Source organism: Corynebacterium sp. UMB8791, assembly GCF_054166365.1.
This window is the reverse complement of sequence record NZ_JBSZCG010000147.1, coordinates 56,709-114,092: the sequence shown is the minus strand read 5'-3', so window position 1 is coordinate 114,092 and position 57,384 is coordinate 56,709. Positions and strand designations below refer to the sequence as shown.

Sequence of the window (57,384 nt, the reverse complement as noted above, 5' to 3'; positions counted from 1 at the left end):
GTGAAAGTCGACCCGGTCCCCGGGCGCGACCACACTCTGATAGTACCCCCGTGGTTTTGCGCCACATGCTTCACGATGGCCAAACCCAAGCCAGTTCCCCCAGTCGAGCGAGACCTCGCCTTATCGACGCGGTAAAAACGCTCAAACACGCGCTTCTGATCCTCCAGCGCAATCCCGATCCCGCGGTCAGTAACGCGCACAAGCGCCACCTTCTGCTTCCCGGACATACGCACCTGCTGCGTAATACTCACCGGTTGGCCGTCCGGCGAGTAGTTAATGGCGTTCGACACCAGGTTGCTCACCGCGGACGTCAGCAGGGACTGGTCCCCCATCACCGTGATCCCGGTGGGTTCCCCACGGATCAGGTCGATGTTGCGGCCCTCGGCGGTGACGTGATTGCGGGTGATGGCGTCGTCAATCACCTCGTCGAGGCTGACCGGATCCATCTCCGGCAACGCCTCCGCACCCTGTAGCTTCGACAGCGAAATCAGGTCCGTGATCATGTCGCCCATCCGGTGGGCCTCCTTCAGCACCTTCGTGCCGAAGTAGTCCACCATCTCCGGGTCATCCGGGTCCTGCAGCAGCGCCTCCGCGAGCAGCGCCATCCCGCCCACCGGCGTCTTCAGCTCGTGCGAGACGTTCGCCACGAAGTCGCGGCGCGCATGCTCCATCCGCACGTTCTCCGACTCGTCCGTGCTGTACGCAATCACGTAGGAGTTCTCCGTCAGCGTCAGCGGTTTGACCACCACGCGTACGTTCCGAATGCGGGACCCCGTCGCACGAATCGGCAGGTCAAGGTCAAGGACGTGCGTCTCCTGATCTTCAAAAACCTGCTGGGCGGTCTCCCACACCTCCGGCTGCACCGTGCGGTCATACACCAGCGACATATCGTGCGCCCTCGCGTTCGAGAGCAGCACCTTGCCCTCCTGGTTCATCACCGCAATCCCCGTCGGCGAGCCCTGCACCGCCAGCTGCAGCACCTCACTAATCGTGGCCGCCCTGCGGGAATCCGAACCACCATCAACCCGGTTGCGTAAACGCCAACGCAGCGCCCGCCGCACCAACGGTGCAGCAAGCGCTGCGAGAACTACGCCCCCTAAAAACGCCAGTAGCGGGGACAATGTAGCTACTTACTTCTGGCCCTGGTTAGCAACCGCAGCAGCACCTGCCGCAGCCGCCTCCGGATCGAGGTACGTGCCGCCTGGGTTGAGCACCTTGCCCTTGCTGTCAATCTCGTAGACCAACGGCATGCCGGTCGGGATATTCAGGGCAGCGATGTCATCGTCGGAGATGTTGTCCAGGTACTTCACCAGCGCGCGCAGCGAGTTACCGTGCGCAGCCAGCATGACCGTCTTGCCGTCGAGGACCTCAGGCAGGATGACGTCGATGTAGTACGGCAGGAAGCGCTCCACAACGTCCTTCAGGCACTCCGTGCGAGGAACCTCTGGGAGGAACGCGTAACGCACGTCGTCGGTCTGGGAGTACTCGTTGTCAGCGTCGATTTCTGGTGGCGGAGTGTCGTAGGAACGGCGCCAGCTCATGAACTGCTCCTCGCCGTACTCCTCACGGATCTCTGCCTTGTTCAGGCCCTGCAGCTTGCCGTAGTGACGCTCGTTGAGGCGCCAGTTACGCACAACTGGGATCCAGTGACGGTCCGCAGCGTTCAGCGCGATGTTCGCGGTGCGAATCGCACGACGCAGCAGCGACGTAAACACGATGTCCGGCAGCACGCCCTTTTCTGCCATCAACTTACCGGCGTTGACGGCTTCCTGCTCACCCTGCTCGGTCAGATTGACATCGACCCAGCCGGTGAACTGGTTGGACTTGTTCCATTCACTTTGTCCGTGACGGACAAGAATCAACTTTCCATTCGTCATGGCACCAATCATGCCACGAATCGTATGATTTTTCTTTAAGGTTGGGTCTCATGATCTACGCCAACGCCGTCGCCGCCGCGCTCACTGCCGCCCTTCTCGCACCTGGAGCGCCATTTCGCGTCCTTCCAGAGCAGCCGCCGACCACAATGCGAGTGGGCAATCACACAATTTCCATCCCCGAACACGCCAGCGCCGCGTCCTGCTCCCAAGGCTTCAGCGGCACCCTCAACGGCCAGCTCGTCATGCTCACCGCCGGCCACTGCTTCGACCTCTCCGAGGGTGTCGACAACGAGCCCACCGACGTCATGCGCACCCACCGCGTCGAAGTGCCTATCGACGCCAGCTACCGCCCCATCGGCACCCCAACCAACCTCAAACCCTCCACCGACTACGCCGACGTCTACCTCCCCTCACAGTTCTTCTGGGACACCGTCAACACCCCGGATTGGGGCGTCGTCACCGCCGCCCCCGACACCCCAGCCACCCGCATGTCGTTTTCCCGCGACGCCAACGGCCACGCCCACGGCGCACCCCGCGAACTGCGCTACATCCAGGACACCCGCAACCTGCCCTACAACTACTTCGACACCTCCAACTTCGGCCAGCCCATCTGCAAAGACGGCGCCACCACCGGCCGCACCTGCGGCCACCAGCTCGCCCGCTCCCGCAACAGCATCTACTCCTGGGGCCTGCGCTACGAACACGGCGACTCCGGCGGCATCAACTACGACCCCCGCGACGGCGCCGTCCTCGGCGTCAGCTCCATGGGCATAGGGCCCCTCGGCAAAGCCCAACGTGCTGACCGCATCATCGAAGACGCCTTCAACGTCCCCGACGGCAAAGTCAACGAAGCCTTCACACTCCCCGATTCCACCGCACCCCACGGCAACTTCACCCCGCTCAACCAGGAGCAAGGGGCATTGATGGGCCAGATTATGCAGGACAACCCCGAACTGAAACCGCGTAAGACCGGCAAGCAGGGCTTCGACGAGGCCGTCACCGCCGCCCAACGTGACGCCGAAGTTGCCGCCCAGCGCGCCGGCCAGGTCCGCACCGTTGAGCAGGCGCAACGCCTCGCCGCCGACGTCTCAGGTGCGGTCGATCACCACGCGCAGCAGCTCGGCAAGTGGGGTGCCGCCGCGGCGGTGGAGGCGATCGGGCGGTAGTCCGGGGCGGTGCGGTGGCGATCGGTTAAGGCATCATCTTTATCTTTGTGAGGTGTTGTACGAAAACCTTTAAGTCTGTTGGTTTTTACGTCATCACAGCCAGGGGACTGGAACACCCCAATTCGATAAATGTGGACCTACCGCATAGGCAGCCCCACCAAGAACGGCCAAGACCGCTAGAGCTATCCGCAAGGCCAAAATAGGCGACCCTTTGGCAAACGTGGAGGCATACTTCGCTAGGGCCACGTCTGCCGACGTATATGCCTGAGATGGACAAATTGGGCCACCAATTGCAGGCTGGACTGGAGACTTCTTCAGCTCACGACACTTCGCTGCTTCTTCTTCTGATGTCACCCCCCAGCGCATCGCCTCGCTCATCTCTTCAGACTCCTCACGATGCTTGAATACATACCACATAGCATCAGCGAAATCGAACACGTTGTCTGTTTTGCTCGACGCCACTGTTGCTCCCACAGTTTGGTCAACCGAAACCGCTGCACCAACACCGTGGGTAACCCCAGGCACAACTGTAACCAACGCAGTCATGCCACACACTAGAAATCTTCGCTGCATCTTCTTTACTTTCCGCACGACGATCCCCCACAAGAACTGCCTGGGAGCTTCGAACGCTCATGGACACCAAGGGACTTACGATTAAATTTCGCCGTAACACCGCCCCGCCAAGCTCGGTGCTTCTGAGCTTGAGTCAAGCTTTGATTTTGTACCGTTTTTTGTATCCAACCCAAATTCGAGTCGATTTTTGCAGCCGATCCAGACCCAATGCACTGCTTCCGCCCAGAGCTATCATTCTGGATTTCAGTAGTCGAAGCAACCCCAACTATCTCATTCCCGGCAAAAACCGCTGCACCAGAGTCACCGTGACACAAATTGGCGTCGCCGGTTGGGTCTAAACGCACTTGATCGGAGTAAACGTCTCCCCTGGTGGTATGAACCAGGTAATCAACTACCCCCACACGAAAGTCTGCTGCCGACGAAAAATTATTGCGCTGCCCAACCTGCCCCGAATAGCCAATTACTCGAACGCCGTCACCCACTCGTGGCGGCCTCGCACTCAACTCAAATTTTCTAGCATTAATTCCAGTTCCCACACGTATGAGCGCAAGATCGTGCTCCGGGTCGGGAGCCATTTCAATTAACTCAATCCCGGCAAATTCACCATCAGACTGCTGGATAAATCCAATTGAATTCAATTCATCCTCAACACAGTGCCGAGCCGTCAGCCAGTAATAATCTCCAATATAGTTGGCTGTACATGTTCGCTCCGATTTTAATCCGTCAGAGAAATATAAGGCACCGATCCTATTGTCGTATGTAGGAGTTTTATTGGTAGTGAACCAGTCCAACCCCTCATCGTACGGTTCATTTCCATCAGACTCATCCACCCAATGTTGTTCCTCACCACCTTCATATAACTCATTGACCTGCTCTCCAGCCTCTTGAGCCTGCACAACACTCACCGGCGTCCCTACAGCGCCAAAAGCGAAGACAAGCAGAAGACCCTCAACCAAAACTCGATACCGCACAGTAGCTCCTTAACGAAAGATTAACGGTCCGATCCTTTTCGATTTGATCGTAGCACAGTCCCACCAGTATTTACGTCATAATTGGTGCTACATACTCTGAATACATTTCACCCGACCCGATGCCTATTTTGAATAACCACCAGCATCACACGCTTCCAGTACCTCGACCAGAACGTTATTAAAATCTCTTGGCCGCAGCCCAAACCGGGCTCCCCCAAACATGCAATTAGCTCCCGATGGCTTTCCGGTCGCAGAGGCCGCGGTCGAAATGGTCGAGGGTGTCCTGGTAGATGCCGGTGAGGTCGTGGGCGCTTTCGCGCCAGCTGAACTTGCTGGCTTGGGCGACGGCGGCTTGCCCCATGGCGATGCGGGTGTCGTCGTCGCGGAGGAGGGCGCCGATGACGTTGGCCCAGTCGGCGGGGTCGTGGCTGGGGACGAGGGTGCCGGTTTCGCCATCGGCGATGACGATCGGCAGGCCGCCGACGGCTGCCGCGACGACAGGAGTGCCGGTGGCTTGGGCTTCGACGGCGACGAGGCCGAAGGATTCGTTGTAGCTGGGCACGGCGACGATGTCGGCGGCTTGGTAGACGTTCACGAGTTCTTGGGGCGGCCGCGGCCCGAGGAAGCGCACGATGTGGCCCACGCCCTCCTCCTCGGCGAGGCGCTGATACGTATCGACGCTCACTCCGCCACCGGAGGCGCCGCCGCAGATAAGGACGCGCAGGGGGTAGTCGACGCCGTCGCGAACGAGTTGGCCGATGGCCCGGATGAGCACCTGCGGACCTTTGAATTCTTGGAGGCGGCCGACGAAGGCGACCACTTTGGCGTGGACGGGGATGCCGAGGTGGCGGCGTGACATTTCGGTGTTGCGGTTGGTGCCGGGGGTGTAGAGCTCGGTGTCGGCGCCGGGGGTGACCACGGCAATTTTGGCGGGGTCGACGTCGTAGTGGCGGGACAGTTCGGTGATTTCGTCTTCGGTGTTGACCACGAGGCGGTCGGCGTTGTCCACGAGTTGTTGTTCGCAGATGCGGCGGGCTTCGCTTTCGGAGCTTTCGGCGCCAGACGCGTAGGCGTTTTTGACGGCGGCCCAGGTGTGGCCGGTGTAGATGAGGGGGACGTCGCTAAGTTCGGCAAGCAGCCAGCCGACCTGGCCGGAGAGCCAGTAGTGGGCGTGGATGATGTCGTAGTGGGCGTCGTAAATTCGGCAGAACTGTACGATGCCGCCGGCGAACGTGGCGAGCTGCGTGGGCAGTTCCTCTTTGGGCAGGCCTTCGTAGGGGCCGGCGACGATGTGGATGACCCGGAAGCCGGGCTCGACCTCGGCGATTTGTGGCTGGCTGGGGCGCGTGGCGCGGGTGAACACGTCGACTTCGATGCCCTGGCGCGCGAGCTGCTGGGCGATATTGAGGATGTACACGTTCATCCCCCCGGCATCCCCGATGCCGGGCTGCTCGAGGGGCGAGGTGTGCATTGAAATCATGGCGACGCGCATGCCCGCCAGCGTATTACATCACCGCGTGGCGGTGCCACGACCCAAAGTCCGCTGCGACGGTCGCGGCGAGCTGCTGGTAGGCGCGCAGGGTGTCGGGTGCGAGGCGGTCCATATCGACGACGGCACCTTCGGCGAGGTGGCGGTCGTATGGGATGGCGTGGACGGCGCGGGTACGGGCGGCGAAGTGCTCGGTAAGGCGCTCCATGTCGATGGTGGGTTTGCCCGGCGCGCCCGCGCTAATGACGACGACCGCATTGGAGGCGAGCTGGTCGTAGCCGTGGAGGCTGAGCCAGTCGAGGGTAGCTGCGGCGGACTGGGCGCCGTCGAGGGCTGGCGAGGTGACCAGGACGAGCGCGTTGGCCAGGTCGAGGACGCCGGCCATGGCGGAGTGCATGAGGCCGGTGCCGCAGTCGGTGAGGATGACGTTGTAGTGGTGTTGCAGGATGTCGATGGCTTTGCGGTAGTCGAGTTCGGAGAAGGCTTCGCTGACGGCCGGGTCTCGTTCGGAGCCGATAACTTCGAGGCGTGAGCTGGCCTGGTTGGTAAATGCCCGGACCTGCGGGTACCGCGAGGTGTCCTGTGCGAGCAGGAGGTCGCGGATGGTGGCGGGTGAGTTGGCGGTGGCGCGTTGCGCGAGCGTGCCGAGGTCCGGGTTGGCGTCGATGGCGATGACGCGGTCGCCACGGGTTTCGGCGAAGACGCCACCGAGAGCAATGGTTGTTGTTGTCTTGCCGACGCCCCCTTTCAGCGACATGACGGCAATCCGGTAGTCGCCGCGCAGGGGTGCGCGGATGGCGTCGATGAGTTCGTCGCGTTCGGCTTGGGCGCGGGAGCGCCCCGGGTTGATGCGGCCGCGGCTGGCGCTGTGGACAAGTTTGCGCCAGCCCTGTTTTGGCGGTGCTTTCACGGGATCGACCAGGTTGCTTTGGTCGAGGCCGGTTGGCGGTGTGAGGTCGGTGGTGGCGTCGAAAAATGTGGTCAATGGAATCCCCCCTTGTGTTTCCCCAGTGGCTCACGAGCGTACCTGATGTGGAAAACTAGCAAAACCTACCAAACCGTAGGTTATACTTTCCCTCACCTACTTTCGACTAGCTAACAAAAGGAGTGTTTATGGGAGCCTACGAAACCAAAGCCTGGCTTACGCACTACCCCGAATGGACCGACCCGAACCCGATCGTCGGCAGCGACACCCTCGTCAGCCTGTTCAATACCGCCGCAACCACCCACCCGGGCCGCACCGCCACCTGGTTCATGGGCAAAACACTCACCTACCAAGCCCTCAACGAGCAGGTCAACCGCCTCGCTGCCGCCCTGCAGCGACTCGGCGTGGCACCCGGCGACCGCGTTGTTATCGCACTGCCGAACTGCCCGCAGCACGTCATCGCCATCACCGCGATCCTGCGCATCGGCGCCGTCGCCGTCGAACACAACCCGCTCTACACCGCCTACGAGCTGGAGAAACAGTTCCTGGACCACGGCGCGCGCGTGGCCATCGTGTTCGACCGGGAGGCCGAGACCTTCCACACGCTGCAGGAAACGACGGCGCTCGAGACCGTCATCGCCGTCAACCTTATCGACGCCATGCCCCGCCACCTGCAGCTCGCCCTGCAGGTGCCGCTCGGGTCGGTGCGCAGCCAGCGCGAGGAACTACACAAGCCCGCACCAAAGGCGATCTCGTGGGAATCCCTCGTGGCGAAGCCCGCCACACCAACGAACCTGCCGACCATCGCGCAGTCCGACACCGCGTTCATCCTGTACACCTCCGGCACCACCGGCACCCCCAAGGGCGTGCCGCTGACGCACGCCAACGTGCTCTCCGTCCTCGCCGCCGGCGCACAGTGGGTCAAGGACTGGGGCGCCGTCAACGAGAAGGTGCTCGCCATCTTGCCGATGTTCCACATCTACGGTCTGGCCCTGAACTACGGGTTCCCGCTGACCGTCGCCGGCCAGATGGTGCTCGTCCCGGCGCCGAAGCCGAAGCTCTACCAGCAGGCCATCCTCAAGACTCGCCCCACACTGCTGCCCGGCGTGCCGCTGCTGTACGAGCGGATTGCAGAGTGGGCCGTCGAAAAGAATGTGGACCTCTCCTCCTTCCACAGCGCGATCTCCGGTGCCGCAACCCTGCCGCAAAGCACCATTGAGCTGTGGGAACGCGTCACCGGCGGACAGCTCATCGAAGGCTACGGGCTCACCGAAACCTCCCCGATCCTGTGCGGCAACCCCCTCGACGGCAACCGGCGCCCCGGCTACATCGGCGTGCCGTTCCCGAACACCGAGATCCGCATCGCCAACCCGGATAACCCCAGCGAGACCATGCCCGACGGCGAGCCCGGCGAGCTGCTCGCGCGCGGCCCGCAAGTCTTCTCCGGCTACCTCAACAACCCCGAGGCCACCGAGAAGTCCTTCCACGACGGCTGGTTCCGCACCGGCGACATGGCCGTCATGGAGCCCGACGGCTTCATCCGCCTGGTGGCCCGCATCAAGGAGATCATCATCACCGGCGGCTTCAACGTGTACCCGGACGAGGTCGAGGAGGCCGTGCGCTCGCACCCGGACGTCGAGGACGTCGCCGTCGTCGGCCGCCCCCGCGAGGATGGCTCCGAGGACGTCGTCGCCTGTGTCACGCTTCGCGACGGCGCCCCGCTCGATCCGGAAGGCCTGAAGGAGCACGCTCGCCAGCGTCTGACCCGCTACAAAGTGCCGCGCACCTTCTACCATTTCGAGGACTTGAACCGGGACCAGACCGGCAAGGTCCGACGCCGCGCGGTCCAGCAGGAACTGGTCGCCATGCTGCAGTCCACACAATAGGTTACGGTAGCGTAGGGTAGGGCCATGACCTTGGACGCAAACACCACAAAGCCATGGCTGCAGTACTACCCGGAGTGGACCGCGCACTCGCTCGAGTACGGGTTCACCACGCTGCCAGGCATCTACGACGACAACCTGGAACGCAACGCCGACAAGCCAGCGACCAGGTTCTTCGGCCGCTCCATGACCTACGGCGAGCTGGACAAAGAAGTCCGTCGCGCCGCCGCCGGGCTCAAGGCCTTCGGCGTACGCAAGGGTGACCGCGTGGCCATCCTGCTGCCGAACTGCCCGCAGCACGTCATCGCGTTCTTCGCGGTGCAGAAGCTTGGGGGCGTCGTCGTCGAGCACAACCCGCTCTACACCGCGAACGAGCTTCGCCCGCAGTTTAAGAACCACGGCGCCCGCGTGGCCATCGCCTGGGATAAGGCGGCCGACACCCTCGAGGCGCTGCGCGCCAGCACCGACCTGGAGACGGTCATCTCCGTCGACATGACAAAGGCGATGCCGAAGCTGCAGCAGCTCGCACTGCGCATCCCGATTGCGAAGATCCGCAAGGCGCGTGAGCAGCTCACCGTGCAAAGCTCAAACACTGTGCTCAAGACGGTGCCGTGGGAGACGCTGCTCGGCTCCGCGATCGGCGGCGAGGGCAACGACCTGGCCACCGAGGCGGACATTACCCCCGACGACCCAGCACTCATCCTCTACACCTCCGGCACCACCGGCGAGCCCAAGGGCGCGGTGCTCACGCACAAGAACCTGCACGCCAACGCGTGGCAGGGCGTCGCCTGGGTCAAGGATCTGCAGTCCGATTCGCAGCAGCGCATGCTGGCCACCCTGCCGTTCTTCCACGCCTACGGCCTGACGTTCTCGCTCACGCTCACGGTGCTCATCGGCTCCGAGGTTGACCTGCTGCCCGCACCAAAGATGGACCTCATCATGAGCTCCATCAAGGAGTTCAAGCCCTCCTTCATCCCCGGCGTGCCCACCGTGTTCGAGCGAATTATCGACGCCGCCAACAACGAAGGCCTCAACATCGACGGCGTCAACACCGGGTTTTCGGGCGCGGCCTCCCTGCCCGTCGAGACGATCGAGGCGTGGGAGCGCGTCACCCACGGCCACCTCGTCGAAGGCTACGGCCTGACCGAGACCTCCCCGATCCTGATCGGTAACCCGGGCACCGCGGACCGCCGCGCGGGCTACATCGGCATCCCCTTCCCCGACACCGAGATCCGCATCGTCAACCCCGACAACCTGGACGAGGACATGCCCTACGGCGAGCCCGGCGAAATCCTCGCCCGCGGCCCGCAGGTCTTCTCCGGCTACCTCAACAACAAGGAAGCCACCGAGCAGGCCTTCCACGACGGCTGGTTCTGCACCGGCGACCTCGGCGTCATGGAGGAGGACGGCTTCATCAAGCTCGTTTCCCGCCTCAAGGAGCTCATCATCACCGGCGGGTTCAACGTCTACCCCGCCGAGGTGGAAACGGTCATGCGCACCCACCCCGATGTTGTCGACGTCGCCGTCGTCGGCCGCCCGCGCGAGGACGGCTCCGAGGACGTCGTTGCCTGCGTCACGCTTCGCGACGGCGCCCCACTCGACCCGGACGGCCTGAAGGACTTCGCGCGCAAGAACCTCACCCGCTACAAAGTGCCGCGCACCTTCTACCACTTCGAGGAACTGCCGAAGGACCAGCTGGGCAAGCTGTCGCGCCGCAAGGTGCAGGAAGAGCTCCTGTCCCGCCTGTAGCTGATTAGATCGACATCCCGACCCACACCGGCTCCGGCACGAGCCGGACGCCGAATGCGCGCTCCACACCGGCTTGCACGTCGCGGGCCAGGGCCACGATGTCGTCGGCCTTGGCGTTGCCCCGGTTCGTCAGCGCCAGGGTGTGCTTGGTGGACAGGCGGGCCGGGGCGTGCTCGCCGGGGTAGCCGCGCGGGAACCCGGCGCGCTCGATGAGCCAGGCGGCCGAGAGCTTCACGCGGCCGTCCTCCTGTGGGTAGCGCGGCATCCCCTCGATGCCGATCGCATCTGCGACCGAGGCGTCCACCACCGGGTTGGTAAAGAAGGAACCCGCGGACCAGGTGTCGTGGTCGGCTGAGTCGAGCACCATGCCCTTCGCCCGGCGCGTCTCCAGGACGGAAGCGCGTGCCTCCGCGAGTGGGACCCGCTTGCCGCCGAGGTGGCGCAGCGGCGCCGACAGGTCCGACTTGGTCAGCTTCAGCTCGATCTCTAGGACCACGGCGCGGTGGGTGAACTTCAGGTTGGAGTAGCGGTACGCCAGCTCCAACGACTCCGGGGTAACCCACTCGTCCACGCCGGTCTCCCGGTTCCACAGGCGGACGCGGTGCAGCACGTCAGCGATCTCGGCGCCGTAGGCCCCCACGTTCTGCACCGGCGTGGCACCCGCGGAGCCCGGGATGCCGGACAGGGCCTCAATGCCCGCCAGGCCGTGCTCCACGGCGTAGGCAACCACGTCGTCCCACACGGTGCCGGCGCCGACGCGGAGGGTGGTGGCGTCGAGAAGCTCGATGCCGACGTTGCGCACGAGCACGGCCGTGACGGCCTGCGGGCCGTCGGCAACAAGCAGGTTGGAGCCGCCGCCCACGATGAGCAGTGGCGTGCCTGCGGCGTCGAGGCGCGCGACCGTCGCAGCGAGGTCCTCGGCGGTGTCGCAGCGGATCACATCAGCGGGGGTGCCGCCGACGCGCAGAGTTGTCATTGAGGCAAAAGATGTATCAGACACCCCATCAACGGTAGTCTGTTCACTATGACTGCACGTAGTGAAATCACCGTAACCATCAACCATCCTGCCCAGAAGGTGCGCGACGCCTTCGCAAGCAAGGATTACTGGGCGTTCATCGCGGAGAAGCTCTCCCCCGAACCGGGCGAGCTCCACGAGTTCGACGGCTCCACTGCCGTCCTCTTCGAGATCCTGCTGAAGTCCATCCTGCCTGAGGCAGCGCAGGCCATGATTTCGCAGGACCTGAAGCTGAAGCGCACCGTCAACACCGGCACGGACCCGATCACCTTCACCGGTGACGTCAAGGGCACCCCGGTCGACTTCGGCGGCGAGATCACGCTGACCGACAACGGCGACACCACCTCCCTGGCCTACGACAACGAGGCCAAGGTAGACATCCCGTTCATGGGCGCTGCGCTGGAGCCGAAGGTTGCTGAGGCGCTTGAGGAGATCGTCGAGAACGAGGCGAAGCTCACCGAGGAATGGATCACCAACAATCTCTAAGCACCACCACAATCTGCGCTCGCAGGCGGGCCACGGGCAGCCCTACGGTGTGATCACCCGGGGCACGACCGGCATCAACCGGCTGCGACGCTGCGATCGATGGACCCGCCACAACGCGCGGGTCATTTCGCTTTTGCGCGAGGGGCGCCCGCTGGCGCTCGACGTCGGCTACGGCGCCTCCCACACCACCACCTGCGAGTGGGCGGGTTGGCTGCGGCGCATCAACCCCAACGTCGAGGTCGTGGGCCTGGAGATCAACCCCGAGCGGGTCCTCCCGCCGCGCGACGGCGTCCGCTTCGAGCTCGGCGGCTTCGAGCTCGCCGGCTACCAGCCGCAGCTTGTGCGCGCGTTCAACGTGCTGCGCCAGTACGACGTCGCGGAAGTCCCCGACGTGTGGCGCACCGTCACCTCCAAGCTCGCCCCCGGCGGTCTCTTCATCGAGGGCACCTGTGACGAGCTCGGCCGCCGCAGCACCTGGGTGCTTCTCGACGCCACCGGCCCCCAAACGCTCACCCTGTCCTGGGACCCATTCGACATTTCGACGCCCAGCGACCTCGCCGAACGCCTACCGAAGGCGCTCATCCACCGCAACGTCCCGGGCGAGCCCATCCACGACTTTCTTCGCGACGCCGACTCCGCCTGGGAACACGCCGCCGGCTGGGAACCGCACGGCCCCCGGGTGCGGTGGCGCCACGCCCGCGAGGCCCTTGCCCGCGACTGGCCGATCGCCCCGGTGCGCCGCCGACTCAGCGACAACACCGTCACCGTCGACTGGGCGGCTGTGGCGCCCAAAGGTGAGTCGCTACACTAGTGCGCATGAAAACCGTCTGGAAAGTCCTGATCGGCATCCTCGCCGCCATCCTGGTCCTGTTCATCGCCGCCGAAGCCGGCTCACGCGCCTACATCGGCAGCCAGATGCGCGACCAAGCCCCGGAGGGCACCGAGGTTTCCTTCGGCGCTTCCCCCCTGACGCTGGGTATGCTGCGCGGCACCATCCCGCACGTCACGGTGACCACGCCATCCACGCTGGTGGTCAACGGCGATGAGACCACCGGCCAGCCGGCCTCCACCGTGGAGATGGACTCCATCAAGGTTGACGCCAGCGGCAAGTCCGTCGCGGACACCCTGACCGCAACTACCGAGGTCCCGAGTGAGTTCGTGCGCGCGATGCTGAACACGCAGCTGCAGCAGAACATCGGCAGCGATTTCCTCTCCGCGCTCATCAACGTGTCCGAGGTGACCACCTCCCCCGAGGACGGCACATTCACCGTCGAGTTCAGCGGTGGCGCCGCTGCGGTTTCACTTCACCCCGAAATTGACGACGCCGGAGGGTTCTCCGTCCAGGCCGTCGACACCTCGTTGTTCGGCAACACGCTGCCGGATGAGATCTCCTCCGCGATTACCGAGGCCCTCACCAACGGTGTAGCCGAGTACACCGACCAGGCGATGCGCATCACCGGCTTCGACGTCGTCCCCGGTGGCCTCCGCGTCACGATGCAGGGCCACAACGTGGACTTCGCCGAACTCCAGGCCTACCAGCAGTAGGCCTGCTTACCAGCCGTAATTCCCCCGCAAAATGTTGTTGATCTGCGGCCGCACATCGAAGAAATACACGCCGATGGCGACCGCGCCGATCCACGCCACGAACGGCAACGACAGCATGCAGGCGAACGCGGAACCGGCCAGAATGGCCACCCACGTGCCCTTCGACTGACGCCCCGCCGCCTCAAACGCGTCCGGGCGCGTCGACGCCGCCATCACCGCCCCCACAATGCCCGCGATGGCCAGCACCCAAAACAGCAGCGCGTTCGCCATCACAGGCAGCGACATGATCAGCTGCTCAGCAGACAGCGACATTACTTCTTGCCACCCAGGTCAGCGACGCGCTCCTGCACGCGCGCCACCACGGACTCGATGCGCTGCTTCGCGTCATCAGCGTCAATGTTGCCGAACGCGTCGCGGATCTCCTCAGCAACCAGCTTGAACGCGTCCTTGGCCTCGTCGGCCTCGGCGGAGTCGCCGATGTTGCGGACGATGGACTCGGCGTCGCTCGCAAAGGAGGACACTGCGTCCTTGAGCTCCTTGTCGTCGCCAGCGCCATCGAACGTGCTGCGAGCATTGTCCACAGCCTGCTTCAGCTGCTCAGTCACATCGCCGCCCAGCTTGCCGACGGCCTCCCCGACCGACTGCCCAGCAACCAGCAACGCATCCGCAATTTCGCGCAGACCAGAATTCTTCTCAGACATAATCCTTCTCCTTTTAGAAAAACAACAACTGTGACACAGCGTATATAACAAGTCCGGCCAATGCACCCACGATCGTGCCGTTCACGCGGATGTACTGTAGGTCCTTGCCCACCATCAGCTCGATCTTCTCGGCGGCTTCCTGCCCGTCCCACTTCTGAATCGTCTCCGAAATGATCCCGACGATCTGGCCCGCGCCGTTCTCCGCCGCGAAGTGCGTCCACTTTCGCAGGTTGCGCTCGGCTGCCTCACGCGTCTCGGGTTCGTTGACCAGCTTCTCGCCCCACTCGTGCACCGTCAGCGCAATCTTTCGACGCACCATGCTCTCCGGGTCCGACGCCGACTCAATAATCGCCGCCGACACCTGCCCCCACAGCCCCGCGGCCGCGTTCTGCACCGCGTTCGACGCCATCACGTCCGCCTTCAGCTCCTCGACGCGGGTGATCATGGCGCCGTCGAACTGTAAGTCCTGCGCGAACTGGTTGATTTGGCGTCGAATAGCTCGGCGAGCCTCGTGGTCCTTGTCCTTATCGACGTCCGCCATGAACGCCACCAGTTCGTTATAGACTTTGGCGCCCACCAGGTCCTTCGCAAACTTCGGTGCCCAAGCGGGCATCCGCTCGTCGATGGTTCGGACGATGGCGTCCTCCATGCCTGCGAGGCGCTCGTTGCCCCAGGCAACGATGTCGTCAACCAGCGGCTCGATCTTGCCGTCCGCGATGAATCCCTCCAATGCGCGCCCGATCGGCGGGCCCCAGACCGGCTCCGCGAAGCGGTCAATCACCTGCGCGTTGAGGAACTCCTCCGCCTCCGCGGGGTCGACCGCCTCCACAGCCTTCACCGTGAACTTGCCGACCTCCTCCGACACCCGCTTCGCGTTCTTCTCAAGCGACAACCACCTTCCGGCACGCTCCGGGATGCCCGCCGCCATCACCTTCTCGGTGATGGTCTCCGCGTTGAGGAAGTTCTCACTCACGAAGTCACTCAGCGCGTCAGCCACCTGGTCCTTCTTGTTCGGCACCAGGGCCGTGTGCGGGATAGGCAGCCCCATCGGGTGCTTAAAGATTGCCGCGACCGCGAACCAATCCGCCAGCCCGCCGACCATCCCGGCCTCCGCCGCCGCGCGCACGTACCCCACCCACAACGGCGCGGTACCCTGCGACTGCCACCACGAACACGTCAGGAAGATCACGGCCATCAGCCCAAGCAGGGCCGTCACCCCGATCTTGTACTTCCGCAGTGTCCTGCGGCGCTGTTCGTCCGCCTCAGTGAGCTCCATTAACGCGTGTGTAGCCATGCACTTGATTAAAGCAAAAATCTCCCCGCCACCATATTGAGCGTGGTGACGGGGAGACCTGGAGGTAGCCGCTAGTTGACGCGACCGGTTTGCTCGCGGTACTGACGGTAGGCCGCGCGACCCTTCACGATGAGGAACGCGCCGAGCACTAACGTCACAACCGCCTCTCCGAGGCCGTACAGGATGAGCTGGCTGCTGACCTCAGCAGACGCACCATACCCGTACGTGCCAACAGTTGCGCCCCAGATGGCAAGCCCCATACCGAACAGTGACGCCAAGATCAGGCCCATCGCTACCCACGTGGAGTAGCGCAGCAGCGAAGAGTGCGGCGCGGAGTACGACACCGGGTCGTAGCCTTCGACGTACAGGTCCTGAATCTTGCCCTCGTACTCAGGGAACGATTCACTGCGGATATCAGCTACAGCATGTTGGGACGCCATCGTTGTTTCCTTCCTCGTTTTATTCTCTGTTTAGTCGTCGCCGCCGCGGGCGGCCGCGCGGACACGCTCGGCGTTGATCGCGCCGACCGCATCCAGCGGAATGCCTGCAGGGCAGACGTCTGCGCACTCGCCGTACAGGGAGCAAGGACCGAAGTTGGTTTCCAACTCGTCGATCATCTTGCGTGCACGACGGCCACGCTCCAGCTTGCCCAGTGGCAGCAGCTTCAAGTGCTTCAGCTTAGCACCAGTGAACAGGTGCGCGGCGCCATTCGGGCACGCAGCCACACAAGCACCACAGCCGATGCAGGCTGCGTAGTCGAGTGCAAGCTCGGAATCGTGGTGGTTGACGGACAGGGTGTCTGCGTCCGGGGCGGTGCCCGGGAAGACGGAGACGTAGCCGCCCTGCTGCATCACGCGGTCGAGCGCGGAGCGGTCAACCACGAGGTCCTTGATGACCGGGAACACAGCGGAGCGGAACGGCTCAATCTTGAGGGTGTCGCCGTCGTTGTAGTTCACCAGGCGCTGCAGACATGCAGGGACGTTCTGGTCCGCACCGTGCGGGCGACCGTTGATGGTCAGGCCACAGGTACCGCAGATGCCCTCGCGGCAGTCAGAAGCGTAAGTGAAAGGCTCCTTGCCTTCCTCAACAAATCGGTTGTTGACGTGGTCGAGCAGCTCCAGGATAGACATCTGCTCAACTGCGTCCGGCACCTCGACGGTCTCGAAGTGGCCTTCAGTATCGGGTCCGGCCTGACGCCAGATCTCAAGTGTCAGTTTCATTACTTGTAGTTCCTCGTCATCAGTGGGATCGAATCGAAGTACAGTGGCTCGGCGTGACGCACGAACTGGTCGTTGCCCACGGTCTCCCATGCGGAGACGAAGCACCAGTTCTCGTCGTCACGGCGGGCCTCGCCGTCTTCGGTGAGGTGGTCCATGCGGTAGTGAGCGCCACAGGACTCGTCGCGGTCAAGTGCGTCGATGCACATCAGCTCGCCGAGGTTGATGTAGTCAACCAGTCGAAGCGCAGCCTCGAGGACCTGGTTCATCTCATCAGCGCGGCCTGGGATGTGGAGGTTCGCCCAGAAGTCATCGCGCAGTGCGCGGATCTTGTCGATGCCCTCACGCAGGCTGTCCGCGGTACGTGCCACGCCACAGTGCAGGTAGAGGATCTCGCCCAGCTTGACGTGGTAGTACTCCGGACCGTGCGGGTCGGAGCCCTTGATGTTCATCAGGCTGTCAATGCGCTTCTGCGCACGCTCAACGGCTTCGACGGATGCCGGAGCGTCCTCGCCGTACACCGGCTCGTTCAGGTGATCCGCCAGGTAGTTCGGCACCGTGAACGGAATGGTGAACCAGCCGTCGACCGATGCGGACAGCAGCGAGTTCGCGCCCAGGCGGTTCGCACCGTGGTAGGTCCAGGAGCACTCACCGGCTGCGAAGAGGCCGTCGATAGACGTCATCTCGTTGAAGTCGGTCCACAGGCCACCCATGGAGAAGTGCACCGTCGGCGCAATACGCATCGGAGCCTTGTATGGGTTCTCGCCGGTGGAGTCCTCGTACATCTCGAAGAGGTTGCCGTAACGCTCACGGATAGTGTCCTCACCGAGGCGCTCGATGGAATCCTTGAAGTCCAGGTACGCCGAGTTGTGCAGCGGGCCAACACCGAAACCGGCGTTAAGCTGCTGCGAAATAGCACGAGACGCAACGTCACGCGGCACGAGGTTACCGAACGCCGGGTAACGACGCTCCAGGAAGTAATCGCGCTCGTCCTCTGGGATGGTGTTCGGGTCGCGGTCGTCGCCCTTTTCCTTCGGGGTCCAGATGCGGCCGTCGTTACGCAGGGACTCGGACATCAGCGTCGTCTTCGACTGCCAGCTCGCGTTCAGCGGCAGGCCGGTCGGGTGGAACTGAATGAACGCCGGCGACGCCAGGTACGCACCAAGCTCGTGCGCACGCATCATCGCGGAGGAGTTCGAGTTCTTCGCCAACGTGGTCTTGTGGTACACGTTGCCGTAACCACCGGTACCCAGCACAACAGCATGGCCGGTGAACGGGGTCAGGGAGCCGTCAATCAGGTTGCGGGTAACAATACCGCGGCAACGCTTCTTGCCGTCTTCCTCAGTAATGATCAGATCGATCAGGTCGTTGTGCGTGAAGATCTCAACGTTGCCCAGGTGGATCTGACGCTGCAGCGCCGAAGCGGTGGACAGCTGCAGCTGCTGGCCCGTTTGGCCACGGGTGTAGTAGGTACGGGAGACCTGCACACCACCGAAGGAACGGGTAGCCAGGGAGCCACCGTACTCACGCGCGAACGGAGCACCAATCGCGTTCATGTGGTCAATCACGCGGACCGACTCGACGGCCAGGCGCCAGCAGTCAGCCTCACGGCAGCGGTAGTCGCCACCCTTGACAGTGTCCTTCACGTGGCGGTACGCGCCGTCGTTATCAACCTTCTTGCCGCGAGCAGCGTTGACGCCACCCTGCGCTGCAATGGAGTGTGCACGACGAGGAGCGTCATGGTACGTGAAGACCTGTACCTGGTAGCCCAGCTCGCCCAATGCGGCGGCAGAAGCACCGGCAGCCAAGCCCGTGCCCACAACGAGCACCTTGAACTTGCGACGGTTCAGTGGGGACACCAGCTGCATGTGGTCCTTCTGGTACTCCCACATGTCCTTCATCCGGACCTTGTGGCGGTCCGGCATTGCATTATCAAGAATGCGGCCAATGGTGACGCCAGGAGCCGAGGACTCCGGCTGGCGGAACACCTCGTCCTGCGTCTGGTTCAAAGAGGTAGTCATTAAAGTTTCTCCTAATCAGCCGTTAGCGGGTGTACCCCGGGATAAGACCAGCCATGATGGCCAGTGGCATGATGACGTTTCCAAGAACAACGATGAACGGCAGTACGTACCCCAACACGACCATTACGCCGCGTCCACGCTCGCCGAGCCATCCAAGGTCAGAAACTGCCAAGTACACACCGTGCGTCAGGTGCAGCAGCAGCGCCAGCATGGCAACCAGGTAGAACAGGGTCACGTACCAACGCTCAGGAGCGAAGGTTGCAATCAGGTTGTCACGAACATTGCCATGAACGAACTGCTCAGAAGCAACAACCGTGCCCGCGGTCAGATCCAGGATGTGGAAGATGATGAACAGCAGCAGGATGACGCCGGTCACCAGCATCCAACGCGTAGCGGTGGACTGCCAGCCTCCCATCAGGTTCGTGCGCTTGAACGTACCGCGCGACTCGGCGGAACGCTTCTTCAGAGTGAACGCACCATACACGTGCAGGATCAGGCAGGTCAGCAGGACGATACGGAGAATCCACAGGAATCCTCCGCGCGGGAACAGTGGTTCACCAAACGTGCGGAACCACTCGCCGTAGTCATCAATGTGTGCGCCGCCATCAGCCTTAAGCGGCATGAAAATCTTCAGGTTGCCCACCATGTGAACAAGAAGGAAGAGCGAGAAGATGAGGCCAGTGATGGCCATCTCGAGCTTTACTGCCCATGTTGGGAACCCTGGCCGCTCTCGTAGCGGCTTCTCAGTAATTTTTCCGTGACGAATTGCTTCACGGTCTGTTTTTTGTACAGTCATGGCACCTCCAGTGTCACAACCACTTTAGGCACCATTCTTCACTATTGCCTAGTCAGAGCATGTTTCTTTCGCCTGATTTTCACCCAAAATTCACCGCCCGGACGCGCTTGGCAAATTTTCGAAATTTTAAGCATGGCGACACCCTGCACATATTCAGTATGAGAACAAACCAAGGTAAACCTAATTTGTGATGTTACTCACGACCTGCGCGTAACGTCTATAAAATCTTCGAACTACCCCCAAAGGTCGGTAGTCAAGAGTCTGCTTCAAACATCGGGAAATGGGAGGGTGAGCGGTCCTTTTACTACCCCGTCAGCGCGCCCCAAAACGTTCGAAGCGTGCGCTTAGAAGCGTGCGATGCAGGTCGGTAAAAATCGGACGGGGTTGGCCAAAAGAGGCGACCAGCATCGCACTCCTTTAACTCCTCGACCGGAGCAATGTAAGAAGGCGCGAAGGCAGGGCAACTGAGCGAGAACCCCACCCACACAGCGCAAAACCCGGTCCCACCAACAGGCGGGACCGGGCGTCGAGAAGAAAAAGGCTACAGGTTGATCATGTGGCCTTCGATGCCGTGGGCCGCTTCCTTCAGCACCTCAGACAGGGTTGGGTGAATGTGGATAGAGCGGGCGATTTCGCCAGCGGTGAGGTCGAAGCGCTGGGCGAGGACGACCTCCGGCAGCAGCTCGGCAACGTTGGCGCCAACCAGGTGTGCGCCGAGGATCTCGCCGTATTCGGCGTCGGCGACGATCTTGCCGAAGCCCGCGGTCTCAGCCAGGCCGACTGCCTTGCCGTTCGCGGAGAACGGGAAGGTCGCAACCTTGATTTCGCGGTCTGGCCACTTCTCCTTCGCCTGCTCCTCGGTGTAACCCATGGAGGCGACCTGAGGGTTGCAGAAGGTGGCGCGCGGCGTCATCATGTAGTCCTCGATTTCGAGGGTTTCGGCACCCGCGATGGTCTCGGCGGCGATGATGCCCTGCGCCTCGGCAACGTGCGCGAGCTGCAGCTTCGCGGTGACGTCGCCGATGGCGTAAATGCCGTCTACGTTGGTGCGCATGCGGTCATCGATAGCGATGGCCCCACGCTCGGTGAGCTTGACACCAGCCTTGTCCAGGCCGTAGCCCTCGACGCGCGGGGCAAAGCCGACAGAGATCATGACGCGCTCAACGGTGAGCGTTTCAGTCTTGTCGGTGCCATTCTTCTTGACGTCCACCTCGACCGAGTCACCGTTGTCCCGCACCGCGGTGGTTGCGTGGCCGGTCATGAGCTTGACGCCGAGCTTCTTGTACGCCTTCGCGATCTCCTTGGACACGTCCTTGTCCTCGTTCGGCAGAACGCGGTCCATGTACTCGATAACGGTGACGTCCACGCCGTAGTTGGACAGCACGTACGCAAACTCCATGCCGATAGCGCCCGCACCCACGATGACCATGGACTTCGGCGCATCCTCGTTGAGGATCTGCTCCTCGAAGGACACAACGTTTTTGCTCAGCTCGATGCCTGGCAGAGTGCGCACGACGGAGCCCGTCGCGATGATGCAGTTGTCGAAGGTGACGGTCTTGCCCTTGTCATCGCCTTCGGTGATCTCGATCGTGTTGGAATCGGTGAAGGAGCCAAGACCGTGGATTTCCTGGATCTTGTTCTTCTTCATCAAGTAATGCACGCCACCAACGATCTTCTCGGAGACCTTGCGGGAGCGCTTGTGGGCGTCTTCGTAATCAAACTCGACATCACCCTTGATGCCGAACGTCTTCGCTTCATGGTTGAAGATGTGGGCGATCTCCGCGTTCTTAATCAACGACTTCGACGGGATACACCCAACGTTGAGGCACACACCTCCCCAGTACTGCTTCTCAATGACCGCAACCTTCAGGCCCAGCTGCGCTGCTCGGATGGCGGCGACATAGCCACCAGGGCCAGCGCCGAGGACAACAACGTCATAATGCTCTTTAGTCACGCCCCATAGAATACGTTGCTTGTAACGTTTTCGCTTCAATATCGGACACTTTAATAGAATGCTTGAAGGACCACCTTCACCACCTACAAATAGTTGAGGAGCACCCCGTGAATATTGCGCGTCCAGCTATCGCCGGAGCCGCCGCCGTCGCGATCGCTGCAGGAGGCTGGTATGCCGTTGCACCATCCGAACAGGCAACGACTATTTCTGCCGCCCAGAGCGTAGAGGAGACGTCGATAAGTGAGGCGACGACGACCTCTTCCTCGAAGACCACCACGACCACAACCAAGGTTGAGGAAACGACGGTCGTCGAAGTCGTAGAGGAAGACAGCACCGAACCCACGCTTGATGACGCCGACATCCCCACAGCCGAGGGTGCCGAAACCACAAACGATGCCATCGCGCGCGTAAAGAAGCTGGAAACCGCACCGCAAAAACCCAGCGGCGGCGATCAGTATTGGTTCACCAACATCGACGGCATCAAGGGCTCCGAGAAGCTCAGCGTCTACTCCCCCGCCATGGAACGCGACATCCCAGTCGGTGTGATCCGCGCGGGCGTACCCGACGCACCCACCGTCTACCTCCTCAACGGCGCCGGTGGCTCCGAGCAGGATACTGACTGGATCGCGCAAGCGGGCACCGTGGTGAAGAAGGTCTTCGAAGACGAGCCGGTCAACGTCGTCATCCCGATGGCGGGTGCGTTCTCCTACTACATCGACTGGCTCTACGAGCCGAACTCCCGCTACCTGCAGGGCAAACAGCTGTGGTCCACGTTCCTGGGCTCCGAGCTTCCCGACGCCATCGAGCCCTACCTCGAGGCCAACGACAAGCGCGCCGTCGTCGGGTTCTCCATGTCCGCCACCTCAGCACTCCTCCTTGCCGAGCACAACCCTGGACGCTACGCCGCCGTCGGCTCCTTCTCCGGCTGCGCCGCTACCTCGACGGGCATCCCGAACGGCTGGGTCAACCTCACCGTCAACCGCGGCGGCGCCAAGCCCGAGGAGATGTGGGGCCGCGCCGGCAGCGAGTACAACCGACACAACGACGCCCTCGTCAACGCCGAGAAGCTCAAGGGCACCAAGCTGTACATCTCCAGCGCAACGGGCCTTTTCGCCGAAAGTGACACCGTCGGCTTCCTCCGCAAGACCCGCGACATGGACTTCGTCCAGGCCTCCGCGAACGCCCAAACCCTCATCGTCGAGGGCGGCGTGATCGAAGCCGCCATGAACGCCTGCACCCACGACCTGCTGGTCAAGCTCAAGGCCAACGACATCCCATACAACGCCAACCTGCGCGCCACCGGCACCCACTCATGGCGCATCTGGAAGGAGGACTTGGAGCTGTCCTGGAAGCAGACCATCAAGCCGGCGCTTGGGCTCTAACTCCCGCCCCAGACACCAAATTCCTTCACGCTCCCTTCGGCGACCTGGGGAAACGCAAACCATCCCGCCGAAAACTAGGGATTTGGTGCGCCCCCTGGTCGACCAGTGCCAAAGGACGCAACCCTTAACATCTAGCGCTTTTCTCACCTGCAGGTTTGAATGTCTAGCCTAAATAAGGTTGCGCCCTTTGGCACTCCAGCGTTTCCACAAGACACCAAATTCCCTCACGCCCACTCGGCGACCTGGGGAAACACAAACCTGCCCCCAAAAAATTAAGGAATTTGGTGCGCAGCGCCCTGCACGAACCACAAAAACCCGCCGCCCACCCAACAACAGGTGGCGCGACGGGTTCAAGCGGGCGAAGCCCCTAGAACAGGCCCATGCCGTATGCGATGGTGGAAGACGTCGAGGAGCCGAAGTGGATCAGCTCACCGAGGACGTTGTTGATGGCGACCTGCATGGACTCGATCGGGTTCATTGCAACTACCTTCTTTCAAAGAGAAATTCTGTAAGAACGAAATACTTCCCACATTCTTGCACGAAACGCCGAACAAAGTGACACCAGAAGCCCCAATTGCCACATCTGTAAAGTAGGATGGCTTCCATGTTGAAGCGCATCACTCGTTCGGTTGTGGCTACAGCGATGGCTGTAGCCATTCCTTTGTCGGCACTCCAGGCGGTCCCAGCAGTTACGCCAGCAGCATCGGCCCAGCCCGTGGGTACGGTGAAGCCCTGGAACGCAATTGCGAATCCACCGTTGGCGAAGACGGACGGGAAGCCGCAGAAGTGGGTCGAGAAGGTTGACCATAAGCAGGTGTTGAGCTTCTTGGTGTATTCGCCGTCGATGCGTCGGGATATCCCGGTGGCGGTGTTGCCTGCGACGAATGCTGCGGGGCAGCGCGTGCAGAACGCTCCGACGATCTACCTGCTGAACGGCGCTGGTGGTGCGGAGCAGCACCAGGACTGGTTGAGCATGAGTGATGCTCGCGAGTTCTTCGCAGGCAAGGGCGTCAATGTTGTGATTCCGCAGGAGGGCGCGTTTTCGTACTACACGGACTGGGTGAGTGACAATGTGCGCTCGCGCTACATTAACGGCCCACAGAAGTGGGAGACGTTCCTGGTCAAGGAGTTGCCGGGGCCGATTGAGGGGCTGCTGGGGGCGGACAAGAATCGCCGTTCGATTGTGGGATTCTCGATGTCGGGGACCACGTCTCTGGTGTTGCCGACGCACTACCCCGGGTTCTATAAGTCTGCGGCGTCCTTCTCGGGGTGTGCGGCGACGTCGACGCCTGAGGCGTACCAGTTCGGCCGGATTACGGTGAACCGGGCGTCGGGAACGTTGGATTACCGGACGGTGACCCCGGAGATGATGTGGGGCCCGATGGGCAGCCCGAATAACCGCTACAACGATGCGCTTGTGAATGCGGAGAAGCTGCGCGGGACCCGCTTGTATATTTCGACGGGCACGGGCCTGGCGGGCCGCCAGGATCAGGTGAGTTACTTGGTTGGCCAGGGGCTTCCGCAACCTGCGGCGAGTGTCGGTTCGGCGATTCTGCAGGTTGAAGGCGGCGTGATTGAGGCTGCGATTAATAAGTGTTCGCATGATTTGCGAGCGAAGCTGGAAGGCCTGAATATTCCAGCGCAGTATGAGTTCCGGAATGCGGGGACGCACTCGTGGCCGTACTGGCGCGAGGATCTGCACAAGGCGTGGTTTACCACGATCGCGCCGTCGTTCGGAATGTAAGGCGATGTAACGCCAGGTGAAGCACCTTTCTTTTGCCACGCTGTTCGCGGCGGTCAGCGGCTTTGTGGTGTTGTGGGTGGCGTCGAAAGCACTCGACGCCGACACGGCCTACCGCTACTTCGCTGCGTACTGGGGGTTGTTCTTCGCGTCCACCGGGCTTATCGACGGCCTCACCCACGAGACCACGCGTGCCGTCGCGGCGGCGCGCGAGGATGGCCGGCGGGGTTCGGCGAATCCGTGGCGGTTGGGGGCGTGGACGGCGCTGGTGGTGGTCGTTGTGGCGGCGGTGGCGGGCGCGCTGTTCATCGGCACTGCTGTTCCCGGAAGTACGCTGACGGCCACTGCCCTGCTGCAGGTTGGCCTGGTGATGTACGTGTTCCAGGCGGTGCTGGGCGGGGTGCTATCGGGGGCGCAGTTGTGGGAGCGCTACGCGGCGCTGGTGGCGCTGGATTCGGGTGTGCGGCTGGTATTGGCGCTTCTGGCGTGGGCGCTGGGGTGGGGCCTGCCTGCGTTTTTGGTGATTACGGTGGTCGGCGCGTTGAGCTGGCTGGTGGTGTTGCGCCGGGAGCATTTGCGGGTGCCGCTGGATGTGCATCGTGGGGTGTTCGTGCGCCGGGTGTTGACGGCGATGGTGGCGTCGGGGGCGTCGGCGGCGCTGATCACGGGCTTCCCGACGGCGGTGAACGCGGCGTTCCCGCAGGCGTCGGTGGCGGCGATTATGAACGCGGTGATTTTGACGCGGGCGCCGGTGTTGGTGCCGTTGCAGCGTTTCCAGTCGGCGCTGGTGGTGAGGTTTGTGGAGCGTCGAGAAGCGTTGTTTGCGGCGTTGGTGCAGCCGGTGGCTGCGGTGCTCGGACTGGGCGTTGTGGGCTTCGCCGCGGCGTGGGCGGTGGGCCCCTGGATTCTAAAACTGGCGTTTGACCCGGAGTTTTACGTCGATGGGTTGACGCTTGGGGTGCTCACGTTCGCGTCGGCGTTTATGGGCGCGCTGATTATTACGGGGGTGGCGGTGCTGTCGCTGGAGCGGCACGGCTGGTACGTCGCGGGGTGGCTGACGGCGACGGCGGTGGCGTTCGCGGTGCTGGGGGTGATGCCGCGGCTCGTGGATGTCGACGTCCACTCCGTCGTGCTCACGGCCTTGTTCGCGGGCCCGCTGGCGGGGGCGGCGGTACATTTGGTGGCGCTCCGGCTAAGGTAGAAGCCCATGGGAACAATGCTGGTCACTGGTGGTGCGGGCTTCATCGGCGCGAATTTCGTGCGGATGGTCACCGAGCGCACTGACTACAAGGTCACGGTCCTGGACAAGCTGACGTACGCGGGCAACCCGGCGAATCTGCGGGGGTTGGACGTGGAGTTGGTGGAGGGGGACGTCGCTAATGAGGCGCTGGTGGGTGACTTGGTGGGGGCGTCGGATGTGGTGGTGCATTTCGCGGCGGAGTCGCATAACGATAATTCGTTGGAGGACCCGTCGCCGTTTATTCACTCGAATTTGATCGGCACGTATGTGTTGTTGGAGGCAGTGCGCAGGCACGGGGCGCGGCTGCACCACATTTCCACGGACGAGGTGTTCGGAGACCTGCCGCTGACGGGCAACGAGAAGTTCACGGAGGCGACGCCGTATAAGCCGTCGAGTCCGTATTCGGCGACGAAGGCCGGCTCGGATCATTTGGTGCGGGCCTGGATCCGCAGTTTTGGTATTCAGGCGACGATTTCGAACTGCTCCAACAACTATGGGCCGTACCAGCACGTGGAGAAGTTCATCCCGCGCCAGATCACGAACATCCTGTGCGGGCAGCCCGCGAAGCTGTACGGCACGGGCGCGCAGGTGCGTGACTGGATCCACGTCGACGACCACAACGACGCCGTGCTGACCATCCTGGAACGCGGCAAGCTGGGTGAGACGTATAACATCGGCGCGGACAACGACCACACCACGAACAAGCAGGTCATCGAGATGATCTGCGAGCTGATGGGTGGCGAGTACGAGCACGTCAACGACCGCCCCGGGCACGATCAGCGCTACGCGATGGACTCCACGAAGCTCACTACCGAGCTTGGGTGGCGGCCGCGTTACACGAAGGATCTGCGCGACGGGCTGCAGCAAACCATCGAGTGGTATCGCGAGAACCGCTGGTGGTGGGAAGGGGCGAAGGGGGACGTCGAGAAGCGTTATGAGGCGAGAGGACAGTAATGATTGCTGGGTTGGAAGTCCACGAGCTTGCGGTGCACCGCGACAACCGCGGCTGGTTCAAGGAGAACTGGGCGGGGCAGAAGTTGGTGCCGGTGCAGCAGAATGTGAGCTTCAACGCGCGGCGCGGGGCGACTCGCGGCATGCACGCTGAGCCGTGGGATAAGTGGGTGTCGGTGGCGTCGGGCCGCGTGTTCGGGGCGTGGGTGGACATGCGGGAGGGCTCCGCGACGTTCGGGGAGACGTTCAGCTGCGAGGTCGGCCCGGAGACGGCAGTATTTGTGCCGCGCGGGGTGGCCAACGGTTTCCAGGCGCTCGAGGACGACACGACGTACATTTACCTGGTCAACGAGCGATACCAGCCCGGCGCGCGCTACGCCTACTGCTCCTACAAGGAGGTCGAGTGGCCGATGGAGCCCACGGAGCTTTCGGAGGCTGACCTCACCCACCCCATGCTTGTCGACGCCACCCCCGTCCCCCAGCGCAGAATCCTCGTGACGGGCGCGAACGGGCAGCTGGGCCGCGCGCTGCAGGAGCTCTACGGGCCGGATGAGGCGGAGTTCTGCAGGCGGGACCAGCTGGACATCACGAACCTGGAGGGCGTGGACTGGTCGAAGTACTGGGCGGTGATCAACTGCGCGGCCTACAACGACGTCAACGGCGCGGAGGATGACCCGGCGGGCGCGTGGCGCGTGAACGCGGAGGCCCCAGCGCAGCTGGCGCGGGCGGCCAACGAGCACGACTTGGTGTTGGTGCACGTGTCCAGTGATTACATCTTCGATGGCACCCAGGAGGTGCACACGGAGGAGGAGCTGCCGAGCCCGCTGAGCCGCTACGGGGCGTCGAAGGCTGCCGGGGAGACGGCGGCGCAGCTGGCGCGCAGGCACTACGTGATTCGGACGTCGTGGGTGTTCGGCGATGGGGCAAACTTCATGGCGACGATGCGCCAACTCGCGGAGACGGGCAAGGAGCCGCGCGTGGTGAAGGATCAGCGCGGGCGGCCGACGTCAGCGGAGGACCTGGCGAAGGGCATCCGCCACCTGCTGGCCAACGAAACTGAGTACGGTGTGTACAACATCACCTCGGATGGGGATTCGGTGGGGCGTGACGAGATCGCGATGGCGGTATTCATCGGGATGGGCAAGGACCCCGCGCAGGTACACCCGGTGACCTCAAAGGAGTACGGGGACAAGGCGCCACGGCCTGCGGAATCGACGCTTGCGCTGGACAAGATTAAGGCGACGGGCTTTGCCCCCATGAACTGGAGAGCTGCGTTGGCGCTCTATCTTGGGTAGGTTGTACTGCATGAATCGCACTTCTCTTGCAGCTCTCGCGGTGGCGGGGGCACTGGTGGTGGCAACCCCGGCGTTCGCTTCCACCCAAACTTCTACCCCTTCGGCCCCGGCAACCACCACGGTCACCGTCACCCCGACGGTGACGGCGACGGTCACCCCGACAGTTGAGGCCACCACCACGACGAACACCGCTCCGACGGACCCGGCGATGGCGCTGTCCGCCGGTGACACGTCGAACGTGTCCACCCCGGCGCTCGTCCTGTTCATCATGGGCATTCTGACCACGGTGCTGGCTGTGATCGAGAAGCTGCCGCTGGATAAGATCCTGCCGAAGCGCTAAGTCGATGAAGGGCATCATTCTGGCCGGCGGGTCCGGCACCCGGCTCTACCCGATTACGAAGGGTATTTCGAAGCAGTTGATGCCGATTTACGACAAGCCCATGATCTACTACCCGCTGACCACGCTGATCAGCGCTGGTATCCGGGAGATCATGGTGATCACCACGCCGGAGGACGCGCCCGCGTTCCGGCGCCTGCTTGGCGACGGCTCCGACTGGGGCATCATGCTCCACTACGGCATCCAGCCCTCCCCCGACGGCCTTGCCCAGGCGTTCCTGATCGCCGAGGACTTCATCGGGGATGACTCGGTGGCGCTCGTGCTGGGTGACAACATTTTCGACGGCGCCCTGGACTTAAGCCATGACGGCACCGGCGGCACCATCTTCGCCTACGAGGTCTCCGACCCGCACCGCTACGGCGTGGTGGACTTCGACGCGAATGGCGTGGCCACGTCGATTGAGGAGAAGCCGGAGCACCCGAAGTCCAACTTCGCCGTGGTCGGGCTGTACTTTTACGACAATCAAGTCGTGGACATCGCGAAGACGATTACGCCGAGCGCCCGCGGTGAGCTGGAGATCACCAGCGTGAACGAGGCGTACCTGAAGGCGAACCAGCTGCGGGTCCACCGTCTGAACAGGGGTGACGTGTGGCTGGACACCGGCACGATCGACTCGATGGCGGAGGCCTCCGCCTACGTGGAGGTGCTGCAGAAGCGCACCGGCCTGGTGATTGGCTCGCCGGAGGTCGCCGCCTACGAGCAGGGGTTCATCTCTGTGGACAGGCTGGTCAGCCTAGGTGAGTCCATGGTGAAGTCGGGCTACGGCACATTTCTTCTCGACGCCGCACGCAACTAGTATCGGTATCCATGTCCACCGTTACTGCGCTCCTGTCTGCCTACCACGGCACTGTTCCTGACCAGCTCGCTGAGGCGCTGCAATCCCTCGCTGAGCAGACCCGTCCCGCGGACGAGGTCGTGGTCGTCTTTGATGGGCCGGTGGCGGAAGGGGTCGAAGGGGTCGTCGAGAAGTATGGGGCGCGCGTGGTGCGCTGTGACGAAAACCGCGGTGCGGGCCCCGCGCTGCAGGCGGCGCTGGAGACGATCGACAGCGAGTTCGTGGCGCAGCTCGACTCCGACGACAAGGCGTTCCCCCAGCGCATTGAGCGACAACTCGAGTTTTTGCGGCAGCACCCCGAAGTGTCCGTGGTGGGTACCGCCGTGCAGGAGTTCGACGGTGAGCGCACCGGCGGCATCCGGCGCCTGCCCGAGCACCCCGCACACTACGCCAAGATGAACTCGCCGATGAACCACCCTTCCGTGATGTACCGCACCGCGGACGTCAAGGCTGTGGGCGGGTACCAGGACGTGCACCTCATGGAGGACTACGACCTGTTCGCGCGCCTCATCGCCGAGGGCTACACGCTGTACAACATGCAGGAGCCGCTCACCTACTTCCGTGTCACCGACGAGCAGTTCGACCGCCGCACCGGCAGCGACATGTTCACCTCGGAGGTAGACATGCAGATCCGACTGGTGCGCTACGGCCTGATCGGCCGCACGCGCGCGATGGTGAACGTCGCAGTGCGCACCCTCTACCGACTGCTACCGAAGCCACTGCTGAAGCGCGTTTATGCGCGGCTTTTCCACCGCGCGGGGTAACATTTCGGGCAACATGAACGACGACACCTGGCTCATCATCCCCTGCTATAACGAAGGCCCCGTTATCCAGCAGGTCATTGAGCATGCGCGGGAAACGTTCCCGAACATCGTGGCCGTCAACGACGGCTCCCGCGACAACTCGGCCGACGCCATCCGCGCCTCCGGCGCCCACCTGGTGAACCACCCGGTGAACCTGGGCCAGGGCGCTGCGATCCAGACCGGGGTGGAGTACGCGCGCGCCCAGCCGGGTGCGAAGTACTTTGTCACCTTCGACGCCGACGGCCAGCACCAGGTCAAGGACGTCCTGCGCATGGTGCAGCGCCTGCGCACCGAACCGCTCGATATCGTGGTGGGCACTCGCTTCGCCGGCCAAGATAGCTCGCAGGTGCCGTGGATCAAGCGCGTGGTGCTGCGCACGGTGGTGATGCTCTCGCCGCGCACTCGTCGCCTCGGCCTTAGCGACGCCCACAACGGCCTACGCGCCTTCAACCTCAAAGTGGCCAACGAGATGAACCTGCGGATGAACGGGATGTCGCACGCATCCGAGATCGTCGCCCTGATCGACCAGCATAAGTGGCGCGTCGCCGAGGAGCCCGTGGAGATCCTGTACACCGAGTACTCGATGAGCAAGGGCCAGTCGCTCATTAACGGCGTCAACATCCTGGCCGACAACATCGTGGCAGGGAGGCTCCCATGATCCAGTTCGCACTGATCTGCGCCACCGTCCTGTTGGCGCTCTACTTCTTTGCTAACCGCCGCAAGGCGAACGCGAAAGCTTGGGTGAAGATCGGCTTCGGCGCGATGTTCATCGCCGCCATCTGGGCGATCCTGCGCCCCGACGACGTCACCATCCTTGCCAACTGGTTGGGCGTTGCCCGCGGCACGGACCTGATGCTGTACGTGCTGATCATCGCGTTCTTCTTCACCACCATCTCGACCTGGACCAGGTTCCGTGAACAGGAGCTGCGCTACGCCAGGTTGGCGCGGGCGGTAGCATTACAAAACGCAGAACAACCAAAGGAGCACAATGAGTGATACCAAGATCCCACCACTGATGTGGGCGTTTACGGCAGTACTGGCAATCGGCACCGGAGTGGGCGGCTACGTCATCGGCGCGAACTCCGCGACACCCGCCACGGAGACCGCCCAGACTGCACCGTCTCAGGCCGCTGAAGAGCCTGCCGCCGAACCGACTATGAACGAGGCCGCCGCCGAGATCGAGCGCCGCGACGCCAACGACCCAATGGCCCTCGGCGATGTCGACGCCCCCGTCGTCCTCTCCGAGTTCTCCGACTGGGACTGCCCATTCTGCATCAAGGCCAACGTTGAGATCATGCCGCAGATCATCAAGAACTACGTCGATGAGGGCAAGGTGCGCATCGAGTTCAACGACTTCGTAGTCAACGGCCAGGCCGCCGTCGAAGCAGCCCGCGCGGGCCGCGCCGCCGCCGACCAAGGCAAATTCTTCGAGTACCAGGACGCCTACATGGCAGAGGCCATCAAGGCGAACGGCCACCCCGACTTCGCCATGGAGGACTTCGTCCGCTTCGCTGAAGCCGCAGGCATTCCGGACATGGAGAAGTTCAAGGCCGACGCCGCCAGCGACAAGTACGACGCCGCACTCCAGGACGCTAACAACCTGGCGCAGCGCGCAGGCTTCAACTCCACCCCGTCTTTCTTGGTCAACGGCCAGGAGATCATCGGCGCGCAGCCTTACGAGGCCTTCGAGCAGGCCATCGAGGACGCGCTGGCCAAGTAGCTAGTTTCTAGGAATGCGCGATGACGTCCGCGACGTGGGCGTGGCCGCGCTGGTTCACGTGCAGCGGCATGTTGCGTGGCGAAGGGCCGAAATCGACCAGCCCGGCCCACATCCGGATGTGGTCCGGGGCACACATGTTGTTGTTCCACGTGGACGGCTTCAGGTCCAAAAATTCGACACCCGCTGCGCGCGCCAGGTCCACCTGCATCCACTGCGCGGTGTCCTCCCACGCTTGCACGAAGGGCATCGGGGTGGCGTCGTGCATGTTGTTGCCCAGCTGAAACAGGCACACGCGGTCGCCCTGCGTGATCTTCGGGTAGCCGACAATCTGGATGCGCGCGTTCGGCGCCGCCGCCCGGATACGGTTCACCTGCGGCACCATCGCGTCGACGAAGGCGCGACGCACCTGCTCCGGGGACCGGCCGCCGGTCGAATAGGTGTCATTGAAGCCGGTCGAGATGATGACGCGGGCCGTTGCCGGGTTCAGGGCGCGGTCGCGCAACGCGCGGTCAACCTGCAGGGAGAAATAGGGGCCAACGCGAGTTGAAACGGTGCCGGCACAGGAGTAGTCCATTGCCCGCAACCCGAGGCGCGCAGCCGCCTGCTTGCCCCAATTCCTCGCACCGGTTGGGCACCAGACCTTCGCATCCGAGGAGCCTTGTGGCGTGGCGCCGATTTTTCCTGCCGCCCAGTCGTGGACTGTTGGGTCGGCAATGACTGAATCGCCGAAAACCACCATGTTACGCGGCTGCGCGGTGGCCTGCGCTGGCACAATGGCCAGCGCGGTCGCGACGATCGCCGCCGTCAACTTACGAAACACAAGTGCACTTCTTTCACATCTACAACAAGAACTACGCCTACTTTGCCAGATGTCATAGAATAGAGCAATGTTTCTCCGCTTTCTCAGGGCCACCCACCGCGCCGGAATGATCAGCCTCGGCAACAGCCCGAAAGCAGCGCTAGGGGTTATACCAAATCTGCTCCGCTTCCGTTTCACCACCGCCCGCGCCATCGAACAGGGCTACCTCGCCGCCCCCGAGCGCACCGCCCTTATCGACGACACCGGCCTCCTCACCTACCGCGACCTCCGCACCCAAGCGCGCAACGTGGCCCGCTGGATCCTCAGCGTCACCGACCAGCCGCGCATCGGCGTCATCGCCCGAAACGGACGCGGCATCATCCTTCCGCTCGGCGCTAAAGGCTACACCGGCGGCTCCATCTTCCTCCTCAACGTCGGCTCCTCCACCGAACAACTCCGCGGCTGCATCGAGGAAAACAACATCAACATCCTCTTCACCGACGACGAATTCCTACCCCGCATCCCAGACATGGGCACCGCCATGGTGGTGGTTGATGGGGCGAAGTTGGCGTCGATAAGTATGGGCGGGGGCGACGCCACGCTGCCGCTGTTCCCGAAGCACGGCGACATCGTGCTCATGAGCTCAGGCACCTCCGGCATCCCCAAAGGCATCCTGCGCGCCGAGCCCACCCTCCCCCTCGTCGCCGCCGGCTACCTCGAAGCCATCCCGTTTCGCGCCGGCGACACCGTCCAGATGACCGCCTCCATGTTCCACACCTGGGGCTGGTCCGCGCTCAACATCGCGCTCGGGGTAGGCGGCACCATCGTCACCCAGCGCGTCTTCGACCCCGCCAACGCCTTCCGCCAACTCGAGCACTTCCGTTGCGACGGCCTCATCTCCTCTCCCATCTTCCTCAAACAGATGCTTGACCTGGAGGAGGACTACGACACCTCGCGGCTGCGCTTCATCGGCACCGCCGGCAACGCCCTGACCCCGCTGCTCGCCGAGCGACTCATCGACCGCTTCGGCCCCATCGTGGCCAACATCTACGGCTCCACCGAACTCGCCCTCGCCGCAGCCGCCGACGCCACCATCGTCGCCAACGACCCGACCTGCGTCGGCCGCGTCCCACCCGGCACCACCCTGCGCATCTACGACGACGCCGGACGCGAAGTCCCCACCGGCACCGTCGGCCGGATATTCCTCAACAACGAAACCGCACTCCGCGGCTACACCAACCCCAACACGCCCATGGTCACCATCGACGGCCTCATCGAAATGGGCGACCTCGGTTACTTCGACAACCAGGGCCTCCTGCACGTCGTGTCCCGCAGCGACGACATGATCATCGTCGGCGGCGAAAACGTCCACCCCCAATCCGTCGCAGCAGTCCTCGAGCGCATGCCAGGTATCGACGACCTCTACGTCGGCAGCGTCGACGACCCCGACACCTTCAAACGCGTCGCCGTCTGGGTCGTCCGCGCTGACGATCCAGACGGCCAGGCGTTGACGGCTGCCAGCGTCCAGGGCTGGGTCCGCGACCACCTCGCCGAGCATTCCGTTCCGCGCGACGTCCACTTCGTCGACGCACTGCCCCGCAACGCCACCGGAAAAGTGGTGCCGCGGGAGTTGTAAGGGAGGCGGTGTTGGCTAACGCCTGTTCTTCCCCATTGGACTAGGCCGCGCTGAAGAATTCTTTCAGGGCAGCTTCGGTAATCTCGACATTTTTACCGGCATAGAACGCTTCGCGCCAAGGTTTTTCCGAGTGCGTCTTTTCACGCAAGGCCCACGCAGAGTAGATACCGTATTTGCGCCACACAGCTACCAGCTCATCCTGGATATCAGCGTAATCATCCCAATTAAAGTCCTCAGGAATGAACGCGTCAGGATCAATGGGGTTACGCCCATACTGCTTGGTCGCCTTGTAGACGTCAGCAACGACGGGACCATGCTGCCATGCCTGGATCTCATCAGAAAACAGTTTGGTTCCAGCCGATCCGATGTGTTCGCCCTGCGCATAGTACAGGAGCTTCTGGAGCTTGAGCTGCGACAGATCCGCATCCATCTGTTCTGCCCACGCTACAAACCAGTGTGCGATCTCAAGTGCTGTCCTTGTACCCACGTTCGTTCCCCTCACAGCTTGGTCATTACTGTATTACTGATCAACTGTACTCAGCGTTCAGACATGAACACGGTGACCAGTAATACCAGGCCGTTCTCGTTACAGCGTCCAAATTCAGAATTGCGTTCATCCTAGTCGCTCACGCCTGCAATCTCGATACTCACTTGCTTTGTTTTCGTTCCGGTCGAGGTCTTAGAAGCGTGCGATGCTGGTCGCCGGAAATCAGCCAGGCGACGCGAAAATGGGCGACCTGCGTCGCACTCCTTGAACACCTCGACCGGAGCGAGAACCGCCCGGAGACCAGCCGCAAACCACCCCCACCTACCCCCGGATTCCCACGTTAACGCTGTCGCAACATGCGGTGTCGGAAACTAAACACGTACACCCGGTACACCCACTCGACCTCAAGGAGGACACCATGAAACGTATCGTTACCTGCGCAGCAGCCACCGCGATCGCGCTCGGCACCATTGCCGCACCTGCCCACGCCGCGACGGTGAGCGTGAAGGACAAGGACGGCATGTGCACGGTGCAGCTTTCGCTCGCCGAGCAGCGCTTCGTGAGGGCCTGGTTCGAAGCGTCGAAGGCAATTGGCGCCCACGAGCAGGCGCGTGACTTCGTGGCCGCCGTGGATACTGCTTACCCGGACGCCACGAAGCGCCCAACCAAGCTCGCTGAGAAGTACGCCGAGGCGCAGAAGACGGTGAAGGAGACGAAGCCGACGAAGGAGCGCACGCTCGAGGACATTGTCCCGGCCAAGCGCCAGGTCGGCCCGGGGGTGGAGCGCGTTGAGGTGCCGTTTGGCGTCGAGAAGAGTGATGAGGCGCTGTACAAGGCGTGGGCCGCCACGCCAGCTGGGAAGGTCGCCGAGAAGCAGGCAATGCTTGACGACGCCGACTCCGCCGCGGCCGCTGCCTGCGCGAAGGGCGCCCAGGCGGATGTTGCGTACCCGACGGCGGAGCCGGAGCTGAACGTGGCGGCGATTGTTGGTGGCGTGATCGCGGCGGTGCTCGCGATCATTGGCCTGATTGCCGCGCTGCCGAAGCTCGGCGTGAAGTTGCCGATGCTTCCTATGTAGACAGGTAGTAGCTGCTAGAACTTAGGCAGCTGCGTGCGCAGGTTGTCCACCAGGGATGGTGCTGCCTGTGCGATCACAGCCAGTAGACCGGCGACTCCGAGGATGGACAGGATGGCGATGAGCCACGGGGAGTCGGCGGAGGAGCCGTCGGCAGGCTTCTTGTTGTCTGCTGGCTTTTCGCCGTTCCACCACTTGTCCAGGGTGAGGCGGGCGACGGTGGTGTTGTCGATGTAGGAGCCGCGGATCTTGTCGGTGTGCTTGGTGGATGCTTCGTAGATGTCGTCGGCACCTGCGCCCTTGTACCAGAAGCCGACGAGCTGGTTGGTGTGGTTGTCGGAGTTGTAGGTGTGCTCCGGCTTGGCGCCCTTTTCGCCGCTGAGCTCGCTGTACTTGTCGGTGTCCTGCGGGCCGGCGAGGTAGCCGGTTTCGTGGTCGGCGGTGACGATGAGCAGGGTGTCCTCCCAGGAGGAGTTCGCCTCGACCCACTTTTCGACGGCCTCTACCGCGTCAAAGAAGTCGATGGTCTCTTCGATGGAGCGGCCGATGGTGTTGGCGTGGCCGGTCCAGTCGATGGCGCCGCCTTCGATCATGAGGTGGAAGCCGTCTTTGTCCTGGTTGAGGGTGTTCAGAGCGCCGAGCGACATGGTGGCCAGGGTTGGCACGCCCTTGTTGAACTCGGTCAGGTACGGGCCGACGTTTGCCTTGTCTTCGCCGTCGGAGCCGTCGCGGCCCTGCTGCAGCGTGTTCGCCACGGGTGCGAGGCCGAAAACCTTCTTGGCGTCCTTGTTGGCTGCCTTGGCGAGGGACTCGAAGTCTGCCTGGTCGGTGACCAGGCTCCAGTCGGTTTCACCGTTGGCGACCTTGTTGTAGGTCTCCTCGGTGATGTACTTCGGGTTGAACTTGTCGGTTTTTTGGGCGTTGTCGTCGTAGAGCGGGTGGCCGGCGCCCATGATGACGGACAGTGGGCTGTCGGGGCCGAGCATTTCGTCGGCGAGCTGGGTGTAGTTGCTGCGGTTCTCGTTGTGGCCGCCCCAGCCTGCCGGGGTGGCGTGGTTGAACGGCACGGAGGACACGACGCCGGCGGCCTTGCCCTGCGCCACGGCTCGCTGGGAGGTGTTCTCGAGCTTCTCTCCCTTGTGGTCGACGCCGATCTTGCCGTTGTCCGTCTTGACGCCGGTGCCCATGGCGGTGGCGGCTGCGGCGGAGTCGGTGAAGTTCTTGTTGATCCAGTCGCGGTCGCTCCACGCCTTGATTTCGTCGTACTCGTTGCCGTACTGGAAGGTGGTCATGGAGGTGTGCTTCCAGCCCTTGTCCTCCTGCTCGAAGGCCTGGACTGGTTTGCCGTCGACGTTGGAGATGCTGTTGATGCTGTTTTCACCGTTGAGCATCCACTTGGACTGACCAGTCTGCCACAAGTTAGCTGCGGCGACATGGTTGTAGCCCATGCCGTCGCCGACCATGTAGATGATGTTCTTCGGCGCCTTCGGTTCAGCGGCGTCTGCAGGCGTTGCGACGACAGCGAGCGCCACCACAGCGGACGTTGCTGCAGCGGCGACACGTGGGTTGGTAAAAGCCATGAGTTTCCTTCACAGAATCGGTACTTGGTTCGAGCCGCCGGGTTGGCGACACAACGATTCTGCGAAAGCAATGTGAGTTTCCGGAGACATTCCGGTTATGTTTGGCGCAATTTTGGGTGAACGCTGAGCGAACCCTTTCAGTGTCCGGAACGCCAAAAGGCGCCACCCAGTGTGGGTGGCGCCTTTCATTCGACTCTGCGCGGGTTACTTCTGCTCAGAAGAACCAGCCTTCTCAGAAGACGTAGTCTCCTTCGAAGAACCGAGGAGCGTCAGGCCATTATTGAACCCGTCCTCCTCACACGCCTGGGCGATCAGGACGCCCAGCATGCTGACCGCAGCGATCGCGCCGAGCGCGATACCCAGCGGGCGCAGCTGCTCGCCGTAGCCAGCGAACTGGCGGTTGACAGCGTCTGCCTTCGCGCGCAGCTCACGGACCCATTCTGGGTCTTCGTGGCGGCGACCCTGCTGACCGTGGCCCCAATCACGCTTCGGCATGGACTCCTGGAAGCGGGCGTTCAGCTCAGCACCAGCCTGCTGCAGCTGCGGGCCGAACGCTTCGTTCACGCCGTAGCCGATACCAGCAAGCAGGCCGATTGGCAGCAGCCACAGCAGCGGGCTGTTGACCGCGAACGCGTTCGCAGCGCAGCGCTTCGCCTTCTCCGAGGAACCGTTGGCGCCTGGCTCAGCCGGCGTCGAAGGATCGTTCGGGTTCGGCTTGCCACCTGGCTGGTTCGGGTTGTTCGGATCGTTCGGATTCGAAGGCTCGCTCGGGTCAGTCGGGTTCTTCTTCGTGCCGACCTTGATGATCAGCTTCTGCGGAGCAACCTCGACGACACTGCCGTCTTCCTTATGGATGCGCTGACCAGGCTTACCCGGCTGCACAACCTCGTGCTTGCCCGATTCGAGCTCGGAGTCCTCAACGACCTCGTAGTCGTAGGAGACTTCCTCAGTCCAGCTGGTGCCAGCCGGTGGCTTGGTGCCGACGCGAACAACGCGCTCGACTGGCTTCTCCACCATCTCGGCGACAGGCTTGCCGTCGACAACCTTGATGGTGTAGCGGCCGTCCTTACCAGCAACGTCTTCGACTTCCTCACCTGGCTTCAGGTTCGGGTCGTAGACAATCCGGGTGGTGTAGCGGACCTTGATCTCCAGGTCGCCACCAGGCGTCGGCTGCTCAGGCTGATCCGGGTTCTCCGGATCGTTGCCCGGCTTCTTGGTGCCGATGAGGATAACGTGGTCCTGCTTCTCCACGACGGTCTCTTCGGTGCCGTCAGACTTGTGGTGGACCAGGCCTGGCTTGCCTTCCTGCTCAACCTTGTGCTTGCCAGCCTCAATGGTTGGGTCGAACTTGACTTTCACCTCGAACGGGATTCGCTCGTTCCACTCGATGTCCGCAGGTGGCTTGGTGCCAACACGCACGATGCGCTGGACCGGCTCCTTGGTCGTCTTCACGGAAGGCTGACCCTTTTCGACGGTCACCTCAACCTTGCCGTCTTCACCCTTCTGATCCTCGACTTCCTCGCCTGGTTCAAGCGTCTCGTCGTAGATGATCTTCGTGGTGAACGGAAGCTTGACTTCCTTTGCTTCAATCGACGGTTCCGGATCAGTCGACGGCGGAGTCGGCTGCTCCGGTTCATCGGTCGGTGGCGTCGGGTTTGCAGGCTTCTTGGTGCCGACGCGGATGATCTGCTTGACCGGCTCCTTGGTGCGCTCAGTGGTGACCTTTGGATCCCCGGACGGCTTGCCATCGACGATCTTCTGGGTGGAGGTCTCAACGTCCTCACCAAGCTCGCCCTGCTGATCGACGACCTGCTTACCCGAATCAAGGGTGTCGTCGAGGATGACCTCGGTTTCGAACGGAACTGGCTTCTTCACCTTGGTGACCAGCTCACCGTCTTCGATAGCCGGACCGTACTCGATGATCTCCTTGACCGGATCCTTGGTCTGCTTCTCTTCAGGCTTCACGGAAGCCTGGTCGCCCTTTGCGGTGAAGTCAGCCGTGTAGGTTGTCTCACCCGGCTCGCCCTTCTGGACGACCTTGATCTCGCCCGGCTTCAGCGCCAAGTTCGGACGGGTCTCAACCTCGAACGGAAGCGGCGCCTTCCAGGTGACCTTCTCGGAGGCCTCAGGCGCTTCGGCTGGCTTGGTGCCGACCTTGATCACCTGGTCAACCGGCTTTTCGGTGATCTCCTCGGAAACCTTCGGGTCGCCTGGCTTGGAGTTGGTGATGTCGCGTTCGATCGTCACCTTCTTCTTACCCGGCTTACCTTCAGTGACAGTCTCAGAGGTGCCAGCTGGCAGGTTCGGATCGAACTCGATCTTCACACCAAACGGAACCTCAGACTCCACGGTCTCGGTAGTAGAACCGGTGGTCTTGGTGCCAACGCGGATCTTGGCGTTCTTCGGTGTCTTCGTCTGCTCAGAGGTCACGGTCGGCTCGCCGGACGGCTTTCCGTCGACGATCTTCTGGGTAGAGGTCACAACCTCGGTACCAAGCTCGCCCTGCTCATCGACGACCTGCTCACCCTCCTTAAGGGTGTTGTCGAAGACAATCTCGGTCTCGAACGGAACCGGCTTCTCAACCTTGGTCACCACAGAGGTGTCCTCAGCCGCCGGACCGTACTCGATGATCTCGTTAACCGGATCCTTGGTCTGCTTCTCCTCCGGCGTGACCGTTGCCTGGTCGCCCGTGGCCGCAAAATCTGCGGTGTAGGTCTTCTCACCCGGCTCGCCCTTCTGGGCTACCTTGATCTCACCCGGCTTCAACTCCGGGTTCGGACGGGTTTCAACGTCGAACGGAACCTGGGCAGTCCAGGTGACCTTTTCGGAGGCCTCGGACGGCTTGGTGCCGACGGTGATGACCTCATCTACCGGCTCCTTGGTGATCTTCTCAGTGATCTGCGGATCGCCAGGCTTCGAGTTGGTGATGTCACGCTTGATCGTCACCGTCTTCTCGCCCAGCTCACCCTTGGTGGTCACCTTGGACTCACCGGCAGGCATGTTCGGGTCGTACTTAACGACGACCTTGTACGGGGCCTCAGCCTTGTAGGTCTCGGTGTTCTCACCAGTGGTCTTGGTGCCGATGCGGATCTTGGCCTTCTTCGGGGCCTTGGTCTGCTCGATGTTGATGCTCGGTTCGCCGTCCGGCTTGCCGTCCTTGATCTTCTGGGTGGAGGTAATCGTCTGCTCACCCGGGACGCCCTCTTCGTCGACAACTTGCTTGCCGGACTCGAGGTTGTCGTCGTAGACGTACTCGATCTCGAACGGAACCTCTTGAGTCTTCTTGCTGGTCAACTCCTCATCCGGGATGCCCGGGCCGACCTCGATGATGCGAGTGACTGGCTCCTTGGTGGTTTCATCCTCAGCAACCTGTGCTTCAGAGCCCTTGGAGGTGAACTTGGCGGTGTAGGTCTTCTCGCCGTTCTCACCTTCCTGGACGGTCTTCATCGCGCCAGGCTTGAGCTCCGGATTCTCGCGAACCTCAGTCGGGTACGGAATCGGGAACGTCCACTTGACGTCCTTGACGCTCTCGGCAGGCTTGGTGCCGATGAGGACGACCTCGTTGACCGGGTCCATCGGCTTCTTGGTTTCCGGATCAACGACGCGCTCCCACTTGCGGTCCTTGTTCATCTTCTCCTTGCCAGGCTTGCCTTCGGTTTCCACCTTGTACTTGCCGGCAGGGATTTGATCAGAGAACTTGTACTCGACCTCGAACGGAAGCTCACGCTCCGGGACGTCGACGACGTTGACCGTCGCGGTGGTGTTGTCCTTTGAGCCGTCCTCGTAGGTCACGATGACCGGGACGTCGATCTTGTCGCCCGGTTCAGCGGTATCCGGGGAAGTGGAGATGACGTTGCCCTTGTCATCCAGGCCGACGATCCAGTCACCGTTGTCGGTCTTCACCGTGTAGGTCGGGTTGCCGAACTCGTTGTTCTCGCCGGTGGCCTCGAGGCCCTCCGGGTCGATGGTGAACGGCTTGTCCGGATGAAGGTTGATCTCTTTTGGCTTCTCGACGGAGATCGGCGAGGTTGCGGTATCACCCGGGTAGACGGTCTGTGACGGAACAACCGGCTCAGCTTCCCAGCTGTTGGTCAGCTTCACCACGGTGGTGACTGGCACCAGCGGGTCAAGCCGTTCGGGGTGGTCACCGTGACGTTGATGGTCTTCTTGTCACCCGGCTTGGAGTTTGCCGGCGGGGTGGAAGATACAACACCGGTGTTCGGATCAACCTTGTATTTCCAACCGTCAACTTCCTGCTCAGTGATCGGCGCGCCGTTCTCGTCGATGCCGAAGGAGTACTTGGAGCCCTTTGGTGCGTCCTGAACGTTATGGTTCACAGCCTGGTTCGGGCCAGTGACCTGTACGTCGTATGTTGGAGCATTGTCGCCACGCAGTACCACAAAGGTGGCCTTAACGTCCTGCGGATCTGCCTCGCTTTCCTCGCTGTAGTGCGCAAGGACCGGAACATCAAGCTTGTGCCCCTCGGGCGCGGTACGCGGAATCTTCGTGTCGATCCGACCGGTTTTCTCGTCGAGCGTGATGGTCCACTTGCCCCCCTCGTCTTCAAACGGCCACGTCCACGTCACCTTTTCTTCGCCGGTTTCTTCGTCAACAGTGCTGACTCTTTTAGCGATCTCCATGGTGTCTTTGTCAGGCGTGTACTTGAACGGAGCCTCGTCGGTCGTGTTACCACTCAAGCCACGCTCAGGGAGCGTTGGCGTCTGCGAGGCTTCTTCGTTCGGCTTCTTCGTCACCGTGTCGTATTCAGGGATCTTGATGTCGACGACCGCCTGGAACTGGACCTCAATCGGATCTGTAGTGCCATCCGGGTAGGTCGCCTTCACCTTCGGGGTGATGACGGTGCCCGGTGCGACGGTGTCGTTCGCCTTCGCGGTGACCTTGCCAGTCTCATCGACGGTGACCTTCCAACCTTCAGGCACGGTGGACTCGTCGATCTCGAACTTGGCCGGGTGGACTGGCTTGTGGCCCTTCATGATGGACTTGGTGCCCACCTGAGCGGTGAGGTCCTCACCGATTTTGCCCTTGGTCAGGCCCGGGCGTACCAGGTCAGTGACCTGGGTGTTGTTTGGATCAACAACCACCATGAGTTGAAGTACGTCTGTAGAGCCGTTCGAGTACTCGACAGTGATTTTAGGCTGCGCAAAGCTGCCCGGCTTCGGGTTCTCCGGAGCCGTGACGGTGACGTTGTAGTCCTCGTCCATCTCGACGGTCCAGCCCTCGTAGACGTACTTCTCGTCCAGGGTGGCCTTAGCTTCGAACCCTTTCTGATCCTTCTTCTTCGCCAGTTCCCTGATCAGGTCAGGGGTCTGGGTGAAGGTGACCTTCTGTGGCTCGGTCGCGAGCGGGCCGGTCTCGCTATCGACACCGGAGATGATCGACGCGTCCGTCTTGTCGTACTTCGGGTCGTGGTACTCAGTGTCATCCAGCGAGAACGCCTTAGAGCCGATGACGTTCGCCTTGCTGTAGCGTGTCGGCGAGTTGGAGCTGTCGAAGGCCTTATTGTCGCCCCATTCGTTGTTGTGGTCAGCAGCGGCCTGGAGTTGGTCAACGGTACGCGGCTTCGCCAAAACGGAGAAGTTGACGTTCTTGTCGGTCGCCAAGTCAGTACCGCGGTACTCCGGCCAGGTGAAGTAGATGTCACCGGTCTTTTCGTCGATACGCAGGTTCTGCGTACCACCGGAGGCTTCCGGGTCGGTGGTGCCGATGAACTTGCCGTTGCCGTCGTAGGCCTCCACGACCATGCGGGACATGGAATCGTCCTTGGCGTCGTTCTGCACGGTAGGGACGTTGATCGTACCGACCTTGGTTTCGTCACCAGGCACGATGACGTGCTTCTCCCAGTTCTCCCACGACACCGTAATCGGGTTACATTCGATGTTCTCGCTCGGCCACGGGTTTACAACAGCTTTGAATTCCGAGCTGTCACCTTCCGTAGCTTTCAGGCCCGAAGGATTGTCCTTCGTGTAATTGCTCTGCCAGGCGTAGCGCACGGGATTGGCGGCAGTGGCCGAAGCGAACTGCTTGACTTTGTCATCGGTCAGTTCTGCGTAGAGATTCAGGTTTCGTTGTAGGCGAGCACCAGTAATCTCAATGGCTTCGTCAGCCTTGTGCGTGACGCTCTTGTCAAGGAAGGTCTGGCCGGCATCCATGGAAGGCACATTGTCGGTACCTAAGACCTTGCCAAGGTTCCCCCCATTGGTGAAGGACCAATCGGCGAATGTGCGGTCCTTCGAGTTATCAAAGGAGACGCTCAGACCCCACAGGGTCTTGTCGGGGCTATCTGCACCCGGCTCCAGGGTGTTCCAGCTGAAACCAGCCTGGCTGTGGTTAGCGGTGTCGGCTTCCCTAACAACACACGACCCGGCCGGCAGGTCGGAGGCCTTCTGTGCGTCCTTCTCCACCGCGCCGGACTTGTCGCGGATACCACCGCTCAGGGTGGCAGCCGCAGCGTACGGCGCCAGCGGGCCCGGGCCGACCACGCTCAGGCCACCAAGCGCGAGCGCAATCGCAGATGTTGCCGCGATGCTAGTAGACGTTGACTTACGAAAACGCCGAGATGATTCGGCCATTAATTTACTCCTCATAAATACTTCAGAAGAAACTGATAAAAACAACCAGCTTCCTGAATCTGGTGTAAAAGTGCCACTGACATGGTATTTCAAGCAGTAGATAAGCGTCTATTCTAGTGAATAGGTATAGCGAATGTCGATATAGAATTCACGGCACCCCCACCGCGAATGCCCACGAAACCGGGAAAACACCCCGAGTGTTCGCCTTTTCCGTACGGGCGGGGGTGAGTTTTGTTTTGCTCACCAAACACGCCTCTGCAGTGGTGAGAACGGGGAGTGGAGCGAAGAGGGCGTCGATAAGTGGGGCGGGCCCTGCGATGCATCGTGAAGCGCTGCCTGCGTCCTACGCCTTATGAATATAAGTGAAGTTAAGTTTTCACCGGGGACGTCGTGAAGCTGCTACTTCATTGCCACAGCTCGCCATGGAACCTGTACGATCCCTTTCGACGTGCCCATTTGTTGATCTCCGTTTCGTCCTGAACCGACAGGCATGCCCACCCCAGCGTCTGCTCGCTGAATCTCCCCACCCCATAATGCGCTAGCAGGCTGAACGCCGCTCTACGAGACACCCGGCAGTTTTTTACATCTTGCGTGCTTTTACCGCGCTGAATCTTGTTTTTCCATCACCGACTAGCTAGCATTTTGATTGTAGAGATTGCGCGCCGTGCGCAACTCCACATTGCCAGAAACCCCGCCGTGCGGGGTTTTTGTGCGTCTACGGCCAAATTCGTTGCCTACCGCTTTTAACAATGTTTTCAATCGCCCCCCACATCTTTTCTTGGGTTGCGAGCATTTTTGGGTTACCGACTTTCACGTTGAGACGCCGCTGATAAACATAACAGCAGAGGTCAGCGGCTTGTAACCCCCGCTCCGACCGTGAGTCATAGAATTCCATTTCTTCTATATTGGCAAGTTTGGAGCTTCGGTAGCCGAATGTCCCCTTGGCTTTATACTCGATGAATTCTTTACGCCCTTCCGGAGCGGTGTAGTGGTCATCGAGGTAACACTTCGCAATCTCGTTTCTTTTTGAGGCATACTCATTCACGCGCTCCAATATGTAGCCGATTGCTACCGTTCGTGGATTGTAAGCATTTCGATATTTCTTTGCTTGCTCATGTCGGTCAATGGTCTCCACGAACATGGCAGATGCAAGCATGTTTATTGTCCCAAGAGCGCGTAGATAAATCGATCTCGCGATTCTGATTGGAACCCCATCCCAATCTCGTTTTTGCTGCATCATGTCGTATCCATGCAACTCAGCATCGATATTGACGCAGCCGGTGGTCTCGGCATAGTCCGCAAGCAAGGCATCCAATTCTTGCTCAAGGCGTAAAAGGTTTTCGTCCTCCACGATCAAGACGGTGAGGGTGAAGTATTTATCCTTGTGCTCGGATTCATCAATAAATGCATGCAACACATGGATCACCCTAGCAATCCGTCACGCTAGTCCCCTTTCTGCGCCGTAATCTGCTCGGTCTGTGCTCGGTCTACGCCTGACAATACGCACGTGGTCGATTGTCTGTGCACGTCCGAGATAGTTCCCGGGCTCGGGAACTACTTTGGCCTCAGCCCCGGTTTTCGGCGCTCAACTGCGGTGTTTCCCCAGGTCGTCGGAATGGTCGCCTAAAATAGTTCCGGCGACCGCGAATCTCGGGGAACTATTCTGACGGGGCGCGGAGAAGCCCGCCATCCAAGCTGGTGTGTACGGGTTAAGCGACAAAATGTGTGCTTTTTGCATATGGATTCCCGGCCCTGCCTGGGCCTACGGCGGGAAAGTGCTCGTGCTGTTTGTCTACCTCAACCCGCCAGCAGGAGTCCTTGCGCCCGAGCGGATCAAATCCACCACCAACAGCTTAGAAGGCGGCATCAACGCCCAGCTCAAACTGCTCGCCAGAACCCACCGCGGCAGATCAGGCGAACGACAACGCCGCATGCTGGATTGGTGGCTCTACTTAAAAACGGAACTGCCTGACGATCCAGTACGAATCGCCAGGCAGTCCGACTGGGGCCAGGGCCAACTCGCCAAAGTATCCACCCTGACCCAAACCGAGAACCAAGCCGACCACGAAACAGGACGCCCAGCCCTCTACGACAACGCTATCGACACCGACTACACCCACTCAATCGGCATTCAAAAAGGCCAAATCTAACCCCCGCGACACGCCGAGCCAGACACACATTTTGACCCTTAACCCGCCTTCTTCGTACACGTTATAACGCGTCACTACAACATGAAAAATGCCCGCCCCTCACGTTCTGTGAGAGACGGGCTTGCGGTGCCAGGTAGAAGATTCGAACTTCTGAAGGCGTACGCCGGCGGATTTACAGTCCGCTTCCTTTGGCCACTCGGACAACCTGGCATGCACCGTAAGTGCGTGGACTACTTTACATCAACGCACCCGCGATAAGGCAAATCGCGTGCACAGAGGGCATATCCCACCGCTATCCGACGCGTTCGATAGCGTACACGGAGACCTGCCGCAGTGCTTGGTTTGCGGGGCCGTCGGGAAGGAAGTCGAGTTCGCGCTCGACGATGTCGAGGTACTCGCGCACGGTGGCGAGGGAGCGCTGACGCCCTTGCGTCTGGCCGAGCAGAGTGATGGCCCGTTCGACGTCGGCGTCGTTTTCGAGTGGGCCAGTGAGGAGGCTACGAAGCTCCTCTGCCGCGGGCGAGTCCTCTTCGAGCGCGTACAGCACGGGCAGGGTAAACACGCCTTCGCGGAGGTCGGTGCCTGGAGTTTTCCCGGACTGGGCGCTGTCGGAGTAGATGTCGATGATGTCGTCGACGATCTGGAAGATCATGCCGATGGCGCTGCCCATTCGGGAGCAGCTCTCGACGATGTCGCGCGACGCCCCGGAGTGCAGCGAGCCGAGGTAGGCCGCGGACGCGATGAGGACGGCGGTTTTGCCGTCGATAACTTTGAGGTAGTGCTCGACTGGGTCCTCCCCCTGGGCGCCGACTGTCTCGCGCATTTGGCCGGTGACCAGGCCCTGGAAGGTGTCGGCGAAGTGGGCGACGGTGTCGGTGTCGATTTCGCTCATGAGGCGGGAGGCGTGTGCGAACAGGATGTCGCCAGCAAGGATGGCGACGGTGTTGTTCCACCGCATGTTGGCGGAGTCGACGCCGCGGCGCTTCTCGGCTTCGTCCATGACGTCGTCGTGGTAGAGGGTGGCCAGGTGCACCATCTCGGTGGTGGTGGCGCCTTTGATGACGTTGGTGGCGCCCGGGTTGGGGCCGAACTCGCTGCAGAGCAGCGCCACGAGTGGACGGAAGCGTTTGCCGCCAGCGACTGCTAGGTGCATCACTTTGTCGGTAATGAACGCTTCACCTTGTTGGAGGCGTTCCCTGAGCAGCGTTTCAACGTCGCCCATGCCCTTCGTAACACGCTCGGTGAGGGCGTCGTCGCCTAGGTCCATGCGAAATCCATGGCGTGGTGACGGTGTTATGCCGTTGGTCATCGATGATGTCCTTGCAGGTTAAAGTACTCATTGCGCCATGCCCGGGGCATGTGCTGCGCGCGGTTAACATCACTAACCGTAGTCCACACCCTCTATTTTTTGCAGTAATGGGGTGTGCCTGCGCTATCTGGCACAATGTGGACTCGTGACTGAGTTTGTTGATTGCGTAGTTGTGGGCGCGGGCCCGTCGGGGGCCACGGCGGCCATTGCCGCCCAGAGAGCTGGGTTTTCTACCCTGCTTCTCGACGCCGCTTCGCCCGGCCGCGACAAAACCTGCGGCGACGGCCTGACCCCACGCGCGGTGCATACGATGCGCCGCCTGGGCCTGGAGCACGTGCTGCCCGCCTACCGCAACAAGGGCCTTCGACTGCACGGGTACGGGGGTGACGTGACGGCGCCGTGGCCGGACGGGGTCTACGGCACGGAGGGCTCCGCGAGCCCGCGCGCAACCTTCGATGCCGCGCTGGTCGCGGAGGCTGAGGCCGCGGGTGCCACTGTGTGGCAGGACTGCCCAGCAACGGACGTGGCGTTCGGAGCGGACGGCCTGATCGAGTCCGTGCACACCGCGCGCGGCGAGGTGCGCACCCGCTGGGTGATCGTGGCGGATGGGGTTCGTTCGACGTTCGGCAAGCTGTTGGGCCGTACGTGGCACAAGGGCGAGGTCTTCGGTATCGCGGCGCGTTCCTACTGCACCTCCCCCCTGTCCGGGGAGCCGTGGATGCACTCGCACGTGGAGCTTCGCGACGACACCGGCACCATTCAGCCCGGCTACGGCTGGATCTTTCCGCTCGGCGACGGCACGGTGAACCTCGGCTGCGGCGCCCTGTCCACGGATGCCCGCCCGGCGCGCGTGAACACGAAGAAGCTGCTCCACCAGTACGCGGACCAGCAGCGTGACACCTGGGCCTTGGGCGAGCCGCAGCAGGTCACCAGCGCCCTGCTCCCGATGGGCGGGGCAGTCTCGAACGTGGCGGGTCCGAACTGGGTGCTCATCGGGGATGCGGCGGCGTGCGTGAACCCGCTCAACGGCGAGGGCATCGACTACGGCATGGAGACTGCCGTCATGGCGGTGGAACTGCTGCAGGAGGGCAAGGACTGCACGCTGGCGTGGCCGCTCATCCTGCGGGAGGCCTACGGCCCGGCGTTCGCGTTGGCGCGCACCGCGGCCCGCCTGCTTACCTACCCACAGTTCTTGCCGGTGGCGGGCCCGCTGGCGCTGCGCGGGGTGGCAGGACGCCACCTGATGCCGGCGGCGGCACGCCTGATGGGCAACCTGGTCACCGAAGAAGACACAGACCTGATTTCGCGTGCGTGGCGCGCGGCCGGACGCGCGGTGCCGGTGAACGCGCCGCTATGGGACGCTACGTTGTAGGTTTCACGGCGCTGTGCAGCGCCACAATGCCGAGCGAGAGGTCCTGCCAGCCGGCGCCTGCCCACCCGTTGTGGTTGATGGCGGCGGCCAGCTCTTCTTGGTGCGGCCACGCCCGGATGGACTCGGCGAGGTACTCGTAGGCCTCCGCGTTGGAGGAGAACACCTTCGCCAGCAGCGGCAGCGCCACCGGCAGGTACTGCTTGTACAGGGTGCGGAAGCCGGGGACGATGGGCGTCGAAAATTCGTTGACCAGAAGGCGCCCGCCGGGCTTGGTCACGCGCGCCATTTCGCGCAGGCCCGCCTCGAAGTCGTAGACGTTGCGCAGGCCGTAAGAGATGGTCACGGCGTCGAAGGTGTTGTCGGCGAACGGCAGGTGCATCGCGTCGCCGACGACCTTGGGGACGTCGCGGTCGCGGCCGGCTGCAAGCATGCCTTGGGAGAAGTCGCAGGCGACGACCCACGCGCCGGACTTCGCCAGCTCAACGGTGGACACGGCGGTGCCGGCGGCGAGGTCGAGTACCTTCTCCCCCGGTTTCAGGTTGAGGCGCTCGCGGGCGCGCCTGCGCCAGTACTTGTCCAGCCCGAAGGACAACACGGTGTTGGTGATGTCGTACTTCTCGCCGACGCCGTCAAACATGCCCGCTACGTCGAAGGGCTTCTTCTCCAGATCTGCCTTGGCCATAACGCTCTACTGTAGCGCGCGCTGTGCCTGTTCGTAATACTCGATGAGTTGTCGGCACAGCGCCTCCCACGTTTTGCCGGAGACCGACCCGCGCGCCGCGACCCGCAGGTCCGGCCACCGGGCCTCGTCGAGGCACCACGCGACGGCGTGGGAGAGTTCGGTGGTGAAGGTGGGGACGTCGAGAAGGAGGCCGTTGGTGCCGTCGGTGATGAGGTCGACGGGGCCGCCGGCGCGGGGCGCGATGGTGGGCACCCCACTGGCCTGGGCTTCTTGGATGGTCTGGCAGAAGGTTTCGAACTCGCCGGGGTGCACGAAGACGTCGAAGCTGGCGTAGGCGCGGGCGAGCTCCTCGCCGGTGAGCGGGCCGCAGAACACCGCGCCCGGCAGCACGGATCGAAGCTCGTCGCCCTCCGGGCCGCCTCCGACGATCACCACCTGCAGGTCCTCGCGGCCGCAGAGCGTGGCGAGGCGGTGCACGCTCTTTTCCGCGGCAAGGCGGCCGACGAACCCGACGATGCGCTTGCGCCCGCTCGGGTCCCAGGTGCGACGCAGCTCCTCGCTGCGGCGGCGGGGGTGGTAGAGGGTGGCGTCGACACCTCTGCCCCACGTGTGGACCCGCTCGATGCCGTGGGCACGCAGTTGGGCCACCGCCGCCGTGGACGGGGCGAGCGTGAGCTGGCACGCGTTGTGGAGACGCCGCGTCCAGTCCCACGCGAGCTTCGCCAGCGCCGGCAGGTGGTACTTCGTGGCGAAGCCCGCCACGTCCGTTTGGTAAAGCGCCACCGCGGGCACCCCAAGCTGGCGCGCGGCGAACGCGCCAGCCGCCCCGAGCACGAACGGGCTGGCCAGGTGCACCACGTCCGACTGAAAATCAGCGAGCGCGGCGCGCACGGCACTGGTGGGAACCCCGACGGGCAGCGAGTTGACCATCGGCACGCGGACGGTGGGCACGCGGACCACGCGGAAGCCTCGGTAGTCGGGGATTTCTTCCTGGTACTCGCGGGCCCCGGGGGCAATCACGAGGGCGTCGTGGCCGTACTCGCGAAGGTGGTCGAGCACGCGCAGCACGGAGTTAGTCACCCCGTTGACGTTCGGTAGGAAGGACTCGGCGACGATGGCCACGCGCATCCGCTACACCTGCCCCTCGTTCTCCCCGCGAACGAAGCGGCCGACGCCCTTCCATGCGGCCGCGGCCACCAGTGTCGCCACCACCGCGACGGACAGCGCAGGGATCAGCGACAGCGTCCAGCCGCGACCCTCAACCTTGACCAGGTCAGGGTCGGTGCGCGAGTACGTCACCCACACCTGCTGTCCCTCGCTGAGCCCGGTTGGGTACAGCAGGCCGGTCGCGGGCGAGTGGGTGCGCCCGCGGTCGTCCTGGTATTCCACGGCGGTGCGGATCTTGCTCACGCCGGTCACGGTGGCGAGGCCTCGTCCGGGGTCGCGGGCGATGCGCCAGTCGTTGATGGCGGGGCCTGCGACCATCGCAAGGCAGCCGAGCATCGCGCACGTATACAGCGCCAGCACGAGCTGCTGGGCGCGTCGCTTCCAGCGGATCACTTTTGCAGCCGCTGCGCGAGTGCTCGCCGGGTGGACCGGGTGGTGCGCGCTTCCACGACGGTGATCGGGTTGGGTTGCGACTCCAGCTCGAGGAGCACCTCGTGCAGCTCGGTGAGGGTTTCGGCACGGCGGTAGTCGGCGCCGTAGGCCTCCGCCAGCTTTTCGACGTCCACTTCGTGCCTCGTACCAAACGCCTTCTCAAAGTCGTCCCGGACGGACTGCGCCCCGACCTCGAGCGTTTCGAAGATGCCGCCGCCGTCGTCGTTGGCGACCACGATGGTGAGGTTGCCGGGGTGTGGCTCGTCGGGCCCGATCAGCAGCCCACCGGCGTCATGGAGGAACGTGAGGTCCCCCATGAGCGCCACGGTGCGCGGTGCCCGGATCTCGTCCGGGTGCAGGCGTTGCGTGGCAAGCGCGACACCGACCGCCTGGGACACCGTGCCGTCGATGCCTGCGGCTCCGCGTGGGGAGAACGTGGGCACGCCGTCAAACGGCATGCCGACGAAGGAGGCGTCGCGCACCGGGTTGGAGGCCCCAAGCACCAGCGTGTCCCCCACCCCGAGGGTGTCGCACACGGCTGCGGCGACGTGCATGCCAGTGAACCCGTAGTCGGCGTCGGCGAGGGCGTCGCGCACCGTGTTCGCGCCAACACCGCCCGCGGCCTCGCAGATAGTGATCCACTGCTGGCGCGGCTGGCCTGTGGCGTTGACTCGCGACCCGCGCAGCTGCGGGTTGCCCGTGAACGTCTCCGTGCGCGAAATGCCGATCACGGTGATGTCCGGGTCGGCGAGCAGCGCCATCACGTCGCGGTGCAAGGTTGGGTGTCCCACCACGATGACCTGCTCCGGCTTCGTCGACGCCGCGAAGTCTCCTCCGTCGTGGCTAATCGAGACCTCGCTCTGCGCGAAGAAGCGCGCGGCCAGCGGGTGCACCTGGTGGAACGGCGTCGGCGCGGTGGGCTCCGCGATGGTCGGCACGTGTTCCAGGCCAGGTACGTCCCAGGCCTCATCGCCGGCGATAACCAGCGTGTCCTTCGTCAGGTCGACGTCCACGGCTCCGTGGTCGCACCACGCGGGCTTCGTGGCCAGGCGGCCCGGCCCAACCCGGCGCGGCTGCCCCACCGGCTCCGGCAGGGTATCCGGCACCAGCGGGGTGTCCAGGGCCACGTTCACGTGCACCTGGATGGCGCTGAAGTCCAGCGCGCGGGCCTCCTCGACGCTAGTGACCTGCTGGGTCTTGGCGTAGTGGCCGAAGATGCCCTGCTGCCAAATCGTCTGGGAGGCCCCAGTGCCGACCATCCACTCGGGGCGGTCGGCGCTGATCACGGCCAGCGGCACGTGCGCCATGTGCGCCTCCACCATGGCGGGAAGCGTGTTGGCAACCGCGGTGCCGGACGTCATCACTACGCCAACGTGGCGGCGCTGCACGCGCGCCAGGCCGAGGGCGGTGAAGGAGGCGGAGCGTTCGTCGATACGCATGTGGACGGTGATGTCCCTGCGTGCGAGCAGCGCGTACGCCAGCGGCGAGTTGCGCGAACCTGGGCACATCACCACGTCCGTGACGTGCTGCGACAGCGTCTCGGCGACCTGGTGGGCAATATCCATCGAGTTCATGGCCACCTACCTTACTGTCCTTGCAGGGCGCTCTCTGCACCGGAGACGATGTCGTCGAACAGGCCGCGAAGCTCGGTCGGCACCTCGACGGCTGGCTCGGTCGGTGCCACGGTCTCCCCGCTCTCCCCGCGCCCCCGGTCCGGCAGTAACTTCGGCCGCTTCGTCGTGGTTTCCGTGACCGTCTCCGTGACAACGGAAGTCGCAGTCACCGTGGAAGTTACCGGCGGCTTGTCCGCTTCAGCTGCAGCGCTTCGCCACAGGAAGAACAGCACCGTGCCAGCGCACAGTGCGATAGCAAGGGCAGTCCCCAGCCCGATTGCGAGACCATTGGAGCGCTGCGGCTCCGGCTCGTAATAGGACTGGGGTTCGTAATAGGCCTCCGGCTCGTAGTACTGCGTTTGGTGCTCCGGGTCCGGGAAGTACTGCTTTGGACGTTGCTGGTTATCCATGCTGCTAGCGTACCGCTAGAGCACCAAACCAAACACCGGCACCGCCAGGAAGTAGGTCACCACGGTGATCAGGCCGAGGGAGATGATGTTCAGCCACAGGCCGCCCTTGAGCATCTCGCCCATGGTGACGTAGCCCGAGGAGTACGCAATCGCGTTCGGCGGAGTTGCCACCGGAAGCATGAACGCACAGGTTGCGGACAGCGCCACCGGGATGGCCAGCAGCAGGATGTTCATCTCGGTTGCCTCGGTCAGGCCGATACCAACCGCGACACCACCCATGATCGGGAGGAAGGTTGCGGCGGTTGCGGTGTTCGAGGTCAGCTCGGTCAGGCCCAGCACCAGTGCAGCGACAGCCATGATGAGCAGGATCGTCGGCAGCACGGCGAGGCCCTTTGCGGCTTCACCGATCCAGAGGGACAGGCCGGTGGAGGTGAACATCGCGGACAGAGACAGGCCACCACCGAACAGCAGCAGGACGTCCCACGGCATCTCGTTCGCGGTCTCCCAGTCCATCAGGCGCTTGCCCTGCTTCGTGCCCGGCACGATGAACATCAGCAGGCCGGCAATGATGCCGACGATGGCGTCGTTGTACGGGAACTCCCAACCGAACTGCTTGATGCCAAGCGGAATGAAGATCCAGGCGAGTGCCGCGATCAGGAAGATGATGCCGACGGCCACCTGCGGGAAGGTCCATGCGCCCAGCTTGCGGTACTCGGCGTCGATAAGCTCCTTGCCACCAGGGATCCGGTCGATCTCAGGCTTGAACACGTTAATCAGGACAAACCACGCGATCACGGTCAACAGGATCGCCATCGGCATACCGACGAGCATCCACTGGCCGAAGCCGATCGTGATGTCGTGTGCTTCCTTCATGTAGCCGGCCAGCAGCGCGTTCGGTGGTGTACCAATCAGGGTGCCGAGCGAACCGGTGGAGGCGGAGTACGCGATTGCCAGCATGAGCGAGGTAGCGAACTTCTTCTGGTTCTGCATGCCACCCACGGAGTCAGCGGTCAGGGTCAGCACAGAAACACCAATCGGGAGCATGACCACCGCGGTCGCGGTGTTGGACACCCACATGGACATGAAGCCAGTGGCCAGCATGAAGCCCAAGATGATGCGCTTCGGGCTGGTACCCACAATGCGCACGACCACCAACGCGAGCCTGCGGTGCAGGTTCCAGCGCTGCAGGCCAAGGGCCATCAGGAAGCCGCCCATAAAGAGGAAGATCGTGGACGACGCGTACGGCCCGGAGACGGCGCTAAACTTTGCCACGCCCATCACTGGGAAGATCGCGATCGGCAGCAGCGCGGTTGCCGCCAGCGGGATCGCCTCCGTCATCCACCACGCCGCCATGAGCACCGTGGTCGCGGCGACGACGCGCATCACGTCAGCGTCGTAGGTCGTTTCAGGGTCGGCGCCCGAGGACTGTTGCACTGTTTCGGCAGCGCTGCCCGGGAAGATGTAGTACACCAGCAGCGCAAGCAGCACACCTGCGATCAGGCCGATGAGTTGGCGGCGCCACTCACCCGGTTCGGGCGACTTGGCAAGCTCGCCGTCGGAGAGCGCGGACGATTCGTGCATCACGGGAGTCGACATTTTCGATCCTTTCGAACAGGATTCACACAACAGCTAAAAAGGTGATCTTTCACACCCTCGCGTGGGAGACGTTACGCCCTCACACATCAAATGTCGCAAGAATGCACAGATTAATCAAACATTTCCACCCCCGCCCGGGCACGTTTTTACCCCCGCATGGTGTCCATGCAGTCCCGAACGCGCTGAAACCACCAGTCGCGACGTTCCGCGGGAGCCCGCAACTCGTGCAGACGCGCCGGATCGGGGGTAACAGGGGTGGCTTCGAGGCAGCCATCGATAAGTGGGCGGGGCTTCGCGACGTCCTCTACGAACAGCCGCTGCGTAGCCAATCCCGCCGCGCGCGAGTCCGCGCACCGCGCCGCCACCAGCCCCGCGTACATCCCCACCGCGGTGTCCAGGGCGCTCGCCACCGTCACATCCATCCCCAAGTTCTGCTTCAGCGCCAGCAGGCGGCGCACTCCCCCGAGCGGCGCAACCTTCAACACGGCAACATCCGCCGCACCCAGCTCGGCGACACGCAGCGGGTCAGCGGCCCGGCGTATCGATTCGTCCGCCGCGATCGGCGTACGCACCCTCGCCCGCACCTCCGCGAGCTCCTCCGCGCTCCCGCAGGGCTGCTCGATGTACTCCAGCTCCCCCAGCGCCTCGGCGGCGCGCACCGCCTCTTCGACGCTCCACCCCCGGTTCGCGTCCACGCGCAGGGTGGCGTCGGGGCGCAGCTCGCACACTCGCTCAACGCGCGCAACATCGTCGGCGAGCGTCTGGCCAGCCTCGGCCACCTTGATCTTGAACGTCCCGATCCCCGGGAAACGCTCCAACACCTCCTCCACCTGCGCCGCATCCACCGCGGGCACCGTGCCGTTCACCGGCACCGGTCCGGAGGCCTCCGGCAGACCATCGAACGCGGCCTCCAAACCGGAGCGCAGCCACTGCGCGGACTCTTCAGGGCCGTACTCCACAAAGGGAGAGAACTCGCCCCAGCCGGAGGGGCCGTCGATAAGCAGGGCCTCGCGCGTGGTGATCCCGCGGAACTTCACCGCCATGGGCAGGGCTACAACGTGGGAACGCTCGAGGACCTCGTCAACAGAAGGCAGAAGGAAAGGCATACCGCCAGGCTAGCGCCGGCCGAGCACCAACGCGACAGGACCCGACGTGCACGCCCCGCGCGAGGGGCAGCCACCGCAGCCGCCCGCGCAGGAGTCGTTGAGGGCGCGACGCTGCACTTCGCCGGTGGCCTCGAGGTGGGCCATGACGGCGTCGATAGTCATGGGTGACAGGTTGGTGCGGCGCGCGATTTCCTCGCGGCTCACGCAGCCCTCGCGCAGTGCGCCGAGCACCGCCGACATCGGTCCGCTACTCATCAGAAGAACACCTTCAGCAGCTGGAACGCACCGACGGCCAGGCCCCACGCCATCACCATCTGCAGTGCGACGCCGAACAACGTCCACTTCAGGCCGATCTCCCGGCGCTGCGCAGCAAGCGTGGCCACGCACGGGGTGTACGCCAGCAGGAAGAGCATGTACGCCCACACTGCAGGTATCGCGTGCCCGCCGGAGGCCTGGTTGAAGTCTTCGCGGATCGCCTGGCTCAGCGGCGAGTTGCCGTCGCCCTCCTCGGGCTCCTCCAGCGCGTAGGTCTGCGCCCAGCTGGAAATGACGGCCTCCTTGGCCACAAAGCCGGTGATCAGTGGGCCGGCCAGGGACCAGGAGTCGAAGCCTGCAGGCGCGAAGACAGGGGCGATCGCGTCAGAGACAGTGCCGTACACCGACTCCTGCGGGGCAACCTCGCCGAACTCTGCCTCGGAGGTCACCGGGGTGGACTGCAGCGCCCACACCACGACGACGGTCGCCACGATGATCTTGCCCGCGGTCTCAAGGAAGCCACGCAAGCGCGCCCACATCACCGACAGCGCCAGGCGCGCGCCCGGCAGCTGGTACACCGGCAGGTCAATGACCAATGGCTCGGTGCCCATCGTGGACCACAACACCTTGCGCAACGCGAAGCCCGTCAGCACGACAAGCAGGATAGAAATGACGTACATCGCGAAGACGACGGTGCCCGCGTGATCCGGGAAGAACGTCGCAGCCAGCATGACGTACACCGTCAGGCGCGCACTGCAGGACGCGAACGGCACCAAGAGGGCCGTCATCAGGCGGTGGCGCGGATCCCCCATCACGCGCGTCGCCGAAATCGCCGGCACGTTACAGCCGAAGCCAACAATGAGCGGGATGAACGCTTTACCAGGCAAGCCCATCGCACGCATCACACGATCCGCGACGACGGCCGCGCGCGCCATATAACCAGAATCCTCCAGCACAGCGAGACACAGGAACATCAGCGCCATCAGCGGCGCGAACGTGAGCACCATGCCCACGCCGTTAATGAGGCCGTCGACGACCAGCCCTCGCAGCCAGCCGATATCCGGCAGCACCGCGAGCGCCGCGTCAGAAACTGGGCCGC

General features: G+C 62.8%; 51 protein-coding genes, 1 tRNA gene and 1 pseudogene (2 of these 53 running past the window's edge). 21 read left to right on the top strand and 32 right to left on the bottom strand.

Annotated features, from left to right (window positions below):
- A protein-coding gene (locus ACXIUA_RS10355) for a sensor histidine kinase (RefSeq protein ID WP_083433259.1) crosses the window boundary here: on the bottom strand, positions 1-1,121 show its 5' portion. 19 nt of this gene lie to the left of the window's left edge; only the first 1,121 of its 1,140 coding nucleotides appear in the window; its start codon is at positions 1,119-1,121; its stop codon lies off the left edge, out of view.
- A gap of 9 nt (positions 1,122-1,130) precedes the next feature.
- Positions 1,131-1,877 (bottom strand): phosphoglyceromutase, encoded by a 747-nt coding sequence (locus tag ACXIUA_RS10350; protein WP_071573650.1) that lies wholly within the window; start codon positions 1,875-1,877, stop codon positions 1,131-1,133.
- A gap of 50 nt (positions 1,878-1,927) precedes the next feature.
- Between ACXIUA_RS10350 and ACXIUA_RS10345 the strand changes: the two genes are divergently transcribed.
- Entirely contained in the window at positions 1,928-3,043 is a 1,116-nt protein-coding gene (locus ACXIUA_RS10345; RefSeq protein ID WP_457976773.1) for a hypothetical protein, read from the top strand.
- Positions 3,044-3,136: 93 nt separating this feature from the next.
- Here the strand turns inward: ACXIUA_RS10345 and ACXIUA_RS10340 are convergent, their stop codons facing one another.
- The 4 genes from ACXIUA_RS10340 to ACXIUA_RS10325 form a co-directional block, all read right to left on the bottom strand.
- On the bottom strand, positions 3,137-3,589 hold the full coding sequence (locus tag ACXIUA_RS10340; protein WP_143000818.1) for a hypothetical protein: 453 nt from the start codon (positions 3,587-3,589) through the stop codon (positions 3,137-3,139).
- Between the two features lie 32 nt (positions 3,590-3,621).
- Complete coding sequence (locus ACXIUA_RS10335; RefSeq protein ID WP_256007640.1) at positions 3,622-4,587, bottom strand: S1 family peptidase; 966 nt, start codon at positions 4,585-4,587, stop codon at positions 3,622-3,624.
- Positions 4,588-4,813: 226 nt separating this feature from the next.
- Positions 4,814-6,079: a D-inositol-3-phosphate glycosyltransferase gene (gene mshA, locus ACXIUA_RS10330; protein ID WP_457976771.1), complete on the bottom strand. Its 1,266-nt coding sequence runs from the start codon at positions 6,077-6,079 to the stop codon at positions 4,814-4,816.
- Between the two features lie 13 nt (positions 6,080-6,092).
- Positions 6,093-7,061, bottom strand: coding sequence for a MinD/ParA family ATP-binding protein (locus tag ACXIUA_RS10325; protein WP_070363214.1), 969 nt, complete (start codon positions 7,059-7,061; stop codon positions 6,093-6,095).
- A gap of 128 nt (positions 7,062-7,189) precedes the next feature.
- Between ACXIUA_RS10325 and ACXIUA_RS10320 the strand changes: the two genes are divergently transcribed.
- A complete protein-coding gene (locus ACXIUA_RS10320) occupies positions 7,190-8,887 on the top strand; it encodes a long-chain-fatty-acid--CoA ligase (protein WP_457976770.1) in 1,698 nt (565 codons plus the stop codon).
- 30 nt (positions 8,888-8,917) lie between these two features.
- A complete protein-coding gene (locus tag ACXIUA_RS10315; protein WP_457976791.1) occupies positions 8,918-10,633 on the top strand; it encodes a long-chain-fatty-acid--CoA ligase in 1,716 nt (571 codons plus the stop codon).
- Between the two features lie 4 nt (positions 10,634-10,637).
- Here ACXIUA_RS10315 and ACXIUA_RS10310 read toward each other — a convergent pair whose 3' ends face one another.
- Positions 10,638-11,696, bottom strand: coding sequence for a UDP-N-acetylmuramate dehydrogenase (locus tag ACXIUA_RS10310; protein ID WP_457976769.1), 1,059 nt, complete (start codon positions 11,694-11,696; stop codon positions 10,638-10,640).
- Here ACXIUA_RS10310 and ACXIUA_RS10305 point away from each other — a divergent pair.
- From ACXIUA_RS10305 to ACXIUA_RS10295, 3 genes are read left to right on the top strand one after another with little or no spacing between them, the layout of a single operon-like run.
- Positions 11,658-12,134, top strand: coding sequence for a DUF2505 domain-containing protein (locus ACXIUA_RS10305; protein ID WP_457976768.1), 477 nt, complete (start codon positions 11,658-11,660; stop codon positions 12,132-12,134). The genes ACXIUA_RS10310 and ACXIUA_RS10305 overlap by 39 nt on opposite strands.
- Complete coding sequence (locus tag ACXIUA_RS10300; protein WP_457976790.1) at positions 12,127-12,945, top strand: class I SAM-dependent methyltransferase; 819 nt, start codon at positions 12,127-12,129, stop codon at positions 12,943-12,945. The genes ACXIUA_RS10305 and ACXIUA_RS10300 overlap by 8 nt, the downstream gene beginning before the upstream one ends.
- 5 nt (positions 12,946-12,950) lie before the next feature.
- Positions 12,951-13,679 carry an LmeA family phospholipid-binding protein gene (locus ACXIUA_RS10295; RefSeq protein WP_457976767.1) on the top strand — a complete coding sequence of 243 codons (729 nt, stop codon included), beginning with the start codon at positions 12,951-12,953 and terminating at the stop codon, positions 13,677-13,679.
- Between the two features lie 6 nt (positions 13,680-13,685).
- Here ACXIUA_RS10295 and ACXIUA_RS10290 read toward each other — a convergent pair whose 3' ends face one another.
- The 8 genes from ACXIUA_RS10290 to lpdA all read right to left on the bottom strand — a co-directional run bounded on the left by ACXIUA_RS10290 (position 13,686) and on the right by lpdA (position 21,662).
- Positions 13,686-13,991 carry a DUF2516 family protein gene (locus ACXIUA_RS10290; protein ID WP_457976766.1) on the bottom strand — a complete coding sequence of 102 codons (306 nt, stop codon included), beginning with the start codon at positions 13,989-13,991 and terminating at the stop codon, positions 13,686-13,688.
- On the bottom strand, positions 13,991-14,380 hold the full coding sequence (locus ACXIUA_RS10285) for a CGLAU_01105 family protein (RefSeq protein WP_457976764.1): 390 nt from the start codon (positions 14,378-14,380) through the stop codon (positions 13,991-13,993). The genes ACXIUA_RS10290 and ACXIUA_RS10285 overlap by 1 nt, the downstream gene beginning before the upstream one ends.
- A gap of 13 nt (positions 14,381-14,393) precedes the next feature.
- A complete protein-coding gene (locus ACXIUA_RS10280) occupies positions 14,394-15,674 on the bottom strand; it encodes a DUF445 domain-containing protein (protein ID WP_457976763.1) in 1,281 nt (426 codons plus the stop codon).
- Positions 15,675-15,745: 71 nt separating this feature from the next.
- Complete coding sequence (locus ACXIUA_RS10275) at positions 15,746-16,114, bottom strand: hypothetical protein (protein ID WP_457976762.1); 369 nt, start codon at positions 16,112-16,114, stop codon at positions 15,746-15,748.
- A 30-nt stretch (positions 16,115-16,144) separates the two neighbouring features.
- Positions 16,145-16,894, bottom strand: coding sequence for a succinate dehydrogenase/fumarate reductase iron-sulfur subunit (locus tag ACXIUA_RS10270; protein WP_256000707.1), 750 nt, complete (start codon positions 16,892-16,894; stop codon positions 16,145-16,147).
- On the bottom strand, positions 16,894-18,912 hold the full coding sequence (locus ACXIUA_RS10265; protein WP_256007633.1) for a fumarate reductase/succinate dehydrogenase flavoprotein subunit: 2,019 nt from the start codon (positions 18,910-18,912) through the stop codon (positions 16,894-16,896). The genes ACXIUA_RS10270 and ACXIUA_RS10265 overlap by 1 nt, the downstream gene beginning before the upstream one ends.
- A gap of 22 nt (positions 18,913-18,934) precedes the next feature.
- Positions 18,935-19,708 (bottom strand): succinate dehydrogenase cytochrome b subunit, encoded by a 774-nt coding sequence (locus ACXIUA_RS10260; RefSeq protein ID WP_070363223.1) that lies wholly within the window; start codon positions 19,706-19,708, stop codon positions 18,935-18,937.
- 541 nt (positions 19,709-20,249) lie between these two features.
- Entirely contained in the window at positions 20,250-21,662 is a 1,413-nt protein-coding gene (lpdA, locus tag ACXIUA_RS10255) for a dihydrolipoyl dehydrogenase (protein ID WP_256042396.1), read from the bottom strand.
- 107 nt (positions 21,663-21,769) lie between these two features.
- Here lpdA and ACXIUA_RS10250 point away from each other — a divergent pair, with 107 nt between their 5' ends.
- From ACXIUA_RS10250 to ACXIUA_RS10200, 11 genes are all read left to right on the top strand, one after another.
- Complete coding sequence (locus tag ACXIUA_RS10250; RefSeq protein ID WP_252931920.1) at positions 21,770-23,044, top strand: alpha/beta hydrolase; 1,275 nt, start codon at positions 21,770-21,772, stop codon at positions 23,042-23,044.
- A 604-nt stretch (positions 23,045-23,648) separates the two neighbouring features.
- Positions 23,649-24,788: an alpha/beta hydrolase gene (locus tag ACXIUA_RS10245; RefSeq protein ID WP_457976761.1), complete on the top strand. Its 1,140-nt coding sequence runs from the start codon at positions 23,649-23,651 to the stop codon at positions 24,786-24,788.
- 16 nt (positions 24,789-24,804) lie between these two features.
- On the top strand, positions 24,805-25,986 hold the full coding sequence (locus ACXIUA_RS10240) for a hypothetical protein (RefSeq protein ID WP_256021608.1): 1,182 nt from the start codon (positions 24,805-24,807) through the stop codon (positions 25,984-25,986).
- Positions 25,987-25,992: 6 nt separating this feature from the next.
- Positions 25,993-26,979 carry a dTDP-glucose 4,6-dehydratase gene (rfbB, locus tag ACXIUA_RS10235; protein WP_252931924.1) on the top strand — a complete coding sequence of 329 codons (987 nt, stop codon included), beginning with the start codon at positions 25,993-25,995 and terminating at the stop codon, positions 26,977-26,979.
- A complete protein-coding gene (rfbD, locus tag ACXIUA_RS10230) occupies positions 26,979-28,271 on the top strand; it encodes a dTDP-4-dehydrorhamnose reductase (protein WP_457976760.1) in 1,293 nt (430 codons plus the stop codon). Before rfbB ends, rfbD begins: the two co-directional genes overlap by 1 nt.
- A 10-nt stretch (positions 28,272-28,281) precedes the next feature.
- The gene (locus ACXIUA_RS10225; RefSeq protein ID WP_256021606.1) at positions 28,282-28,611 is read left to right on the top strand and encodes a hypothetical protein; all 330 of its coding nucleotides are present in this window, start codon (positions 28,282-28,284) and stop codon (positions 28,609-28,611) included.
- 4 nt (positions 28,612-28,615) lie between these two features.
- On the top strand, positions 28,616-29,464 hold the full coding sequence (gene rfbA, locus ACXIUA_RS10220) for a glucose-1-phosphate thymidylyltransferase RfbA (RefSeq protein WP_070975181.1): 849 nt from the start codon (positions 28,616-28,618) through the stop codon (positions 29,462-29,464).
- Between the two features lie 11 nt (positions 29,465-29,475).
- Positions 29,476-30,267: a glycosyltransferase gene (locus ACXIUA_RS10215; RefSeq protein WP_256021604.1), complete on the top strand. Its 792-nt coding sequence runs from the start codon at positions 29,476-29,478 to the stop codon at positions 30,265-30,267.
- Positions 30,268-30,280: 13 nt separating this feature from the next.
- Positions 30,281-30,964: a glycosyltransferase family 2 protein gene (locus ACXIUA_RS10210; protein WP_256021601.1), complete on the top strand. Its 684-nt coding sequence runs from the start codon at positions 30,281-30,283 to the stop codon at positions 30,962-30,964.
- Positions 30,961-31,302 (top strand): DUF2304 domain-containing protein, encoded by a 342-nt coding sequence (locus ACXIUA_RS10205; protein WP_256060129.1) that lies wholly within the window; start codon positions 30,961-30,963, stop codon positions 31,300-31,302. The genes ACXIUA_RS10210 and ACXIUA_RS10205 overlap by 4 nt, the downstream gene beginning before the upstream one ends.
- Positions 31,295-32,026 carry a DsbA family protein gene (locus ACXIUA_RS10200; protein WP_256000698.1) on the top strand — a complete coding sequence of 244 codons (732 nt, stop codon included), beginning with the start codon at positions 31,295-31,297 and terminating at the stop codon, positions 32,024-32,026. The genes ACXIUA_RS10205 and ACXIUA_RS10200 overlap by 8 nt, the downstream gene beginning before the upstream one ends.
- Before the next feature lie 7 nt (positions 32,027-32,033).
- On the opposite strand, the gene ACXIUA_RS10195 is transcribed toward ACXIUA_RS10200, so the two are convergent.
- A complete protein-coding gene (locus ACXIUA_RS10195; protein ID WP_070363231.1) occupies positions 32,034-32,846 on the bottom strand; it encodes a GDSL-type esterase/lipase family protein in 813 nt (270 codons plus the stop codon).
- Between the two features lie 67 nt (positions 32,847-32,913).
- Between ACXIUA_RS10195 and ACXIUA_RS10190 the strand changes: the two genes are divergently transcribed.
- Positions 32,914-34,461: an AMP-binding protein gene (locus ACXIUA_RS10190; protein ID WP_288792552.1), complete on the top strand. Its 1,548-nt coding sequence runs from the start codon at positions 32,914-32,916 to the stop codon at positions 34,459-34,461.
- 40 nt (positions 34,462-34,501) lie between these two features.
- Here the strand turns inward: ACXIUA_RS10190 and ACXIUA_RS10185 are convergent, their stop codons facing one another.
- Complete coding sequence (locus tag ACXIUA_RS10185) at positions 34,502-34,948, bottom strand: Panacea domain-containing protein (protein WP_256021594.1); 447 nt, start codon at positions 34,946-34,948, stop codon at positions 34,502-34,504.
- A gap of 418 nt (positions 34,949-35,366) precedes the next feature.
- On the opposite strand from ACXIUA_RS10185, the gene ACXIUA_RS10180 reads away from it, so the two are divergent.
- The gene (locus ACXIUA_RS10180) at positions 35,367-36,026 is read left to right on the top strand and encodes a hypothetical protein (RefSeq protein ID WP_457976759.1); all 660 of its coding nucleotides are present in this window, start codon (positions 35,367-35,369) and stop codon (positions 36,024-36,026) included.
- A gap of 14 nt (positions 36,027-36,040) precedes the next feature.
- Here the strand turns inward: ACXIUA_RS10180 and ACXIUA_RS10175 are convergent, their stop codons facing one another.
- The 4 genes from ACXIUA_RS10175 to ACXIUA_RS10160 all read right to left on the bottom strand — a co-directional run bounded on the left by ACXIUA_RS10175 (position 36,041) and on the right by ACXIUA_RS10160 (position 45,610).
- A complete protein-coding gene (locus ACXIUA_RS10175) occupies positions 36,041-37,603 on the bottom strand; it encodes an alkaline phosphatase (RefSeq protein WP_288792547.1) in 1,563 nt (520 codons plus the stop codon).
- 204 nt (positions 37,604-37,807) lie between these two features.
- Complete coding sequence (locus ACXIUA_RS10170) at positions 37,808-41,722, bottom strand: G5 domain-containing protein (RefSeq protein ID WP_457976758.1); 3,915 nt, start codon at positions 41,720-41,722, stop codon at positions 37,808-37,810.
- Positions 41,701-44,193, bottom strand: a complete 2,493-nt coding sequence (locus tag ACXIUA_RS10165; RefSeq protein WP_457976757.1) for an adhesin domain containing protein — start codon at positions 44,191-44,193, stop codon at positions 41,701-41,703. Before ACXIUA_RS10165 ends, ACXIUA_RS10170 begins: the two co-directional genes overlap by 22 nt.
- 715 nt (positions 44,194-44,908) lie before the next feature.
- The gene (locus ACXIUA_RS10160) at positions 44,909-45,610 is read right to left on the bottom strand and encodes a DUF3800 domain-containing protein (RefSeq protein ID WP_256021583.1); all 702 of its coding nucleotides are present in this window, start codon (positions 45,608-45,610) and stop codon (positions 44,909-44,911) included.
- Between the two features lie 364 nt (positions 45,611-45,974).
- Between ACXIUA_RS10160 and ACXIUA_RS10155 the strand changes: the two are divergent.
- A pseudogene (locus tag ACXIUA_RS10155) lies at positions 45,975-46,343 on the top strand (IS1249 family transposase); the annotation flags it as partial.
- A gap of 127 nt (positions 46,344-46,470) precedes the next feature.
- On the opposite strand, the gene ACXIUA_RS10150 reads toward ACXIUA_RS10155, so the two are convergent.
- Positions 46,471-46,553, bottom strand: a tRNA-Tyr gene (locus ACXIUA_RS10150).
- An 82-nt stretch (positions 46,554-46,635) separates the two neighbouring features.
- A complete protein-coding gene (locus ACXIUA_RS10145) occupies positions 46,636-47,652 on the bottom strand; it encodes a polyprenyl synthetase family protein (RefSeq protein WP_070363146.1) in 1,017 nt (338 codons plus the stop codon).
- Between the two features lie 145 nt (positions 47,653-47,797).
- Between ACXIUA_RS10145 and ACXIUA_RS10140 the strand changes: the two genes are divergently transcribed.
- Positions 47,798-49,024, top strand: coding sequence for a geranylgeranyl reductase family protein (locus ACXIUA_RS10140; RefSeq protein ID WP_457976755.1), 1,227 nt, complete (start codon positions 47,798-47,800; stop codon positions 49,022-49,024).
- On the opposite strand, the gene ACXIUA_RS10135 is transcribed toward ACXIUA_RS10140, so the two are convergent.
- The 9 genes from ACXIUA_RS10135 to feoB form a co-directional block, all read right to left on the bottom strand.
- Positions 49,014-49,706, bottom strand: coding sequence for a demethylmenaquinone methyltransferase (locus ACXIUA_RS10135; protein WP_070363148.1), 693 nt, complete (start codon positions 49,704-49,706; stop codon positions 49,014-49,016). The two genes, ACXIUA_RS10140 and ACXIUA_RS10135, sit on opposite strands and share 11 nt — an antisense overlap.
- Before the next feature lie 6 nt (positions 49,707-49,712).
- A complete protein-coding gene (locus ACXIUA_RS10130; RefSeq protein WP_457976753.1) occupies positions 49,713-50,834 on the bottom strand; it encodes a glycosyltransferase family 4 protein in 1,122 nt (373 codons plus the stop codon).
- A 3-nt stretch (positions 50,835-50,837) separates the two neighbouring features.
- Positions 50,838-51,263 (bottom strand): DUF3592 domain-containing protein, encoded by a 426-nt coding sequence (locus tag ACXIUA_RS10125; protein ID WP_457976789.1) that lies wholly within the window; start codon positions 51,261-51,263, stop codon positions 50,838-50,840.
- Positions 51,263-52,879: a 2-succinyl-5-enolpyruvyl-6-hydroxy-3-cyclohexene-1-carboxylic-acid synthase gene (gene menD / locus ACXIUA_RS10120; RefSeq protein ID WP_457976752.1), complete on the bottom strand. Its 1,617-nt coding sequence runs from the start codon at positions 52,877-52,879 to the stop codon at positions 51,263-51,265. Before menD ends, ACXIUA_RS10125 begins: the two co-directional genes overlap by 1 nt.
- An 11-nt stretch (positions 52,880-52,890) precedes the next feature.
- Complete coding sequence (locus ACXIUA_RS10115; protein ID WP_457976751.1) at positions 52,891-53,328, bottom strand: hypothetical protein; 438 nt, start codon at positions 53,326-53,328, stop codon at positions 52,891-52,893.
- 15 nt (positions 53,329-53,343) lie between these two features.
- Positions 53,344-54,924, bottom strand: a complete 1,581-nt coding sequence (locus ACXIUA_RS10110) for an SLC13 family permease (RefSeq protein WP_070477487.1) — start codon at positions 54,922-54,924, stop codon at positions 53,344-53,346.
- A gap of 146 nt (positions 54,925-55,070) precedes the next feature.
- Positions 55,071-56,030, bottom strand: coding sequence for an o-succinylbenzoate synthase (locus tag ACXIUA_RS10105; RefSeq protein ID WP_256001121.1), 960 nt, complete (start codon positions 56,028-56,030; stop codon positions 55,071-55,073).
- A 9-nt stretch (positions 56,031-56,039) separates the two neighbouring features.
- Positions 56,040-56,285, bottom strand: a complete 246-nt coding sequence (locus tag ACXIUA_RS10100; protein WP_070477483.1) for a FeoC-like transcriptional regulator — start codon at positions 56,283-56,285, stop codon at positions 56,040-56,042.
- Positions 56,285-57,384 carry the 3' portion of a ferrous iron transport protein B gene (gene feoB / locus ACXIUA_RS10095; protein WP_256020562.1) on the bottom strand. The gene runs 808 nt beyond the window's last position, so only the last 1,100 of its 1,908 coding nucleotides appear in the window; its start codon lies beyond the right edge, outside the window; the stop codon is at positions 56,285-56,287. The genes ACXIUA_RS10100 and feoB overlap by 1 nt, the downstream gene beginning before the upstream one ends.

Excerpts from the sequence above, each read along its gene's own strand:
- ACXIUA_RS10350 (WP_071573650.1), bottom strand. The coding sequence starts at position 1,877 with ATGACGAATGGAAAGTTGATTCTTGTCCGTCACGGACAAAGTGAATGG.
- ACXIUA_RS10345 (WP_457976773.1), top strand. The coding sequence starts at position 1,928 with ATGATCTACGCCAACGCCGTCGCCGCCGCGCTCACTGCCGCCCTTCTC.
- ACXIUA_RS10340 (WP_143000818.1), bottom strand. The coding sequence starts at position 3,589 with ATGACTGCGTTGGTTACAGTTGTGCCTGGGGTTACCCACGGTGTTGGT.
- mshA (WP_457976771.1), bottom strand. The coding sequence starts at position 6,079 with ATGCGCGTCGCCATGATTTCAATGCACACCTCGCCCCTCGAGCAGCCC.
- ACXIUA_RS10320 (WP_457976770.1), top strand. The coding sequence starts at position 7,190 with ATGGGAGCCTACGAAACCAAAGCCTGGCTTACGCACTACCCCGAATGG.
- ACXIUA_RS10305 (WP_457976768.1), top strand. The coding sequence starts at position 11,658 with ATGACTGCACGTAGTGAAATCACCGTAACCATCAACCATCCTGCCCAG.
- ACXIUA_RS10310 (WP_457976769.1), bottom strand. The coding sequence starts at position 11,696 with ATGGTTGATGGTTACGGTGATTTCACTACGTGCAGTCATAGTGAACAG.
- ACXIUA_RS10295 (WP_457976767.1), top strand. The coding sequence starts at position 12,951 with ATGAAAACCGTCTGGAAAGTCCTGATCGGCATCCTCGCCGCCATCCTG.
- ACXIUA_RS10290 (WP_457976766.1), bottom strand. The coding sequence starts at position 13,991 with ATGTCGCTGTCTGCTGAGCAGCTGATCATGTCGCTGCCTGTGATGGCG.
- ACXIUA_RS10285 (WP_457976764.1), bottom strand. The coding sequence starts at position 14,380 with ATGTCTGAGAAGAATTCTGGTCTGCGCGAAATTGCGGATGCGTTGCTG.
- ACXIUA_RS10280 (WP_457976763.1), bottom strand. The coding sequence starts at position 15,674 with ATGGCTACACACGCGTTAATGGAGCTCACTGAGGCGGACGAACAGCGC.
- ACXIUA_RS10275 (WP_457976762.1), bottom strand. The coding sequence starts at position 16,114 with ATGGCGTCCCAACATGCTGTAGCTGATATCCGCAGTGAATCGTTCCCT.
- ACXIUA_RS10270 (WP_256000707.1), bottom strand. The coding sequence starts at position 16,894 with ATGAAACTGACACTTGAGATCTGGCGTCAGGCCGGACCCGATACTGAA.
- ACXIUA_RS10265 (WP_256007633.1), bottom strand. The coding sequence starts at position 18,912 with ATGACTACCTCTTTGAACCAGACGCAGGACGAGGTGTTCCGCCAGCCG.
- ACXIUA_RS10260 (WP_070363223.1), bottom strand. The coding sequence starts at position 19,708 with ATGACTGTACAAAAAACAGACCGTGAAGCAATTCGTCACGGAAAAATT.
- ACXIUA_RS10245 (WP_457976761.1), top strand. The coding sequence starts at position 23,649 with ATGTTGAAGCGCATCACTCGTTCGGTTGTGGCTACAGCGATGGCTGTA.
- rfbB (WP_252931924.1), top strand. The coding sequence starts at position 25,993 with ATGGGAACAATGCTGGTCACTGGTGGTGCGGGCTTCATCGGCGCGAAT.
- rfbD (WP_457976760.1), top strand. The coding sequence starts at position 26,979 with ATGATTGCTGGGTTGGAAGTCCACGAGCTTGCGGTGCACCGCGACAAC.
- ACXIUA_RS10225 (WP_256021606.1), top strand. The coding sequence starts at position 28,282 with ATGAATCGCACTTCTCTTGCAGCTCTCGCGGTGGCGGGGGCACTGGTG.
- rfbA (WP_070975181.1), top strand. The coding sequence starts at position 28,616 with ATGAAGGGCATCATTCTGGCCGGCGGGTCCGGCACCCGGCTCTACCCG.
- ACXIUA_RS10215 (WP_256021604.1), top strand. The coding sequence starts at position 29,476 with ATGTCCACCGTTACTGCGCTCCTGTCTGCCTACCACGGCACTGTTCCT.
- ACXIUA_RS10210 (WP_256021601.1), top strand. The coding sequence starts at position 30,281 with ATGAACGACGACACCTGGCTCATCATCCCCTGCTATAACGAAGGCCCC.
- ACXIUA_RS10205 (WP_256060129.1), top strand. The coding sequence starts at position 30,961 with ATGATCCAGTTCGCACTGATCTGCGCCACCGTCCTGTTGGCGCTCTAC.
- ACXIUA_RS10200 (WP_256000698.1), top strand. The coding sequence starts at position 31,295 with ATGAGTGATACCAAGATCCCACCACTGATGTGGGCGTTTACGGCAGTA.
- ACXIUA_RS10190 (WP_288792552.1), top strand. The coding sequence starts at position 32,914 with ATGTTTCTCCGCTTTCTCAGGGCCACCCACCGCGCCGGAATGATCAGC.
- ACXIUA_RS10180 (WP_457976759.1), top strand. The coding sequence starts at position 35,367 with ATGAAACGTATCGTTACCTGCGCAGCAGCCACCGCGATCGCGCTCGGC.
- ACXIUA_RS10175 (WP_288792547.1), bottom strand. The coding sequence starts at position 37,603 with ATGGCTTTTACCAACCCACGTGTCGCCGCTGCAGCAACGTCCGCTGTG.
- ACXIUA_RS10165 (WP_457976757.1), bottom strand. The coding sequence starts at position 44,193 with ATGGCCGAATCATCTCGGCGTTTTCGTAAGTCAACGTCTACTAGCATC.
- ACXIUA_RS10145 (WP_070363146.1), bottom strand. The coding sequence starts at position 47,652 with ATGACCAACGGCATAACACCGTCACCACGCCATGGATTTCGCATGGAC.
- ACXIUA_RS10135 (WP_070363148.1), bottom strand. The coding sequence starts at position 49,706 with ATGGCCAAGGCAGATCTGGAGAAGAAGCCCTTCGACGTAGCGGGCATG.
- ACXIUA_RS10130 (WP_457976753.1), bottom strand. The coding sequence starts at position 50,834 with ATGCGCGTGGCCATCGTCGCCGAGTCCTTCCTACCGAACGTCAACGGG.
- menD (WP_457976752.1), bottom strand. The coding sequence starts at position 52,879 with ATGAACTCGATGGATATTGCCCACCAGGTCGCCGAGACGCTGTCGCAG.
- ACXIUA_RS10115 (WP_457976751.1), bottom strand. The coding sequence starts at position 53,328 with ATGGATAACCAGCAACGTCCAAAGCAGTACTTCCCGGACCCGGAGCAC.
- ACXIUA_RS10110 (WP_070477487.1), bottom strand. The coding sequence starts at position 54,924 with ATGTCGACTCCCGTGATGCACGAATCGTCCGCGCTCTCCGACGGCGAG.
- ACXIUA_RS10105 (WP_256001121.1), bottom strand. The coding sequence starts at position 56,030 with ATGCCTTTCCTTCTGCCTTCTGTTGACGAGGTCCTCGAGCGTTCCCAC.
- ACXIUA_RS10100 (WP_070477483.1), bottom strand. The coding sequence starts at position 56,285 with ATGAGTAGCGGACCGATGTCGGCGGTGCTCGGCGCACTGCGCGAGGGC.